Source organism: Caballeronia novacaledonica (assembly GCF_900258035.1).
GTDB lineage: Bacteria > Pseudomonadota > Gammaproteobacteria > Burkholderiales > Burkholderiaceae > Caballeronia > Caballeronia novacaledonica.
This window is the reverse complement of the sequence record NZ_OGTP01000016.1, coordinates 57672-115342: the sequence shown is the minus strand read 5'-3', so window position 1 is coordinate 115342 and position 57671 is coordinate 57672. Positions and strand designations below refer to the sequence as shown.

Genomic DNA, 57671 nt, shown 5'->3' with positions numbered 1-57671 from the left:
TCAATCGCAAGATCAATCAGGTGCTGTCGTTCCACGGCCTCGAGCGCGTGCAGGTCGAGGAAGCGCAGGCGGGCGACATCGTGCTGATCAACGGCATCGAGGAAATCGGCATCGGCGTGACGATCTGCTCGCCGGACAATCCCGAAGCGCTGCCGATGATCACCGTCGACGAACCGACGCTCACGATGAACTTCCTCGTGAACTCGTCGCCGCTCGCGGGCAAGGAAGGCAAGTTCGTGACGAGCCGCCAGATTCGCGACCGTCTCACGAAGGAACTGAACCACAACGTCGCGCTGCGCGTGAAGGACACCGGCGACGAAACCACGTTCGAAGTGTCGGGCCGTGGCGAGCTGCATCTGACGATTCTCGTCGAGAACATGCGTCGTGAAGGCTATGAGCTCGCGGTGTCGCGTCCGCGCGTGGTGCTGCAGGAAATCGACGGCGTGAAGTGCGAGCCGTATGAAAACCTGACGGTCGATATCGAAGACCAGCATCAGGGCGGCGTGATGGAAGAACTCGGCCGCCGCAAGGGCGAAATGCTCGACATGACGTCCGACGGCCGCGGCCGCACGCGTCTCGAGTACAAGATTTCGGCGCGCGGTCTGATCGGTTTCCAGAGCGAGTTCCTGACGCTCACGCGCGGCACGGGTCTGATGAGCCACACGTTCGATTCGTACGCGCCGGTGAAGGAAGGCTCGGTCGGCGAGCGTCGCAACGGCGTGCTGATCTCGCAAGACGACGGCGCCGCCGTCGCATATGCGCTGTGGAAGCTGCAGGATCGCGGCCGCATGTTCGTGTCGCCGGGCGATGCGCTTTATGAAGGCATGATCATCGGCATTCACAGCCGCGACAACGACCTCGTCGTGAACCCGATCAAGGGCAAGCAGTTGACCAACGTGCGCGCGTCGGGCACCGACGAAGCCGTGCGTCTCGTGCCGCCGGTCCAGCTTTCGCTGGAATACGCGGTCGAGTTCATCGACGACGACGAGCTCGTCGAAGTCACGCCGCAATCGATCCGCCTGCGCAAGCGTCATCTGAAGGAACACGAGCGTCGCCGCGCAAGCCGCGAAGCGAACGCCGAATAAGTTTCAGGTATCGGTTCGCATCCGCAAAACAAAAGCCGCCTTCGGGCGGCTTTTGCTTTTTTCGACGTCGTGCAAGGGAGTCTTGTTTATCTCATAAAAGTCCGCACATGCTTGTTGCATCAAGGCTGAGAAGGAGAGCGCATGCGGCGATCGGTCATATGACGATTGGTTCTGTGCTATGCTTCTTCGATTAGCTGTCGCTTTTTAGGTCCTTCCAAGCAGACTTGATTCGCGCAATCCGCTAAACGGTCAGGCCGTGGCGCGGAAGGTTTCTTAACCCGCACTTCCTCGAGAAACTCGAAGAAAGGTGAGCGTAAAATGATGAAGCAATTCCAGTCGAACTCTTATCTGTTCGGCGGTAATGCTCCGTACGTCGAAGAGTTGTACGAGCAATATCTCGATAATCCCGCGTCAGTGCCCGAGACCTGGCGAGCCTATTTCGACGCGTTGCAGAACGTGCCCGCTTCCGACGGCACGGCTCACAACGACGTGGCCCACGGCCCCATCGTCGAGTCTTTCGCACAGCGCGCGAAGGCCAACGCCTTCATCCCGCGCGAAAGCACCGGTGACCTCACCACCGCGCGCAAGCAGGTCTACGTCCAATCCCTCATCGGCGCGTATCGCTTCCTCGGCACGCAATGGGCGAATCTCGACCCGTTGAAGCGTCGCGAGCGTCCCGCCATCCCCGAGCTCGAACCCGGTTTCTACGACTTCACCGAAGCCGACATGGACCAGGTGTTCAACTCGACCAACCTGTACTTCGGCTTCGAGCAGGCGTCGCTGCGCGATATCGTCAAGGCTCTGCGCGACACCTACTGCGGCACGATCGGCGCCGAATTCATGTACATCAGCGATCCCGAGCAGAAGCGCTGGTGGCAGGAGAAGCTCGAGTCGATCCGCTCGACGCCGACCTTCTCGAACGACAAGAAAAAGCACATCCTGAAGCGCCTGACGGCCTCCGAAGGCCTCGAGCGTTTCTTGCACACCAAGTATGTCGGCCAGAAGCGCTTCTCGCTGGAAGGCGGCGAGAGCTTCATCGCGTCGATGGACGAAGTCGTGCGTCACGCGGGCAAGAACGGCGTGCAGGAAATCGTCATCGGCATGGCGCACCGTGGCCGTCTGAACGTGCTGGTGAACACGCTCGGCAAGATGCCGGCGGACCTTTTCGCCGAATTCGAAGGCAAGCACGTCGATGACCTGCCGGCCGGCGACGTGAAGTACCACAAGGGCTTCTCGTCGGACGTGTCGACCGAAGGCGGCCCGGTTCACCTGTCGCTCGCGTTCAACCCGTCGCACCTGGAAATCGTGAATCCGGTGGTCGAAGGCTCGGCCAAGGCGCGTATGGATCGCCGCGGCGACGAAGACGGTCTGCAAGTGCTGCCGGTGCAAGTGCACGGCGACGCGGCCTTCGCGGGCCAGGGCGTCGTGATGGAAACGCTGAACCTCGCGCAGACGCGCGGCTACGGCACGCACGGCACGCTGCACATCGTCATCAACAACCAGATCGGCTTCACCACGTCGGACCCGCGCGATGCGCGCTCGACGCTGTACTGCTCGGACGTCGTCAAGATGATCGAGGCGCCGGTGCTGCACGTGAACGGCGACGATCCCGAAGCCGTCGTGCTCGCCACGCAGCTCGCGATCGACTTCCGCATGAAGTTCCACAAGGACGTGGTCGTCGACATCATCTGCTTCCGCAAGCTCGGCCACAACGAGCAGGACACGCCGGCGGTCACGCAGCCGCTGATGTACAAGACCATCGCTAAGCATCCGGGCACGCGCGCCGTCTACGCGGAAAAGCTCGTGCAGCAAGGCGTGATCACGGCCGAAGACGCGGACACGTACGTCAAGGAATATCGTCAGGCGATGGACGAAGGCCATCACACGATCGATCCGGTGCTCTCGAACTACAAGAGCAAGTACGCGGTCGACTGGGTGCCGTTCCTGAACCGCAAGTGGACCGACGCGGCCGACACCGCCGTGCCGCTCGCCGAACTGAAGCGTCTCGCCGAGCGCATCACGACGATTCCCGAGAACTTCAAGGTTCACCCGCTCGTCGAGCGCGTCATCAACGACCGCCGCGCGATGGGTCTCGGCGAAGCCAAGCTCGACTGGGGCATGGGCGAGCATCTCGCGTTCGCGTCGCTGGTGGCATCGGGCTACGCCGTGCGTCTGACGGGCCAGGACTCGGGCCGCGGCACGTTCACGCACCGTCACGCAGTGCTGCACGATCAAAACCGCGAACGCTGGAACGACGGCACCTACATTCCGCTGCAGAACATCGCGGAAGGCCAGGCCAAGTTCACGGTGATCGACTCGGTGCTGTCCGAAGAAGCGGTGCTCGGCTTCGAGTACGGCTATTCGACGGCCGAACCGAACACGTTCGTCGCGTGGGAAGCGCAGTTCGGCGACTTCGTGAACGGCGCGCAGGTCGTGATCGACCAGTTCATCTCGTCGGGCGAAGTGAAGTGGGGCCGCGTCTCCGGTCTCACGATGATGCTGCCGCACGGCTACGAAGGTCAGGGTCCGGAGCACTCGTCGGCGCGCATCGAGCGCTTCCTGCAACTGTGCGCGGATCACAACATGCAAGTGGTCCAGCCGACGACGCCGGCGCAGGTCTTCCACCTGCTGCGCCGTCAGATGATCCGCCTGTTCCGCAAGCCGCTCATCATCTTCACGCCGAAGTCGCTGCTGCGTCACAAGGAAGCCGTGTCGGATCTGACGGAACTGTCGAAGGGCTCGTTCCAGCCGGTCATCGGCGAAGTCGAGGAAGGCATCGAGGCGAAGAAGGTCAAGCGTGTGATCGTGTGCTCGGGCCGCGTGTATTACGACCTCGTCGCGCATCGCCGTGAAGCGAAGAGCAACGATGTCGCGATCGTGCGTATCGAGCAGCTGTATCCGTTCGCGCACAAGCAGTTCGACGCGGAACTCAAGAAGTACGAGAACGCGACCGAAGTGGTGTGGGTGCAGGACGAGCCGCAGAATCAGGGCGCCTGGTTCTACGTCGAGCACCATCTGCGCGAAGGCATGCGCGAAGGCATGAAGCTGGCCTACAGCGGCCGTCCGGCTTCGGCGTCGCCGGCGGTCGGCTACTACGCGAAACACTACGAGCAGCAGAAGGCGCTCGTGGAAGGCGCGTTCGGCCGCCTGAAGGGCGCTCAGACCGTCGCGAAGTAATCCCTGCCTGAAGGAGCCGGCGGGCACGATGTCCGCCGGTTTCACGCTCGAACACAGACACGCATTAGGACAATACAGAAATGGCTATCGTAGAAGTCAAGGTTCCGCAGCTTTCCGAGTCGGTCTCGGAAGCGACCATGCTGCAATGGAAGAAGAAGCCGGGTGAGGCTGTCGCCCAGGATGAAATCCTCATCGAAATCGAGACCGACAAGGTCGTGCTGGAAGTGCCCGCGCCGTCCGCCGGCGTCCTGGCGCAAGTGATCAAGCACGACGGCGATATCGTCACCGCCGACGAACTCATCGCGAAGATCGACACCGAAGCGAAGGCCGGCGAAGCACCCGCCGCCGCCGCCGCGGGCGACGCCGAAGTGAAGCCGGCGCCGCAAGCCGAGCCGGTTGCCGCTGCTCCGGCCGCCGCGCAGGCGAGCGCAACGGGCGGCGCCGCATCGCCGGCCGCGACGAAGATTCTGGCCGAGAAGGGCGTTTCGGTGGATCAGGTGTCCGGTTCGGGCCGCGACGGCCGCATCACGAAGGGCGACGCGCTTGCCGCGTCCGCATCGGCTCCCGCACCTGCCAAAGCTGCCGCACCGGCTCCGGCCGCCGCGCCCGCACGCGCCGCCAAGCCTTCGCTGCCGCAAGTTTCGGCGCCGGCATCGGCCGATCAGTGGCTCCGCGACCGTCCGGAACAGCGCGTGCCGATGTCGCGTCTGCGCGCGCGTATCGCCGAGCGTCTGCTCGAATCGCAGCAAACCAACGCCATCCTGACGACGTTCAACGAAGTCAACATGGCGCCGGTCATGGACCTGCGCAACAAGTACAAGGACCGCTTCGAGAAGGAACACGGCGTGAAGCTCGGCTTCATGTCGTTCTTCGTGAAGGCCGCCGTGCACGCGCTGAAGAAGTTCCCGCTCGTGAACGCGTCGATCGACGGTAACGACATCGTCTATCACGGCTACTTCGACATCGGTATCGCGGTCGGTTCGCCGCGCGGCCTGGTGGTGCCGATCCTGCGCAACGCGGATCAGATGAGCCTCGCCGACATCGAGAAGAAGATCGCCGAATTCGGCCAGAAGGCCAAGGACGGCAAGCTGTCGATCGAAGAAATGACCGGCGGCACGTTCTCCATCTCGAACGGCGGCGTATTCGGCTCCATGCTCTCGACGCCGATCATCAACCCGCCGCAGTCCGCGATTCTCGGCGTGCACGCGACGAAGGAACGCGCCGTGGTCGAAAACGGCCAGATCGTGATCCGCCCGATGAACTACCTCGCGCTGTCGTACGACCACCGCATCATCGACGGCCGCGAAGCCGTGCTGTCGCTGGTCGCGATGAAGGACGCGCTGGAAGATCCGGCCCGTCTGCTGCTGGACCTGTAAGAACAAGTGCCTTCGGTGCGCGCGATAGGCTCGCGCGCACCGCCTGAAGGCGTCTCCGCAAGAGCGGAGTCAGACTAAAGGAAAGTCATGTCCAAGGAATTTGATGTCGTCGTGATCGGCGCTGGCCCTGGCGGCTATATCGCGGCGATTCGCGCAGCGCAACTCGGCAAGACGGTTGCGTGTATCGAGAAGTGGAAGAACCCGGCGGGCGCAATGAAGCTCGGCGGCACGTGCCTGAACGTAGGCTGCATTCCGTCGAAGGCGCTGCTGGCGTCGTCGGAAGAATTCGAGAACGCGTCGAAGCATCTGGCCGATCACGGCATCAGCGTGTCGGACGTGAAGCTCGATGTGTCGAAGATGCTGGCCCGTAAAGACGGCATCGTCGAAAAAATGACGAAGGGCATCGAGTTCCTGTTCCGCAAGAACAAGATCACGTGGCTCAAGGGTCATGGCAAGTTCACCGGCAAGAATGACGCCGGCGTGCAGATCGAAGTGTCGGGCGAAGGCGAGACGGAAACCGTCACGGCGAAGAACGTGATCATCGCGACGGGTTCGAAGGCGCGTCATCTGCCGAACATTCCGGTCGACAACACGCTGATCGCCGACAACGAAGGCGCGCTGTCGTTCGAGTCCGTGCCGAAGAAGCTCGCCGTGATCGGCGCGGGCGTGATCGGTCTGGAACTCGGCTCGGTGTGGCGGCGTCTGGGCGCCGACGTGACCGTGCTCGAAGCGCTGCCGCAATTCCTCGGCGCGGCGGACGAATCGCTCGCGAAGGAAGCCGCGAAGCAGTTCAAGAAGCAAGGTCTGGACATTCACCTCGGCGTGAAGATCGGCGAAGTGAAGACGTCGGATAAGGGCGTTTCCATCGCTTACACGGACGACGCGGGCAACGCGCAGACGCTGGAAGCGGATCGTCTGATCGTGTCGATCGGCCGCGTGCCGAACACCGATAACCTCGGTCTGGAAGCCATCGGCCTGAAGGCGAACGAACGCGGTTTCATCGACGTCGACGACCATTGCGCGACGAGCGTGCCGAACGTGTACGCCATCGGCGACGTCGTGCGCGGCCCGATGCTCGCGCACAAGGCGGAAGACGAAGGCGTGGCGGTGGCGGAAATCATCGACGGTCAGAAGCCGCACATCGACTACAACTGCGTGCCGTGGGTCATCTACACGGAACCGGAAATCGCGTGGGTCGGCAAGACGGAACAGCAGCTCAAGGCCGAAGGCCGCGAGATCAAGACCGGCCAGTTCCCGATGATGGCCAACGGCCGCGCATTGGGCATCGGCAAGGCGGAAGGCTTCGTCAAGATGATCGCGGACGCGAAGACCGACGAAATCCTCGGCGTGCACGTGATCGCCGCGGACGCTTCGGATCTGATCGCGGAAGCCGTTGTCGCGATGGAGTTCAAGGCCGCGTCCGAAGATATCGGCCGGATTTGCCATCCGCATCCGTCGCTGTCGGAAGTGATGCGTGAAGCGGCGCTGGCCGTCGACAAGCGCGCGTTGAATATGTAAGCAAGCTCGGCTTCGGGCATTGAGCATCGCAAAAACGAAGGCGAGCGGATCAAACCGCTCGCCTTCGTCACATCGAACGGCAGAAGATGAACGTCACCGAATACTACGAAAACGAACTGCGCACGCGGGGTTATCAATCGGACGAGGCGCAACTCGCGGCGGTCGCGCGCCTGCAGCGCTGCTACGAAGAATGGGTCGCGTACAAGGCCCGCCGCTCCAACGCGCTCAAGAAGTTTCTCGTGCATCCGGACCTGCCGCGCGGTGTCTACATGTGGGGCGGCGTCGGGCGCGGCAAGAGCTTTCTGATGGACAGCTTCTACGCAATCGTGCCGGTGCAGCGCAAGACGCGTCTGCATTTTCATGAGTTCATGCGCGAAGTGCATCGCGAGCTGGAAGAACTGAAAGGACAGGCCGATCCGCTCGACGAACTCGCGAAACGCATCGCCAAACGTTATAGGCTGATCTGCTTCGACGAATTTCACGTCTCGGATATCGCCGACGCGATGATTCTCTATCGCCTGCTCGATCGCCTCTTCAAGAACGGCGTGCAGTTCGTGATGACGTCCAATTACCAGCCGGACACGCTGTATCCGGAAGGGCTGCATCGCGATCGTCTGCTGCCTGCGATCGAACTCATCAAGCAGCATCTCGACGTGCTCAACGTCGATGCCGGCACCGACTACCGCAAGCGCACGCTGTCGCAGGTGAAGGCGTATCACACGCCGCTCGGCGCGGCGGCGAGCGAAGCGCTGCGCGCGGATTACGCGAAGCTCGCGGCCGTGCCCGACGAAAGCCCGATCCTGCATATCGAAAAACGCGAGATCAAGGCGCTGCGCAAGGCGGACGGCGTCGTGTGGTTCGACTTCGCCACGCTCTGCGGCGGCCCGCGCTCGCAGAACGATTATCTGGAACTGGCGAACCGTTTTCACGCGGTCATTCTCTCCGACGTGCCGCAGATGACGCCTCGCATGGCGTCCGAAGCCCGCCGCTTCACGTGGCTCATCGACGTGTTCTACGACCACAAGGTGAAACTGCTGATGTCGGCGGCGGTGCCCGCGGAGGAGCTGTACGTGGAAGGACCGATGGCCAACGAGTTCGCGCGCACGGTGTCGCGCATCGTCGAGATGCAGTCGAAGGAGTATCTGGAAGCGCCACGCCGCGTCACCGATATTTCGCTGACCTAATACGAGTATCAAAATTCTGCGGTAGGCCAATCGGCATAAGGCTTTGCCGACTATTTCAAGATTAGGATCACTCCGATTTGCCGTTTTCCGGGTACTCGGTATCGTCGATGCCGGTTACCCGTCAGCAAATTGGAGAATTTATCGTGAAGCCCTACCGCGACATGTCCGACGAAGAATGGCAGATGGTCGCACCGCTGCTTCCCGAACTGCGCCCTCGTCTCGAGCTGCGCGGCCGGCCGCTCGCCAACACGCGCGCCGTGCTCAACGGTGTGCTCTGGGTCATGTACAGCGGAGCGTCGTGGTCCACGCTGCCGCGCAAATATCCGTCGTATCAGACGTGCCATCGGCGTTTCAAGACGTGGCACGAGTCGGGCGTCCTGCTGCGCGTCATGACGCAGTTGTTCGGGCCGGCGGGCGAATCGCTGTATGCGTTGATGACATCGCGCATGCGCGTGCCGCCGGAGTTCAAACTCGAGGGCGCCGGCCAGGCGTCGAGCGCGCAAGCGGACGAAGCGCGTCAGCGTCACGCCGCATGATTTCATCGGGCGCACGCGCGCGATGAGCAAAGCCGGTCGAAGACACGCATCTTCGACCGGCTTTTTCTTTTTCGATCTCTACTGCTGGCGCAGCCACGTCTGCGAACGCCCCAGCAACGACACGCCGATAAACCCGCGCACGACGAGCTTCTGCCCGCCGTCCTCCATCTTCATCTTGCACTTGTAGAGCTTGCCGCTCTCGGGGTCGAGAATCTGGCCGCCGCCCCATGCATCGCCGTCCTGCCGCATGCCGGTGATAATCGTCATTCCCTTGACCAGTTGATCCTTGCGCTCGTCGGTGCAGGCCGTGCAGCGCCGCTCGGGATGATCGAACTCGCCGATGCCGCGCACGACTTTGCCGGACAACTGGCCGTTGCCGTCGTCGACGATCTGAATGATCGCTTTCGGCTTGCCGCTTTGATCGTCGATGGTTTGCCAGGTGCCGACGGGCGTCGCCGTCTGTGCGAATACGCTCGCGGCGAAGATGGCGCAAAGCGCGCCGAGCATCGCGCGCGCGCCGCGCGAGCCGATGGAACGGGTCATGTCGTCTCCTTGTTGTGATCGCCCGAGCATACGAGAAAGCGGCCGTTCCCGTCTGCGAGGAAACGTTCTAGCGGCGCGCGTCCGACACTCAGACGCCGCGCTTCAGACCCGCTTCGAGCGTGGCGAACGTGCGCTCGTCGGTGCGATCGAAATGCAGCGGCGTGACCGAGACGCGGCCGGACGCGACCACCGTCGTTTCGCTATCGGGCGAATTCGGGCGCGGGCCGCGCTGAAAGCGCAGCCAGTGATAGTCGATGCCGCGCGGATCGACGAGCGGCAGCACATCGATGCCTTCCACGAGCCCGACGCCTTGCCGCGTCACGGTGAGCGGACCGGCGGCGGACGCGTCGCAATCGGGGAAATTGACGTTCAGACAGGTGGGCGTGTCGTGGGAGATCGCGAGCAGTTGACGGATCACGCCCGGCGCCAGCGCGCGCGCCGTATCCCAGCGCACGTTTTCGCGATCGGTGAAGGTCTGGCTGAGTGCGATCGACGGCAAACCGAGCAGCAGGCCCGTCATCGCGGCGCCGACGGTGCCGGAGAACATCGTCTCGACGCCCAAGTTCGCGCCGCGGTTGATGCCGGAAAGCACGAGCGTGGGCGGCGCGTCCTTCATGATATGGCGCGCGCCCATCACGACGCAGTCGCCGGGCGTGCCCTGCACGCCGTAGCGCCGCTCGCCCTGGCGTGACACGCGCAGCGGCGAATGCAGGCTGATGGAGTGCGACGTGCCGCTTTGATCGTGTTCGGGCGCGATGACCCAGACTTCGTGCGCGAGTTCGGCGGCGACGGCTTCGAGCACGGCTAAGCCGGGCGCGTCGATGCCGTCGTCGTTGGTGATGAGCACACGCTGCACGATGGGTGAGAGGGCGGACATCGCGAATCACTCCTTGGTCGATGATGAAAAGTATCAACCGATTATTACAGAGTTCGCGTGTTCCGACGCTTTACCTGACGCCGAGGCCGCGCAGCAATGCGTTGCCGTCTTCGGTCAGGCGCACTTTCGGCGCGCCCGCGTCCGGCGACACGATCTCGACATAGCCATATTCCTGCAACGAGGCGACATCGGGCGTGGCGGCCATCACGTCGATGGGCGCGTGCAGCAGCAACAGCAATGTCGCGATTTCGTGATGGCTCAAAAGCCTTTTTATGGCTCGCACGGGTGCGGAAGCCGGACGGCGGAGGTTCATGAACGATGTCCTCGATTTACATGACGATATGCGGCGGCGCGGGCGTCGTGCCCTTTGCGCGGACCTTGATGTCGATGGAGTGCGGGCAGGTTATCGGCCGACTCTTAGGCGAAACTTAAAACGCGCGGCGCACGCCGCGGTGGGTTGTTACACCGGATGTCACGTCAAAACCGATAGTCAGGATTTTTCGGGTCGAACGTCAGATCGTCGAAGGGTTTGATCTCGATGCGCTCGAACACCACGCTTTCGAAGATATTCCCGTCGTTGTCATACGACTCCAAAGTGCGGAACAGCGGCCGCTCGAGGTCGAGCCCGAGCACTTCCTTTTTCGCGTAGAACTCGGGCTGTCCTTCGGGCGTTTCGTACGTGAACGCGACGACGCGCAGTCCGTCGACGATTTTCACCTCGATATTCGACGGCTTCGTGACGCCCGCTTCGGCGAATTTGTGTCCCTCGTCGATGAAGCGCCGCGTGATCGCGTCGATGCCGAGTTCGCGGATCGAATGATTCGATTGCGAGCGGGCGAGGGCGCCATTCACCGACGTCCACATCGGCACGACGCCCAGAAAACCGCCGAGATGACCGTAGAGTTCATTGGGGCGCTTGGAATCGTCGTAGATGATTTCCTGGCCCGCATGGGCGCCATCGGGCAGCCATTTCGCGTAGATGCGCAACGGCTCGCGCGTGACGCGCACGAGCATGTGGTCCGCGCGCTTCGGCCACTTGCCCCGGATGCGCTCGCGCCGGCGCATCGTGAACTCGCAGGACTGGAAATCGCGCAGGCCGTCCTGCAGGTAGCGCGGCAACGTGCGCGCATCGAGCGCGCTGAAGAGTGCGACGAGTTGCGCGTCGTCGAGCTTCGCGAGCGCGCCGCTTTCGGCCGACTGCGCCAGCCATTGCACTTGCTGCTCGACACCGAGACTGCCGATGCGCGCGGCGTCCTCGGGCGCATCGGCGCGCGCGCCCAAAGACGCGAATGCGAACACGAGATACAGGAACCAGCGGCATCGCGCTCGCAGCATGAGCATCTCCAGGAGTTATTCCGATGGTTTCGATCCGGCGTCGCGCAATTCGCGCCTGAGCACCTTGCCGATCGTCGTGAGCGGTAACGCGTCGCGAAACTCGACATACGAAGGCACCTTGTAACCGGTCAGGTGTAAACGGGCGAACTTCAACAGTTCTTCCACCGTGAGCGTGTCGTCGCGACGCACGACGAACGCCTTCACGCGCTCGCCCGTCACCGGATCGGGCACGCCGACGGCCGCCACCGCGCGCACTTTCGGATGCGCGGCGAGCACTTCCTCGATCTCGTTCGGATACACGTTGAAACCCGACACGATCATCATGTCCTTCTTGCGGTCGATGAGCCGGATGATGCCGCGCGCGTCCATCACGCCGATGTCGCCGGTGGCGAGCCAGCCGTTGGCGTCGATGGCTTTCGCCGTGTCCTCGGGACGGTTCCAGTAGCCTTTCATCACTTGCGGGCCTTGCACGCAGAGTTCGCCCGGCTCGTCGACGTTCGCCCACGCGCCGTCCTCGCGGCGCATGCGCACGAGTGTCGACGGCACCGGCACGCCGATGGTGCCGTCGAACGCGCTCGCATCGCGGGCATCGAGCGGTGTCGCGGCGACGAGCGGCGAGCATTCGGTGAGGCCGTAGCCTTCGACGAGCGTGTTGCCGGTCATCGCCCGGAAGCGCTCGGCGATCACGCGCTGCGTCGCCATGCCGCCCGCCATCGCGAGCTTGAGCGCGGAGAAGTCGCGCCGGCGAAAGGCGTCGTTGTCGAGGAGCGCGCTGTAGAGCGTGTTGAGCGCGGTGATCGCGGTGAAGTTCTCGTGACGCAGTGCGCGCATGAGCGCACGAATGTCGCGCGGATTGACGATCAGCACGTTGCGCGCGCCGATCGCGAGAAACGCGAGCGCGTTCACGGTCAGCGAATAGATGTGATAGAGCGGCAACGGCGTGACGATGATCTCCTCGCCGTCGACGAGTTGCCCGCCCGCCCACGCGAGCGCCTGCAGCAGATTGGCGATGACATTGCGATGCGTGAGCATCGCGCCCTTCGCGACGCCCGTCGTGCCGCCGGTGTATTGAATGAACGCGATGTCGCCATGACCGACTCTGACCGGTTCGCACTTCTGCCGCGCGCCGCGCGCGAGCGCTTGCGGCAGACGAATGGCATCGGGCAGCGAGTAGGCGGGCACCTGCTTCTTCACGTGACGCATCAGCACATCGATCGCGCGGCCTTTCACGTTGAGTCCGTGGCCGAGCAGATCGCCGAGCCCGGTCACGACGACATGCCTCACGCGCGAGCCCGGCTGCGCGTCCTGCACGGTCTTCGCGAAGTTCTCGAACACGACGATCGTCTGCGCGCCGCTGTCCTTGAGCTGATGGCTCAACTCGCGCACCGTATAGAGCGGATTCACGTTGACGACGATCGCGCCCGCGATCAGCGTGCCGAACAGCGCGACGGGATAGACGAGCGTGTTGGGCATCATCAGCGCGACGCGATCGCCGGGTTTCACGCCGATCGTCTGCAGATACGACGCGAACGCATGCGCCTTCTCGCCGAGCGCGGCGAACGTCAGCTCGGAGCCGAGACTCACGAACGCGACGCGATTCTGAAACCGGCCGACGCATTCGTCGAAGAAATGCGCAAGCGAGCGATAACGCGAAGCATCGATCTCGCGCGCGACATGCGGAGGATACGACGCGTACCAGATGCCGTCCGTCGCGTGCGGCGTCGAAGCCTCGCGCGGCGCTGTCTGTCCCGGGCTCATGTGGTGTCTCCGTTGGCGCGCTTCGTTTTCGTCGACGGGCGCGCCTTATTTTTTGCTTCTGCCGCTTACCGCTCCAGTATCGCGACGACGCCCTGGCCGCCCGCCGCGCAGATCGAGATCAGTCCGCGCAACGGCTTGCCGTCGCTGCGTTCGGGCGCTTTCGCGAGCATCTTCGCCAGCGTGCCGACGATGCGCCCGCCCGTCGCCGCGAATGGATGTCCGGTCGCGAGCGAGCCGCCGTTCACGTTCAGGCGCGCGCGGTCGATCGAGCCGAACGCGCCGTTCAGGCCGAGCGCGGTGCGGCAATATTCATCGTCTTCCCACGCGGCGAGCGTGCACAGCACCTGCGCGGCGAACGCCTCGTGGATTTCGTAGAAATCGAAGTCCTGCAACGCGAGCCCGGCGCGCGCGAGCATCGACGGCACCGCGTAGGCGGGCGCCATCAGAAGGCCTTCGCGCTTGTCGAAGAAGTCGACGGCCGCACTCGCGGAGAACGTGAGGAACGCCTGCACCGGCAGTCCGCGCTCGGCGGCCCATTGCTCGGACGCGAGCAGCACGGCCGATGCGCCGTCGGTGAGCGGCGTCGAGTTGCCCGCCGTGAGCGTGCCTGCGTCGCGATCGAAGACGGGTTTGAGCTGCGATAGCTGATCGAGCGTGACGTCGGCGCGCAGATTGTTGTCGCGCGCGAGCCCTTTGTACGGCGTCATCAGATCGTTGAAGAAGCCGCGCCCATACGCCGCCGCGAGCTTGCGATGACTTTCCTGCGCGAGCGCGTCCTGCGACTCGCGCGCGATTTTCCAGCGCTTGGCCATCAGTTCGCAGTGCTCGCCCATCGAAAGGCCCGTGCGCGGCTCCGCGTTGCGCGGCAACAGCGGCCGGAAGAACATGCCGGGCCGCAGTTTCGCGAGCGCGCCGACACGTTGCCCCGCCGAGCGTCCGCGATTCGCTTCGAGCAGGATCTTGCGCATGCGCTCGTTCACGGCGATGGGCGCATCCGACGCCGTATCGACGCCGCCCGCGATGCCCGCGTCGATCTGCCCGAGCGCGATCTTGTTCGCGACCAGAATCGCCGTTTCGAGGCCGGTGCCGCAAGCTTGCTGCACGTCGTAGGCGGGCGTTTCCTTCGCGAGCGTGGTCGAGAGCGCCGCTTCGCGCGTCAGGTTGAAGTCGCGCGAATGCTTGACGACCGCGCCCGCCGCCACTTCGCCGAGACGCATGCCATGCAGGTCGAAGCGATCGACGAGCCCTTGCAGCGTGAAGCTCAGCATGTCCTGATTCGACGCGCTCGCGTACGCCGTGTTCGAGCGCGCGAACGGAATCCGGTTGCTGCCGATGATCGCGACGCGGCGAATTTCGCTCATGGCAGCTCCCATTCGAAATGGCCGCGCAGATGCGGCCGGTCGCCGGCGAGGTCGCGCACTTCGAAATCGCGCGCGGCAGGCGAGGGCGCGGCGGTCCAGAGCGTGGCGTCGCCGGGCAGATAGAGCGGCGATTTGAAGTCGCCGTGCGCGTGTCCGGATGCGAGCGGCTTGACCGGATGCAATGCCGCGAGCGTGCGCGCGAGCGTCCACATGCCATGCGCGATCGCGCGCGGAAAGCCGAACGCTTTCGCGCTCAGCATGTGCAGATGGATCGGATTGAAGTCGCCCGATGCCTTCGCGTAATCGCGTCCGAGTTGCGGCGGAAGCTGCCAGCGCGCTTCGCGTGCGAGGAGCGGCACGCGCGCATCGGAAGCGTCGGCGATTTCTATCGACGGCGCGGCGCTTTCGCTGCGCACGCCGCGTTTCAGATAGACGCTGTCGCCGTCCCACACGGCCTCGCCGCGCCGGAAGATGCGCGTATGCAGCGTGAACGCCTGACCTTTTTGATGCGGCATGAGCGGCCCGCATTCCACTTCGATGCGCAAGCTCTGGCCCGCCGCGAGCGGACGTCGCAAACGCACGCTATTGGACAGATGCACGACGCCGAGCGCGGACCACGGAAACGACGGATCGGTGAGCATCATCAGATGCAGGGGAAACGCGAGCACGTGCGGGAACGTGAGCGGCACGCCATGCTCGGGGATGAACCCGCACACGCGCGCATAGCGGCCGACCTGCTCCGCGTCGAGCCTGACGTCGGGACGCACGAGCCTCAACGCGGGCAGTTCCGGCGAGCGCGCGCGCCTGAAGAGCGCGGGCAGCGCGCGCCCGTAGAGCTTCGCGGGCGGCGGCAAGGTATCGACGACGACGGTGCGGGCGCGCGGCAGGGTCGGTGCGTGCATGCGTCCGTTCCTCACGCGCCGATCAGGCTCTGGCCGCACACGCGCACGACATTGCCCGTGATGCCCGCGCTGCCCGGACTCGCGAGCCACGCGACGGTCTCGGCGACATCGACGGGCAAGCCGCCTTGTCCCATCGAATTGAGCCGCCGGCCGGCCTCGCGCACGCCAAAAGGCATGCGCCCGGTCATGTGCGTTTCGATGAAGCCCGGCGCGACCGCGTTGATCGTGATGCCGCGCGCGCGCAGCAACGGCGCCATCGCATGCACGCGGCCGATCACGCCGGCCTTCGAGGTCGCGTAATTGGTCTGCCCGCGATTGCCCGCGATGCCGCTGATCGACGACACCGCGACGATCCGTCCGGGTTCGCGCAGCACGTTGCGCGCGAGCAGGGCGTCGTCGATGCGCGCCTGCGCGAGCAGATTGATGTCGATCACGCTGTCCCACATCTCCGGGCTCATGCGCGCGATGGTCTTGTCGCGCGTGATGCCCGCGTTATGCACGACGATATCGACGCCGCCCGATGCGGCGAGCGCCGCGGCGATGTCGGCGGGCGCTTCGGGCGCGGCGATGTCCGCGAAGAGCGCCGCATGCGCGCCGCCCGAGGGCGATGCATCTTCGATCGACAGCATGGTCTGATCGAGCGCGTCGCGGGCGGCGGCGACATCGAGCCCGGTGACGATCGCGCCGCGTTCCGCCAACACGGCCGCGATCGACGCGCCGATGCCGCGCGCCGCGCCCGTCACGAGCGCGCGCTTGCCCGCGAGCGGCTTCGACCAGCTTTCGGGGGCGGCGGCGGGCGTCTCGATGGTCACGACCTGGCCCGAGACATAAGCCGAGCGGGGCGACAGGAAGAAGCGCAGCGCGGACTCGATGTCCGCGCCATCGGCCACGCGCAGCAGATTCGACGTGATGCGGTTGCGCGCTTCCTTGCCGAGCGAGCGCGTCATGCCTTCGAGCGCATGCTGGGCGGTCGCAGCCGGCACGCTCGCGCGCGTGGCGGGCGGACGGCCGATGACGACGATGCGTCCGTTCTTCGCGAGCGAGCGCAGCGCGTCGTGGAAGAACGCGTAGAGCGAATGCAACTGGGCGCTTTCGTCGACGCCGGTTGCATCGAAAATCAGCGCTTCGACGCGATCGCTCGCGGATGCGTCGCGGGCGCGCGGCTCGAAGCGGCCGCTCATCGCGCCGTGGCGCGCGGCGACCGGCAGCCAGCCCGACGCGCTTTCATGCGCGATGCTCGTCATGCCGATGGACGAGAGCGCGCCCATGAGGTCATCGAAGAGCGCGGGCGACGGCCCCGCGCCGATCGCGGCCATGCCGCCGAATTCGGCGCGATCCGCGCGATGGCGGCGCAGCACTTCGGGACGCGGCAGGCCGAGCGAGCGCGCGATGCTCGTGCCGAAGGGCGAATTGACGAAGTCGAGATAGCGGTCTTTCATCGATTGGCGGTCGCTCGTCGGGGCGCGCGGCCAAGCTTCAGGTGACCGTTTCGGGCCATTGCCGCTCGAGTGCCGCGCTGCGCTTTTGCAATGCTTCGAGGATACCGAAGTCTGCGGAAAAATCATCGACTTTCACCGCTTCGCGCGCATGCGTCGCCCATTCGGTGAGCAGCGCGCGCTCGCTTTCGTCGATGAAGCCGCGCGATAAAGCCGTTTGCGCCCAGGCGTCGACCTCTTGCGGGCTTTGCGGCAGCGGCTCGCTCCGACCCGCTTTGACGGCATCGCGCAGACGCGCTTCCAGCGCCGCGACGGCGGGCGTGAGCGCGAGCAGTTTCTCGCACCGGGCGACCGGATCGGTTTCGATCGCCGAAACGTGCGAGCCCGTGACGAGGCGTTCGCGCGCTTCGCCGGGCGTTTGCATCAGCATCGCGACTTCGTTGCCGAGGGCGTCGGTGATCGGCGCGTGCGGCAGGCCGAAGGGGAACGCGAGCGCACGCAAAAGCGCGGCGGCGGCGCGGTTCGGATAGTTCGCGAGCAGGCCTTCGAACGCGGCGCTCGCCTGATGCAGCGCGTCTTCGGCGCCCCAGCGCACGAGCGGCAAATCGGTCTCGGGACGGCCGTCGTCCTCGAAGCGCTTGAGCGTGGCCGACAGCAAATACAGTTGCGAAAGGATGTCGCCGAGCCGCGCCGACAGGCGCTCGCGACGTTTGAGCTCGCCGCCGAGCGTGAGCATCGACACGTCGGCGAACAGTGCGAACGCGCTCGACACGCGTGTGGCGGCGCGGTAGTAGGGCAGCAGGCGCGCGTCGGCGCGTGCGGGCTTGCGAACGAGCGCGGCCCCGCCGAATGCGTACACGAGGCTGCGCATCGCGTTGGATGCGAGGAAGCCCGCGTGGCCGAAGAAGGCGTCGTCGAACGCGCGCAGATCGTTTTCGCGCGTCGCGGTCATTTCCTTGAGCACATACGGATGACAGCGGATCGCGCCCTGTCCGAAGATGATGAGACAACGCGTCAGGATGTTCGCGCCTTCGACGGTGATCGAGATCGGCATCTGCTGATACGCGCGCGCCAGAAAATTCGACGGCCCCATGCAGATGCCCTTGCCCGCGACGACGTCCATGCCGTCGTTGATCACCTTGCGCGCGCGTTCGGTGATGTGATACTTCGCGATCGCCGAAATGACCGAGGGCTTTTCGCCGAGATCGACGGCCTGCGCGGACAGCCGGCGCGCCGCGTCCATCACGTACAGGTTGCCGCCCATCCGTCCGAGCGCTTCCTGAATGCCTTCGAAGCGGCCGATCGACGTGCGGAACTGGCGGCGCGCGGCGGCATAGGCGCCCGTGCCGCGCACGGCGAGTTTCGCCATGCCCACGTTCGATGACGGCAGCGAGATCGCGCGTCCGGCGGCGAGGCATTCCATCAGCATGCGCCAGCCGTTGCCCACTTGCGCGCGTCCGCCGATCACCCAGTCCATCGGGATGAATACATCCTTGCCCCAGTTCGGGCCGTTCTGGAACACGGCGTTGAGCGGCCAGTGCCGCCGTCCGATGTTGACGCCGGAATGGTTCGTCGGAATGAGCGCGCAGGTGATGCCGGGCGTGTCGTCGTCGCCGATCAGGTGGTCGGGATCGAGCGCGCGGAACGCGAGGCCGAGCACGGTCGCGATCGGCCCGAGCGTGATGTAGCGCTTCTCCCACGTGACGCGAAAGCCGAGCGTCTCGCGGCCCTCGTGCATGCCGCGGCACACGACGCCGACATCGGGAATCGCGGCGGCGTCGGATCCGGCGTACGGGCTGGTGAGCGCGAAGCACGGAATCTCGTCGCCGCGCGCGAGACGCGGCAGATAGTGGTCTTTCTGTTCCTCGGTGCCGTAGTGCAGCAGCAGTTCGGCGGGTCCGAGCGAATTGGGCACCATCACCGATACGGCCGCCGCCGACGAATGCGTCGCGAGCTTCATGATGACCTGCGAGTGCGCATACGCGGAGAACGCTTTCCCGCCGTATCGCTTCGGGATAATCATGCCAAGAAAGCCCTGTTCCTTGATGTAGGCCCATGCCTGCGGCGACAGGTCCTGCCAGATCGCGGTGGTGTCCCAGTCGTTCGACAGATCGCACAGGCGCGCGCATTCGTTGTCGATGAAGCTTTGTTCTTCCTGTGTCAGCTTCGGCGCGCCGTGTTCGAGCAGGGCGTCCCAGCGCGGGCGTCCGGAGAAGAGTTCGGCGTCCCACCAGACAGTGCCGGCTTCGATTGCGTCCCGTTCCGTCGATGACATTGCCGGCAGGATTTTGCGGAACATGGCGAACACGCGGCGGCTGAAAGTCGCACGGCGCAGCGGCTTGATGGCAAGCATGAGTGCCGGAAGCACGAAAATGATCGCAAGCAGCGTGACGCCGACCGTGCCCGTCACGCCGATGAGCGGCCCGACGGCCACCCAGATCGCCAGGCCGGCGAACCAGGCGAGCGCCGGCGCCTGCAGGAAGGTGAGCGTGCCGGCAAGGAGAAGGAAGGCGAAGACGTAGAGAGCGGGCATCACGGGTCTCCGAGGTTTTCCGTTGTCAAGCACACTCCATGCCACGGCTTCTCGTGTGCCGTCTTTAGGACGTATCTACTTCAACACCGCAATATCCGGGAGTTATCTTTTGCTCATGTCAGGGCTGCGACACGGAATGCTTCATTAGATTTGCTGAACGAATCAGAAAGATGATTCTTGACTCCCGCCGAGGCGGGGCGTCAAAGGGCGCTGTGGATGAACCTTCGCGGGATGCGCCACAGCGAGTCACAACGGAGGGCTCATGTTGTGACCACCTGCCACGCGCGTGGTGGCCATGGGAGCATATTTGGAAATGGAGAAGACGGATCAATTAGTTAGGCTAAACATTGGCGCGGTGCCCGATGAACTCGATATTACGGATTGGGTTCTGATGGTGGGTGACCTGCTTTACATGCTGATCCGTTCTAACGGGGAGGTGAGCTACGTGTATGTTCCGCTGGATTTCCATTTGCTCCGGAGCGTCCAGGACTCGGGCACGCGTGAGGAAGATGGCCTGTACCGGGATATCAGAGGCGAACCGACACCATTGGCGACCTATCTGGTGCTGGTTTTTCTGGACCGCAAGGTGCCCGTTTCGGCGATCAGGCGCGAGCTCGGAATCGACGAAGTCACGATGAAGCGGTTGCTTGAAGTCTGGAAAGGTGTCGACGGAGGCATCGATCGGAAGCACATGTTGCGACTGCTTCGTCTGTTGGCGTTTGATGGATATCGATAAAGCAGCTTGCTGGTTATTACCTGATTGGTTTAATTCGGAACCTTCTGGTTGAAATTAAACGAGAGACGCTGGAAATTAGCGAAGGCTCGCGCGACGATCTTGGCGGTCGGTGCGCGCGAGTGGTATCGATCCCGGATCCGCTTGCGCGGAACCGGGACCAGTAGGAGAAGTCATGAGCGAGTCAGTCCACTCGCTCATGACGATCGCAACGCTACAGAAGTGCTCCTGTAGGCAGCAATCACCTGCCGTGAAAAAGCGGCAGCAGGAGAATAAGTGTTCCTGACAAAATGTGTTTACCCAGTGGAGCTAAAATTAAACTCCTTATTCAGAGAGGTCGCCGCGATCGATCAGAGTTTTATCTACGATAACAGGCTTTATGTGTTCAGTAACGACGACGGTGGCTATGCATACCGATCTACGTCGCTTGACGGTGCGGCGGTCGACAAGTTGCACAGGGACATCCGCGTCGTCGAGGTTGCGCGAAGCGGCAGGGCGGGCCGAAAGATCGATCCCAAACGGAAATTCCAGGCGTTGGCGCTGCTGCAGATTGGCGCATCGGTGGCAGCGGTCTCGCGCGGCGTGAACTTGTCGGAGGCTACGGCGTACCGATATCGCAAGGAACTGCAAGGCGTCGTTGTGTGGCCTCCGCGGAAGACGAATGCACTGCTGCGCATGCTTGCCTTTCCGGCCTCGCGGGGCCGAGGGACGTAGCGCCGCCGGATCGGCATTCTGAGTCACGGGTTTGAACGCGGCTACCCCGCCGCGCCCGCTTCCTGCGCCGAACGCGTCATGTCGATGCCTCGGCGCTCGTGGCTGAAGAAAATCAGCGCCGCGATCACCACCGCGACGACGCCCGCGACGATCGCCATCGCCATGCCGTAGTCATTGCCGTGCGATGCCGCGAGCGACGCCTGCATCGTCGCGTTCACGGCCGCAAGCAAGTTGCCGAGCTGATACACGAGCCCAGGAAAGGTCGCGCGAATCTCGTCGGGCGAGATTTCGTTCAAGTGGACCGGAATCACGCCCCACGCGCCTTGCACGGAAATCTGCATGAGGAACGCGCCGATCGCGAGCATGACGGGCGTAGTCGAGAACGCCCACAGATATAGCACCGGCAACGCGATCAATGCGGCGATGAAAATCGTCACCCGCCGGCCGATCTTCTCCGACAGCGCCCCGAAAAACAGCCCGCCGACGATCGCGCCGATATTCAGCGTGATCGTGATGAGCGAGACAGTATGCGGATCGAAGTGATGCTGCTCGCGCAGGAAGGTCGGATAGAGATCCTGCGTGCCGTGCGAGAAGAAGTTGAATGCGGTCATCAGCACGATGGCATAGATCGAGAGCGTCCAGTTCCGCTTGAGCGTGGCGATCAGGCTGGGACGCGGGCGCTTTTCCATCGCGCGCCACGCCGGCGATTCCGGCACGTGCGCGCGCACGTACATGACGAGCAGCGCGGGCGCGACGCCGATGAAAAACATCCCGCGCCAGCCGACGAACGGATACACCACGCCAAAAGCGATCGACGCCAGCAGATAGCCGCTCGGATAACCCGCCTGCAAAAGTCCCGAAACGATGCCGCGCGCCGAGGGCGGCACGGTTTCCATCGTCAGTGCGGAGCCGACGCCCCATTCGCCGCCCATCGCGATACCGAAAAGCGCGCGCAGGATGAGCAGCGTCATGAGATTCGGGGAAAGGCCGGAAAGCAGTTCGAGCAGCGAATAGCACGCAATGTTGATCATCAGCGTGGGACGGCGGCCGAACTTGTCCGCGAGCCGGCCGAAAATGAGCGCGCCCAATGGGCGCATCGCCAGCGTGAGCGTGATCGCGAATGCGACGTCCGGGATTTTCGTGTTGAATTCAGCGGCGATGTCCTTCAATACGAAGACCATCAGAAAGAAATCGAATGCGTCGAGGGTCCAGCCTAAATAGGCGGCAACGGTGACGTTTCTCTGTTCGCGCGTCCAACTCATGGCCAGATGCTCCGGTTCGAATAATCGATTGGCGTGTGCTGCAAGGCGACTCAGCAATTAACGAACCGGTTGCGGGTTCGCAGTTCGACACGGAATCAGTCGAACTGCAAACGAAAGAAAATCGAATCGGAAATGAAGGCGAAAAACAAAAAACCCCACGACGATGCGTGGGGTTTTTGCGTGCGACGCGCTCGAATGAGCGTCTCGCGAAAGAGGGACCTTGGTGCCCAGGAGAGGACTCGAACCTCCACGGTGTTGCCACCGCTAGGACCTGAACCTAGTGCGTCTACCAATTCCGCCACCTGGGCCAAGGGGTACAGCGAGCCCGCTATTTTAGCGGGAACGGGCACCGTGTCAACCGAAAAGTCATACGACTCGTCCAATCAAAAACACGGTCTCCGCACAAAAAGAAAAAGCCACCCGAAGGTGGCTTTTTCAAACATCTGGTGCCCAAGAGAGGACTCGAACCTCCACGGTGTTGCCACCGCTAGGACCTGAACCTAGTGCGTCTACCAATTCCGCCACCTGGGCAAGGGTGCGTGTTACTGCAATTCTGCTGCGATTCGTTTTGCGTCAGCAGCAAAGATCGCCATTATAGCGGGCCCATCGTGGCTGTCAAGCATTTCGGTGCGATGCGCGTAACGGCACGCCAGAAGGCGCGCCGGCCGCGCCGGATCGGCTCGACAGCCCGGTGAGGCTTAAAAGACGGGTGTTAGAATGGCCCGCAACGATGACCGCGTTATTGGTTGCAAAGCACCGCAAAAGTCCCATCCAACGAGAAAAAACACGACTACGCCCTTGAGCAAATATCCGTATCCGATTCCGAGCCGTGAAGAAATTCTCGGCGTGCTGCGCACGAGCGAGACACCGCATGCCGCGAACGACATTGCCGAGGCGCTGTCGATCAAGCGCCAGGAGCGCGAAGGATTTTTCAAGCGACTGGCGGCCATGGAACGCGACGGGCAAATCCGCCTCGACAAGCGCGGCCACTATCAACTGACGCATCCGTCGAATTTCGTGGCGGGCCGGGTGCAGGGACATCGCGACGGCTTCGGCTTCCTGATCCGCGACGACGGCCAGGACGATCTCTTTCTGCCCAACGGCGAAATGCAGAAGGTCATGCACAACGACCGCGTGCTGGCGCGCATCGTCGGTTATGACCGGCGCGGGCGGCCGGAAGGGCATATCGTCGAAGTGACGGATCGCGCGAACAAGCGCATCATCGGCCGCCTCATCAACGAGAACGGCGCGCTCATTCTCGTGCCGGAAGACAAGCGCATCGGCCACGACATCCTCATCACGCAAAATCCGAAGAAGGCGAAGGTCGGGCAAGTGGTGTCCGTCGATCTGACGGATTTCCCGAGCCGTCACTCGCAGCCGCTCGGGCGCGTGGCCGAAGTGATCGGCGATATCGACGATCCCGGCATGGAGATCGAGATCGCGGTGCGCAAGTATGGCGTGCCGCACGAGTTCAGCGACGCCGCGCTGAGTTCCGCCGCCAAGCTGCCCGACGAAGTGCGCCCGGTGGATATCCGGCATCGCGTCGATCTCCGCGACGTGCCGCTCGTCACCATCGATGGAGAAGACGCGCGCGACTTCGACGACGCCGTCTATTGCGAGCCGGTCTCGGTCGGGCGCGGTCAAGGCTTTCGCCTGCTGGTCGCGATCGCGGACGTGTCGCACTATGTGCGGCCGGGCGAGGCGCTCGACGTCGATGCGCTCGACCGCAGCACGTCGGTGTATTTCCCGCGCCGCGTGATTCCGATGCTGCCGGAGAAGCTCTCGAACGGTCTCTGTTCGCTGAATCCGCATGTCGACCGCTGCGTGCTCGTGTGCGACATGGTCATCACGGCGCGCGGGGAAATCAAGGCGTATCAGTTCTATCCGGGCGTGATGCATTCGGCGGCGCGTCTCACGTACACCGAAGTCGCGGCCGTGCTCACCAACACGAAGGGCCCGGAAGCGGCGAAGCGCGCCGATATCCTGCCGCAGTTGCAGGATCTCTATGGCGTCTACAAGTCGCTGCATGCCGCGCGCCAGAAACGCGGCGCGATCGATTTCGACACGACCGAGACGTACATCGTCGTGAATTCGCAGGGCAAGATCGAGCAGATCGTGCCGCGTCATCGCAACGACGCGCATCGGCTGATCGAGGAATGCATGCTGGCCGCGAACGTCTGCGCGGCGGACTTCCTGAAGCGCAACAAGCATCCGGGTTTGTATCGCGTGCATGCGGGGCCGACGGAAGAGAAGCTCGAGAATCTGCGCACGTTCCTGCGCGGCGTCGGCCTGACGCTGACCGGCGGCGCGAAGCCGCACGCGAGCGATTACGCCGCGCTGATCGCGCAGATCCGCGACCGGCCCGACGCGCAGATGCTGCAGTCGATGGTGCTGCGCTCGATGCAGCAAGCCGTGTACAGCCCGGACAACATCGGCCATTTCGGTCTCGCGTATGAGGCGTACGCGCACTTCACGAGCCCGATCCGGCGTTATCCCGACTTGCTCACGCACCGCGCGATCTACGCGATCCTGCAGGGCAAGAAGTATCTGCCGGATATCGGGCACGATGTGTCGCTGAGCACCGGCCTCACGAAAGCCGCACGCGAGATGCAAAAGGCGGACGACACCGCGCGAGGCCGCGCGCGCAACAGCGTCGCGATCTGGGAAGAGCTCGGCCTGCATTGCTCGTCGAACGAACGCCGCGCCGACGAAGCCTCGCGCGACGTCGAGGCGTGGCTCAAGTGCTACTTCATGCGCGACAAGCTCGGCGAGGAATACGGCGGCATGGTGAACGGCGTGACGTCGTTCGGCATCTTCGTGCAACTGGATTCGCTGTTCATCGAAGGTCTCGTGCATGTGACCGAACTCGGCTCTGATTATTTCCAGTACGACGAGATCAAGAACGAACTGCGCGGCGAGCGTACGGGCATCCGCTACCGGATGTCGGATCGCGTGCGCGTGCAGGTGAGCCGCGTCGATCTCGATGCGCGCAAGATCGATTTCCGGCTCGTCCGCGATACGCCGGTGAAGCCGCCGTCGCCGCGTCCGCCGGCGGGTGCGGGCGACGTCGCGAGCGTCGGCAATGGCGCGGCGGGACCGCGCATCCGTGCATTCAGCGACGACGACGTGCCGAGCACGCGCGCCCGCGGCGGCACGAAGAAGGGCGCGCCGCTGTCGGCGAACCCGCGCGGCGGTGCGGCGAAGAAGCGGGGCGCGGCGTCGAAGTCGGCGCCGCAGGGGCGGCCGGCGCGCAAGAAGCGTTAGGGCGGCGCGCAACACGGCCGCCATCGAATACGCGCGGTCCGATGCCTCGTGCATCGGACCGCGTCGTGCTTTTCAAGTTTTCAGCGAAGGTTCGAATCAGTCATGTCACGTCTCAAGGTTCTATACGGATTTCACGCAGTGACCGCACGTTTGCGCGCGGATGCATCCTCGATCGAGGAGGTGCTGTACGACCCCACACGCAAGGATCGACGGATGCAGGACTTTCTGCGGACCGCGAAGGAAGCGGGCGTGCGGCTGATCGCGGCGGACGAATCGCGTCTGTGGGGGCTCGCGGGCAACATTCAGCATCAGGGGATCGTCGCGCGCGCGAACGATCTGCCGCTCGCGCAGAATCTCGCCGAACTGCTCGACGGCATCTCGGGCACGCCGTTGCTGCTGGTGCTCGATGGCGTCACCGATCCGCATAACCTCGGCGCGTGCCTGCGCGTCGCGGATGCGGCCGGCGCGCATGCGGTGATCGCGCCGCGCGATCGCTCCGCCGGCTTGAACGCGACGGCGGCGAAGGTGGCGAGCGGGGCGGCGGACAGCGTGCCGTATATCACCGTGACGAATCTGGCGCGCGCGCTGCGTGAGCTCAAGGATGCGGGCGTGTGGGTGATCGGAACGGCGGGTGAGGCGACGGCTTCGCTCTACGAGACGAAGCTGGACGGTCCGGTGGCGATCGTCGTCGGCGCGGAAGGCGAGGGTATGCGTCGCCTTACGCGCGAGACCTGCGACGAGATCATGAATATCCCGATGGCCGGGGCGGTCGAGAGTTTGAATGTGTCGGTGGCAAGTGGGGTTTGTTTGTTTGAGGCGGTGAGGCAGAGAGGGGTGAAGAAGTAAGGGCAACTTCGTTACCATGCAGGTTCTCGAAGCCGCCCACATCTGCGGCTACATGGGCCCGCAAACCAACGACATCCAAAACGGCCTCCTGCTGCGCGCCGACTTGCACACGCTCTACGACCGCGCGCTGATCGCGATCGATCCTGCGACTCACGCAGTATCGATCGCTCCGGAACTGCGTGAAAGCGAATACGCCTCGCTCGAAGGGCATTTGCTTCGGATACCGAAAAATCCACAACACCGACCGAGCCGCGAAGCGCTGCAGATTCACTGGATGCACGTGCGTCGGCTGCGGGACATGCAATCGTGATCGATATAAACAAAGCGCTAGTCGTGCCGATCCTGGCTTGCCTCCTCACCGCCTGCACCACAACCCAAATCGATCGCGGCACCTACATCGCCGACACGCGACACCACGCCAGGAACGCCGACTCGCGCATCCGCTTCCTCGTGATGCACTACACCGAGATCGACGAGAAACAGTCGCTCGCGGTGCTCACCGGCGATGAAGTCAGCGTGCACTACGTCGTCCCCGACGCGCCGCGCGTCGAGCGAGGCGAGCCGGTCGTCTTTCAGCTCGTGCCCGAAGACAAGCGCGCCTGGCACGCCGGCCAGAGCTACTGGCAAGGCGCGACGGAGCTGAACGCGTCCTCGATCGGCATCGAGAACGTGAACCTCGGCCCGCTCGGCTCCTTGAGCGACGGAAAGTGGCAGCCGTATCCGCCCGCCCAAACCGACGCGCTCGTCAAACTCTCGCGCGATATCGTCACGCGCTACAACATTCCGCCGACGCGCGTCGTCGGCCACAGCGACATCGCGCCGCAACGCAAGATCGATCCGGGCCCGCTTTTTCCGTGGCACGCGCTGTACGATGCCGGCGTGGGCGCATGGCCCGACGACGCGACCGTCGCGGCGCATCTCGCCGGACGCGATCCCAAAGCCCCGGCCGACGTGCGCGCGCTGCAGGAAAAGCTGAAGCGCTACGGTTACGACATCGCGACCGACGGCATCCTGGACGACAAGACGCGCCGCGTCTTCAGCGCCTTCCAGATGCACTTCCGCCCGTCGGACTACGCGGGCAACGCGGACGCGGAAAGCGACGCCATCGCCCAGGCCTTGCTCGACAAATATTTCGCCAACTAACAGGGAGCCCACGATGGGCGACTACTTTCTGCCGCTGCGCGCGTTCCACATGATTTGCGCGGGACTTTCCATCGCCGGTTTCGTGCTGCGCTGGATCTGGATGCTGACGAATTCGCGGCTTCTCTCGGCGCGTGCGACGAAAATCCTGCCGCATATCGTCGATACGCTGTTGCTCGCGAGCGCCATCGCACTGGTCGCGATCGTCGGCTTCTCGGCGAACGCCGCGTGGCTCGGCGCGAAAATCGCGGGCCTCGTCGTCTATATCGTGCTCGGCACGTTCGCGCTGAAGCGAGGCCGCACGAAAGGCGCGCGCGCCGTTTATGGCGTCCTCGCGATCGTCGTGTTCGCGTTCATCGCGTCGGTCGCGCGCACGCACGATCCGCTGGGCTTCTTTCACGCGATTGCGTGATCGGCGGATGCGCCGCGCGCGCTCCGATAAAATCCCAGTTTTACCCAACAAGTAGCACCGCTCCCATGACTCAAGACGAACTCAAGCAACTCGTCGGCCAAGCCGCCGCCGACTACGTGAACGCGAACGTGCCCGAAGGCGCGATCATCGGTGTCGGCACCGGATCGACGGCCAATTGTTTCATCGACGCCATCGCGAAGTCGAAGGCGCGCTATCGCGGCGCGGTGTCGAGCTCGCTCGCGACCACCGCGCGGCTCGAATCGCACGGCTTCGAGGTGTTCGATCTGAACGACATCGAAACGCTTTCGATCTACGTCGACGGCGCCGATGAAATCGATGCGAGCGGCGCCATGATCAAGGGCGGCGGCGGCGCGCTCACGCGCGAGAAAATCGTCGCGTCGGTGGCGGACGTGTTCGTGTGCATCGCCGACGCGAGCAAGCGTGTGCCGGTGATGGGCGCGTTCCCGCTGCCCGTCGAAGTCGTGCCGATGGCGCGCACGGCGATCGGCCGCAAGCTCGCGGCGCTCGGCGGCGTGCCGGTCGTGCGTGTGACGAAGGACGGCTCGCCTTTCATCACCGACAACGGCAACGAGATCATCGACGTGAAAGGGCTTTCGATCACCGAACCGCGCGCGCTCGAAGCGCAGATCAACGCGTGGCCGGGCGTCGTGACGGTCGGGCTGTTCGCCGCGCGCGGCGCGAACATCTGTCTGCTCGGCACGGAAACGGGCGTCGAGCTGATCGACTACAAGTAAGCGCGGCGCGGACGCCGCGCGTTGCCTCAAAACGCGTTGCGTCCGATGAATCCCTTGAACATCGTCATCGCGACGATCTTGATGTCGAACCAGAACGACCAGTTGTGGATGTAGAACAGGTCGAACTTCACGCGGCTTTGCATCTTCTCCACTTTTTCGGTCGCGCCGCGATAGCCGTTCACCTGCGCCCAGCCCGTGATGCCAGGCTTGATGCGATAACGAAACATGTAGCCGTAGACGAGATCCTTGTAGAGATCGTCGTGCTCCAGCGCATGGGGGCGCGGCCCCACGACCGACATATGCCCGAACAGCACGTTCAGGAACTGCGGCAACTCGTCGAGGCTCGTGCGCCGCAGAAACGCGCCGATCTTCGTCACGCGCGGATCGTTGCGCGTCGCTTGCGTCACGTGCCCGGTGTTCTCGCGATGCACGCCCATCGAGCGGAATTTGTAGATGCGGAATGGCCGGCCGTCCGCGCCCTTGCGCTGCTGCGTGAAGAACACCGGGCCCTTCGATGTCGCCTTCACGGCGATCGCGATCGCGATCAGCAGCGGTGACAGCGCAAGCAGCGCGGCCGCCGCGAAGAGGCGATCGAAGACCAGCTTCGGCCACATCTGCAAGGTGCCGAGCGGGGAAGTCGTCAGGTCGATGGTCGCAAGGCCGGCGACATCGGTCATCGAATGATTGAAGAGCGAGATGCTGCGCGTGTCCGGAATCAGCCGCAGATTCACGAAGTCATGCCGCAGCGCGTGCACGAACCGGTAGATCGTGTGTTCCTGCGACAGCGGCAGCGCGAGCCACACTTCATCGATTTCCTCGGCGCGCACTTTCTCCACGAGCTCGTCGAAGTCGTTCAGCACGGGCAAACGATTGCCTCCGGTGCCGATGGCCGTCGTCGGGGCGTTCATGCCGTGCGCGCCGGTTGCCCGAAGCTCCGTTTCGCCGGTCGTGTCGAGCACGCACACGGGCGTGAAGCCTTGCTCGGGCGTGCTGCTCAGATGCGCAAGCAAGGTCCGCGAAAAACCCTGCGCGCCGACGATCGCCACGGTGCGCTGGTTCAGGCCGCGTCCGCGCATCAAACGCAAGCCCAGGCACGCGATCAGTTTCGCCGCGATGATGAGCGCGCCGGAGATGAGGGTGGAATATCCGAACCACAGCCGCGACACGGCATCCATGCGATGCAGCGAAAACGCGAGCAAAAGGCCTGCCGCGACCACCGCCATCCACGCCAGCGTGACGCGCGCCAGCATCATGGCGAACGGCTTGCCACGCCAGGTTTCGTACACGCCGAACGCAGGGAAGAGCAAAAGGGCGAGTGCGGAGTTGAACGCGATCAGAAGCCTTTCGATATCGCTCACATCGAGCGAGGAAAAGCGTACTTCATGCGCGATCAATCCGCCCGCGATGATGAGACAGACATCCAGAAAACGTGCCAGCCATGAGAACAAGTCGTGGTTTTTTTCTTGCATTAATCCAAGCCGTTAAACACTGGAGGCCGATACCGCCTCGGTTGCACGAAGACGCGGCAGCAGACGGTCGAACTCGCGCTTGACGAGCCCGTAGCACTCGCAGGCGCGGGCTTCGAGGCCCTCGCGATCCACGACCTTGATGCAGCCGCGGCTGTGATGGATGAGACCCGCGTCGTGAAGCTTGCCCGCCGCTTCCGTCACGCCTTCGCGGCGCACGCCGAGCATGTCGGCGATCAGTTGCTGCGTGACTTGCAGCTCGTTCGATGCGGTACGATCGATTTCGATCAGCAGCCAGCGGCAAAGTTGCTTGTTCAGCGAGTGATGCCGATTGCACGCGGCCGTCTGCGCGACCTGCGTGAGCAGCGCCTGCATATAGAGCAGCATCAGGCGGCGCAGGAAGTCCGAGCGGCCGAACTGCTCGCGCAGGGCCTGCGCGCTCATGCGATACGCGAAGCCCGGGCACTGAACCTGCACGCGCGTCGGCATCGTTTCGCCGCCGGTCAGCACGGGCACGCCCGTCATGCCTTCACGGCCCACGGCCGCGATTTCGACCGAGCCGCCGTCTTCCATCGTGTGCAGCAGCGAGATGATCGCCGTCGTCGGGAAATAGACGTGGTGAATCCGTTGGCCCGAATCGCACAGCAATTGTTCGGTGCGCAGTTGTACGAGTTCGAGATGCGGTGTGAGCGCCTGCCATTCGTGCGCCGGAAGTGCGCCAAGCAGATGATTGCCGTGCAGGTCGGACTGGAGGGTCAGCATGATTTGTTCTCTCTCGTAACTTGCGCGTTGCGCTTCAATTTTTATTTACTGGTGTGACCGTTTTCGAATGACGTCGCTTGCGACTCATACCGATGAAGCATCACTCCCAGCCCCGTAGCTGCCCGATCACGCGTGAATTGATTTTTTTCTTCGCGTTATTTCGGGTGGCGCATCTCTGTTAGCGAGGACTGTGCCAATGCGGGCAATCGCAATGCTGGCGGGGCCTCATAACCGATACGGTTTTCGTGATGCAGCGCAGCGCAGCGTTTTTGTTTCAGTATTGAACATGGGTGGTCTTAGGAATGCGTGCAAGCACCGAAGAGTTTCATCAGTGCAATCTCCGCAAATGACGGCTCATTCCCTACCAATCACCGTACGACAAGCCTCACGGGTCGACATCCCTTCGACGGAACGCCTTCTTTCGTAGGGACAATGAAAAATGATTCATCCGTGTTCCATCGCGTTCGTGAGGTATCGAACGCGGGTTATTTTCATTGGCTCTTGATTCCCGGCGAAGCCTTGCCGGACATGGCTTCGCGGGGAAGCGAAAAAGTCGGCCGATGAACGTTGCCCGAGCGGAAACGTTGCTTTCATTGCACGAAGTGAAAAGTCCGCGTGCGATGCCTCACGCATTCACCTGCGGGAAGCGCGCTTGCAAGCGTGGACTAGCGCACATGGGGCATGCGCAAGCCCGTTTCGCGCGACGCGGAGCAGCATTTCGCCCTCAAACGTTTGCGCGCATATTGTCGGATTCATTGTCTTGGAAACATCAGTCTGGTTCGAAGCGAGGTGCCCCGAAATGTTTCATCGGGGACAATTTCATGCGGAACCGATTTACGCGCGCGAAATCCCGATCGCCGGAATTGCAGCGAAGACATGACGAGGTCATGAAGCGGATATACGACTCGGAAGTAAGCGAATGAAAAAACCGTTGAAACAAGGCCGCAAGTATGTTTTTCCGGAACGCGTTTTCTTATACGAATCGACGGGAAATTCCGGCGCGTGCGCGGCCGCTCAACACACGATATTCGCAAGCGGCGGAATAACGCGTTCATACGCGTCTTCGATGGCGTCGAACGATGCTTCGCAAAGGTCGTGACGTCCGCGCGAAAGCGCACGCGCGAGCCGGCACTGCATGACCATCGTTTCGCTTGCGATCTTGCGCGCGCCCGCATGCGTCTGCACGGGAATATCGAAGCCTTGCTCGCGCATCCATTGCAGGTAGTGCGCGAGCAGCTCGAAGTTCGCGCCGAGCTGCCTCATCACGTTGAACGCATAAAGACGCGTATACGATTCGCCGCGCGCGATCATCGTATCGACGTGCTCGGGAAACGCCGCGCGCCAGCGAGCGATGGGGTTATGCATCGGACGCCGCAGCAAATGCACGCACAGCGCATCCGCCGACTCCTCGGCGAGCGGCGTGCCCGAAACCGGCTCGCGCACGCGCTTGACGAATTCGACGTGCGGAAAGAGCGCCGGCTGCAACGCATGCGGACGCAACACGCCGTCGTAATCGTCGCCGTCGAGAAGGTGATAACCCGTGTGATGAAAGTAGCCGAGACGCCGCGCATCGGGATCGATCACATCGATGCCGATGGTCGTCTTCGCATGCTCGCGGTGATACGAAGCCGTGCGCATGTCGGGCAGAAAGAACGCATCCACTTCGACGAGCACGATGTTCGAACGGCGCGTCTGCACGAGCGCGCGCTCTTCGAGCGAATCGAACACGGAAAGCTCCTGCACTTGCAGGCCGTACAGCTTTTCGATGTCGTCCAGCGGCAGCTTGCCGAGCGTGAACTGATCGGCTTCGAAGTCCTGAGCGACGGTGAACGCCAGCGCGGCGCGCGGTTCGAGGCCATTGCCGTGCAGAATTTCGATCCAGAGATCGACGGGCGCGACAGCTTCGCGCCAGATGCGCTCGCCGCGATGCAGCGCATGCGCATGATGGCGCCGCGCACGCATGCGCAAAGGATCGAGCGACACGACGCGGGAACGGCTCGCGCCTGAATTCGTCACACCGCTCGTATGGAACGCGCTCATGCCGTGACCTCGGGCCGGCGAGGCCGGCGTTCGATACCGCAGATACCGCATGCGCGTGCGAGCGAGTGTCCTTTTCGTTGTGCTTCTCTGTCGCGTTCGATGGCGGTATGCATTCTGATTTTCCCATGAAGGTGCCGTATTACGCGAGTGCTATCGACGCGTGCAAGCGCTCGCGACGGCCCGCTCGAAGGGCTGTTGCGTGGTCGCGTTTAACGTCGGGCAGGCGTCTTTTTCCCCGGGACGCCTTTTTGCGTGTGGTCGGGCTTATTTGAAAGGCGCGCGCGGCCTGGGTCGGTGCGATGGCGCACTGAATCCGGGCGGGCCGGCACGTAACGTCTAATCATCGCAACGCCGGTAATTACCGGTAAAGCATGGAGATAATCGATGAACTGGAAAACGCTGGATTTCGAACAACTCACTGCGCGTGAGCTTTATTTGATTTTGCGCGCGCGCAGTGCGGTGTTCGTCGTCGAACAGTCGCATGTCCATCTCGATCCGGATGGCCGCGATGAAACCGGCATGCACGTCTTCGCCGCCGAAGACATGAGCCGTTCGATGCCCGTGCTCGCCTATGCGCGTATTCACGAAGGCGACGCGGAAGATCCGGAAGTCGTGGTGGACAAGATCTTGACGAGCCCGCTGCGTCGCGGCGACGGCACCGCGCACGCGCTGATCGAGCGCGTGCTCGCGGTGACCGCAGAGCGCTGGCCCGGCCGCGGCGTGCGCCTGACCGCGCCGGTGAGCCTGCGCGGCTTCTACGAAACGTTCGGCTTTCGCAAGACCGAAGGTCCGTTTCTCGAGCACGGCATGCCGTACATCGGTCTGACGAGAAAGAGCCGGCAGCCGCGCGAAACGTCCGGCACGCGCAAGACGCAGTCTGTATCGAGCGAGCAGGCCACGACGTACGAGTTGCTATAAGCGCCACCAGAGACGCGCTGCGTGCGCCGCAACCCGCGCGCGCAGCGACAGAAGCCAACGCATCAGTCATCACAGGCGTGGACCGTCCGGGCATCGAGGAAAGAACACCGCAACAACAACGAAGCACGTCCTCGAAACAATAAGATCGACGCCGCCGACAAGCGCCAAAAGCGCCGGCGAGCGCACAAAACAGCCTATCTCATGCGAATAGTCCACCTCGCCAACCACGCGCAGACGATCGGCAACGGCACCGTCAACATGATGGTCGATCTCGCCTGCATGCAGGCCGGCATGGGTCAGGATGTCGTGGTCGCGTCGTCGGGCGGCGGGTTCGAATCGCTCCTGCGCCGTCACGGCATCACGCATATTCCGCTGCAGCAATCGCGGCAGCCGTGGCGCGTGCCGTCGATGATCGCGGGCTTCAATCGTCTCATCGATCGTTTCGATCCCGACATCGTGCACGCGCACATGATGACCGGCGCGCTCATTTCGCGTTTCGGCAGCATGCGGCGCCGCTTCGCGCTCGTGACGACGGTGCATCACGAATTGCAGAAAAGCGCATCGCTCGTGCGCGCGGGCGATCGCATGGTGGCCGTGAGCCGGGCAATCGCGACGGATCTGGAGGCGCGCGGCATCGATCCCGCGCGCATGTCGGTGGTGCTCAACGGCGCTGTCGCCGCGCCGCGGCTCGTCTGCCGGCCCGCCGCGAAGCCGGTGCGCCTGAGGCATCCGAACATCGTCTGCGTGGCGGGGCTGTATCGCAGGAAAGGCATCGCGGATCTGTTGCAGGCGTTCGCGCGCGTGCGCGAACAGTCCGCGAGCGAGCGCGAGTTCATGTCGGAGCCGCATCTGTATCTCGTCGGCGATGGCCCCGATCGCGCGTCGCTCGAAGCGCTCGCGCAAGAGCTCGGCGTCGCGGACGCCGCTCACTTCACCGGCTTCGTCGCCGATGCGCGGCCCTATTTCGCGAGCGCGGATGTCTTCGCGCTCTTATCGCACCAGGACCCGGCGCCGCTCGTGATCGCCGAGGCGCGCGAAGCGGGCTGCGCGATCGTCGCGACGCGCGTCGGCGGCATTCCCGAAATGCTCGACGACGGCGCAGCGGGCGTGCTCGTGCCAGCGGGAGATATCGAACAGGCCGCGGCGAAGCTGCGCTGGCTGCTGATCGACCGGCAGGCGCGCGGCCAGCTCGCGGCGCGCGCGCAACAAAATCTGCAGCAACTGGCGGTCGAAAGAGTATGCAGCGATTACATGGCGGTCTATCAGCAGACGCTCGCGGAGCGTGAATCGATGAAGCGCCGGCAGGTCGCGATCGATGCGCAAAGCCCCCGGGCGACAGATGGCGCGATTTAAGCATACGGCTGACAAATCCCCGCGCTTGCGCCGCGCCACGGCGCTTTCGCCCAAACCCTCCGATCATACAAAAGCCCCATGCCAGCGGCCTTCCGTTCGCGTTCGCACAGAACGCCTACGAGATGCTTGCTCAAATGAGTGCATGATCGGTCCGAGGACACGAAGGGCCGAAAAAATAGCACTCGCCGCGCTGCGACGCCGCCATTCTTCAGTTTCCCTGATGAATGCCTGCGCGCGCGCGGCGCGAGCGCAGCGGATGCACCCGAAGCGGCAATAAAGCAAAACGAAATATCGATATAGAGGTCAGAGGGATTACCCTGTCAGGAGTTTCCCAACTGGCAATCGACGCAACGAAGACGCAACGTATCTAGCACGACGAATGGACCTGTCGGGAACCCGTCGTGCCTTTCGCAGCCTGGAGAAAGCGAAAGCGATGCGCTCATACATACGGCTACGGAACAGGCGAGAAGGGGAGAAGCGAGATGGATGACAACAAAGAGCGATCGCTGGTGGCGAAAGTCATGGACGGACTGGTCTCCGGCATCGTCGAGCAAAAATATGGCGCGATACTGCCACCGCAGGACATCCTCTCGAAGGAGTTCGACGTGAGCCGCACCGTCATGCGCGAGGCGCTCTCGATGCTGCTCGCGCGGCACATGCTGGACGTGCGGCCGAAAACCGGCACGCGTATTCGTCCGATGAGCGACTGGCGTCTCATCGACGAAGACGTGGTGAGCTGGCGTTTTCGCGCCAAGCCGGATCAGACATTTTTGCGCGATGTAATCGAATTCCGCATGCTCATCGAGCCGCGCGCGGCAGCGCTTGCCGCCGCGCGGGCGACGCCGGACGAAATCGCCGGAATCCGCGACGCGTTCGATACGCTCTCGCGTTTGCAGGTCGGCGAGCCGGAATATCAGGCGGCCGACGAAGTGCTGCACACGCGTATCGTGGCGGCGAGCGGCAACCAGTTCTTTCGTCAGATGACGGCGATCGTGCGCGGCGCGCTGGTGACGGTCAATCCGATCGTCGACGGCATCGAATCCGTGCGCGAGGCGACGCTCGCGGCGCAGAAGAGCGTCGTCGAGGCGATCGAGGCGAAAGATCCCGCCGCCGCCGAATCCGCGACGCGCGCGCTCGTCGATCTGGCCGCGGAAGAAGTGGGCCGCGCGTTCTCGCTGGAGCGCGTGAACAGCCAGCCGGCCGCGCCGAACGTGAACGCGTCCGCGGGGGTGTGACGCCTTCTGTCACGCGTTAGTCGATGCTCGGGAAGCTCAAGCAAATACGGAGCCGGGACAAGTCCCGGCTTTTTGCCGTCTGCGCGTGCCGTGCGAAGTCGTCATGCGATGCAATCAGGCACAATGCATCGCACCACGAACATTGCGCATGGAGGCAGGATTGACCGATACGAACATCGACACAGCAACGATACGCTGGGGCATCGTCGGCGCGGGACGCATCGCGCGGCGGTTCGCCGATAGTCTCACGCATGTCGAAGGCGCGCGGCTCGCGGCCGTCTGGTCGCGTCGCGCGGAACCGGCGCGCGCACTCGCCGAGACCTTCGGCGCGCGCGCATTCGACGATTTCGACGCGATGCTCGAACACGTCGACGCGCTTTACATCGCAACCTTGCAGGACAGTCATCCGGAGTACGCGCTGCGCGCTTTCGCGGCGGGCAAACCCGTGCTGTGCGAAAAGCCCGCCGCCGTGAACGCGCGCGCGTTGCAGCGCATGATCGACGCGGCGCGCGCGGCGAAGCTGCTCTTCATGGAAGCGATGAAGCCGCCGTTTTATCCGTTGTATCGCCGTCTGCGCGAGCATCTGGAGCGCGATCCCATCGGCGAGATCGGGCTCGTGCGCGCAGGCTGCTCGATGGCGAACGTGCCGCTCGATCATCCGTCGTTCTCGCTCGAAGCGGGCGGCGGCGCGCTGCTCGACATCGGCATCTACGAGGCGTTTCTCGCGGTCGACTGGCTCGGCGAAGCGCTCGACGTGCAGACCATCGGCCGCCTTGGCGCGACCGGCGTCGACGTGTTCGCGAGCCTGAACGTGCGCCATGAACGCGGCATCGCGCAATTGTTCTGCGGACTCGATCTGCAAGGACGTGGCGATGCGCTCATCGGCGGCACGCTCGGCACGGTGACGATCCACGAGAACTGGTGGAATCCGGCACGCGCGACGATCGCCTACACGGACGGACGCAAGGTCGAACTCGACGAGCCTTTCACGGGCGGCGGCCTCAACTACGAAACCGCGCATTTTTGCGAGCTGCTGCGCGCGGGCAAGACGGAAAGCCCGCTGATGCCGCACGCGATGTCGATGCGCATGATCGCGATCATCGACGCCGCGCGGCGCGATCTGAAGCTGCGCTTTCCGTTCGAAACGGATTGACGCTCAGTGGCGTCCCGGCAGCGCGAGACGCCGCTCGAAAATCCGCTGCACGAATTCGAGCACGCTGCACAGAATCCAGTAGACGAACGCCGCCGCGAGATAGAGCGGCAACGGCTGATACGTTGCCGCGATCACTTCCTGCGCGCTTCGCAGCAGTTCCGTCACGGTGATGACCGACACGAGCGACGTGTCCTTGATGAGGCTGATGAGACTGTTCGACAAGCTCGGCACCGCGATGCGCAGCGCCTGCGGCCCGATCACATAGCGCAGCGTCTGCGTGCGCGACAGCCCGAGGCTGTAGGCCGCGAGCCACTGTCCGGCGTGAATGCCGAGAATCGCGCCGCGCATGCTTTCCGAAAGATACGCCGCCACGTTCGCCGACAGCGCGATCACGCCCGCGGGCGTCGGTTCGAGCGAGATGCCGAGGCTCGGCAGGCCGTAGTAGATAACGAAAATCTGCACGAGCAGCGGCGTGCCGCGCATCACGCTCACGTAGAAGCGCCCGATCGCGACGAGCGCGCGGCTCTGGCTGATGCCCATCAACGCGAGCACGACGGCCGCGATGAGGCCGAAGAACATCGAGTAGAGCGCGAACTTGATCGTCAGCAGCGCGCCTTGCGCCAGCACGGGCGCCGATTGAACGAGCAGGGATGTCGTGGACATGTGTGAGACGCGTTGACCGAAACGGTGCCGAAACGAATCGGCACATATTAAACCGGTGACAAAAAAGAGAAGGGCGGCACCGTGACGATGCCGCCCTCGCGACGCCGGAACCCGCGGCTTACTTCGCGGGCTTCGTCACGTCGATGCCGAACCACTTGTCCGAAATCTTCGTGAACGTGCCGTCCGCTTCGAGCTGGGTCATCGCGTCGCCGATTGCCTTCGCGAACTTCGGATTGCCCTTCTTGAACGGAATGCCCGACGGATTGCCCGGTCCGACGTTCGAGCCCGGACGCAGCGGCAGATTCGAGTTCTTCGTCAGATAGGCGAGCATCAGACGGTCGTTGAGCGCGGCGTCGAGACGGCCCGCCGCGAGATCGCGCAGATATTCCGGCGCGCCCGGATACGTCTTCACGTCGATACCCGGCACGGCCTTCGCCATGTCCATATAGTTCGTGCCGAGCGCGACGCCGAGCTTCTTGCCTTTCAGTTCGTCGAGCGACTTGAATTCGCGCGTGTCGTCCTTGCGCTGGATCAGTTGCGCGTTCGAGTACGTGTATGCGGGCGAAAAGTCGAGCGTTTGCTTGCGCGCGTCGGTGATGCCGACCTGGTTCACGATCACGTCGAACTTGCCTGCCTGCAAGCCCGCGATGATGCCGCTCCATTCGGTCGTGACGAACTCGGGCTTCACGCCGAGCTTCGCGGCGACGGCCTTGGCGATATCGACGTCGAAGCCGACCAGTTCGCCGTTCGGCGTCTTCGAGTTGAACGGCGGGAAGGTGCCTTCCAGGCCGACGCGCAGCGTGCCGCGCTGCTTGACCTGATCGAGCAGGTCTTCGGCGTGCGCGGCGGTGGTGACGGCGGTGAATGCCGCGCCGATCAGGCTGGCGGCGACGAGCTTCTTGAGCGTGGACAGTTTCATCGTGTGTTTTTCCTCTTGATGGGCACAGCGTCTTTCTGAAGTGCGGCGATCATAGTGAAATTGCAATCGCCGCGTAAGATCGTTTGCTCATGTCTATATGCAGAATCGCCGATGTCACGCGAGCGCTTCGACACATTCCCTGACGAGCCCCGGCCCGCGATAAATCAGCCCCGTATAGAGCTGCACGAGCGATGCGCCCGCCGCGAGCTTCGCGCGCGCGTCGTCGCCCGAGAAGATCCCGCCCACGCCGATGATCGGCACGTCGGTCCCGACTTCCGCGCGCAGCTTGCGGATCACCTCGTTCGATGCGTCGAACACCGGATGTCCCGACAGGCCGCCGGCTTCGTCGCCGTGCTTCATGCCGGCGACGGCGGTGCGCGAGAGCGTCGTGTTCGTGGCGATCACGCCGTCGATCTTGTGAGCGAGCAGCGTACCCGCGATCGCCTTGATCTGCTCGTCGTCGAGATCGGGCGCGATCTTGAGCGCGAGCGGCACGAGCTTGCCGTGCAGGTCCGAAAGACGCGCCTGCTTTTCCTTCAGCGCGCCCAGCAGCGAATCGAGCTCGCCCGCGCCCTGCAATTGCCGCAGATTCTTCGTGTTCGGCGACGAAATGTTGATCGTCACGTAGCTCGCGAACGGATAGACGCGCTCGAGGCAGTAGAGATAGTCGTCGGCGGCGCGTTCGATCGGCGTATCGGCGTTCTTGCCGATGTTCAGGCCCAGCACGCCGCGATAGCGCGCCGCCTTCACGTTGGCGACGAACTGATCGACGCCGCCGTTGTTGAAGCCCATCCGGTTGATGAGCGCGTTCGCGTCGGGCAGCCGGAAGATGCGCGGACGCGGATTGCCCGGCTGCGCGCGTGGCGTCACGGTGCCCACTTCGATGAAGCCGAAGCCGAGCGCGGCGAGCCCGTCGATGCACGCGCCGTCCTTGTCGAGGCCCGCCGCGAGGCCGACCGGATTGCGGAACGTGATGCCCATGACGGTGCGGGGCGAATCCGGGCCGTGTTTGGCGAGCATGCCCGCGAGTCCGGTGCGGCCGGCGGCGCCCAGCATGCGCAGCGTCAGGTGATGAGCGTCTTCCGCGTCCATCTTGAAAAGATGCGAACGCGCGATCGGATAGAGGGAACTGAACACGAAATGAAAGCCGGCGACGGCGGATTTTTTTAAGACCGCTATTTTAGCGGCTTTGGACGGCGGGCCGGTCGGGCTGCTTCGGCGATTACTTGGGCTGAGCCGGTCCCTGGATGCGCCCCGGCATCGGCAGCGTGCCGGCGGACTGCGTGTTCGCGGGATCGAGCAACGTCCAGTGCCCGTCGATCAGGCCTTCCAGCGGCCGGAAATTCGCCTTGTACGCCATTTTTTCGCTTTCGCGAATCCAGTAGCCGAGGTAGACGTGCGGCAGGTCGAGGCTCTTCGCCTGCTCGATCTGCCAGAGGATGTTGAAGGTGCCGTAGCTCGTCTTCGGCATGTCCGGCTCGAAGAACGTGTAGACCGACGACAACCCGTCGCCGAGGATGTCGATCATGCTGATCATGCGCAGCTCGCCGGGCTCGTCCGGATGTCCCGGATGCGCGGGCTCGCGGAACTCGACGAGACGCGAATTGATCCGGCTCTGCAGCAGGAACTGCTCGTACTGGTCGCGGCTGTCGCGGTCCATGCCGCCGCCCGCATGCCGCGCCGACTGATAACGCATGTAGAGCGCGTAATGTTCTTCGTCGTAATGCAGCGGCGCGACGCTCGCCACCAGATTGCCGTGCTGCTTCCACACGCGCCGCTGCGCCCGGTTCGGCACGAAACGCGCGACCGGCACGCGCACCGGCACGCACGCGCGGCAGCCGTCGCAATACGGACGATAGGTGAACACGCCCGAACGCCGGAAACCGGCCTTGACGAGTTCGGTGTAGACGTCGGAGTTGATCAGATGGCTCGGCGTGGCGACCTGCGAGCGCGCGACGCGCCCTTCCAGATAACTGCAAGGGTAGGGCGCTGTTGCATAGAATTGCAGCGCGGAAAGCGGTGACAGCGGCAGCTCGTTCGGATGTGTCACGTTGGCGGCTCTCGCAGACGTCGTCTCGTCGTTGCCGACCGGCGCGCGAAACCTCTTCCGGGCGCGCGCACGGCGGCTGCATTACGTTTGTCGCTCGGGGCGCGCACGCGAGGCGTTCAGCGTGCCAGCACGTCGAGCAGGACGGATTTGTCGAAGCGCCAGCCGATCGCCGGTTCCGCCGTGGCGCGCCGCAGATGCGCGACGAACGCGCGGCGCGCGATCTCGCGACCGCCCAGCGACGCCAGATGCGACGTGTTCTGCTGGCAGTCTATCATCTCAATTTGATTGCGGCGCAAGTGTCCGACGAGTGCCGCAAGCGCGATTTTCGACGCATCGGTCTTGTGCGCGAACATCGATTCGCCGAAGAACATGCGCCCGAACGACACGCCATACAGCCCGCCCACGCGCACGCCGTCGTGCCACGTTTCGACGCTGTGCGCGCTGCCCGCGCGATGCAGCGTGGTGTACGCATCCACGATGTCCGAGGTGATCCAGGTGCCGCGCTGGCCGTCGCGGGGCGTCTCGGCGCAGGCGCGCATCACGGCGGAAAAATCGTCGTCGACGCGAACTTCCCAGACCGGATCGCGCACGACGCGCTTCAACGTCTTGCGCAGCGAATCCGACACCTTGAACTCGGCGGGAAAAAGCACCATGCGCGGATCGGGACTCCACCACAGCACGGGCTGGCCGTCCGAGTACCACGGGAAAATGCCGCGCCCGTAAGCGTCGATGAGCCGTGACGGCAAAAGATCCGCGCTCGCGGCGAGCAGGCCCGGCGCGCCGCTCGCCGCGCCGAGCGCGCGCTCGACGGGCGGGAAAGGATCGTCGTCGGCGAGCCAGGGAACCATGTTCTCGGGTGGGCGGCGTTCGGTGGTGTGAGGCAGCGATGCGATCAGCCGTCGCGCAGCGTGCGGAAAATGTCGCCCGTGTGCAGCGTGAAATTGCCGGCGGCGCGATCGGCGAAGAAAAAGCGCAGCGTCTGGCCGACGGTCGGGAACGCGATCTCGTCCCACGGAATCTCGCTTTCCTCGAAGAGCTTCACTTCCAGGCTTTCCTCGCCGGGATCGACTTCGATATCGAGGAGCCGCGCGAGATAGAAGAGATGCACCTGATGCACGTGCGGCACGTTGAGCAGCGTGAAGAGGCTCTGAATTTCGACACGCGCGCCCGCTTCCTCGAGCGTCTCGCGTGCGGCGCCTTCGCTCGTCGTCTCCTGCATTTCCATGAAGCCGGCGGGCAGCGTCCAGTAGCCGTAGCGGGGCTCGATCGCGCGGCGGCACAGCAGCACCTTGTCGTCCCACACCGGCACGGTGCCCACGACGTTGCGCGGATTTTGATAGTGAACCGTGCCGCAATTGTTGCAGACAAAGCGCTCGCGGTTGTCGCCGGGCGGAATGGCGAGACCGACCTCGTGGCCGCAGACGGAGCAGAATTTCATGGAAATGGACGTGGGAAGTGTGCCTGCGAGTGTATCACCGCGCCGCTGCGGCTTTGAGGCACGCAAAAGGTTTGCGGCATCGGCCGCGCCGCATGACGGGCTTGCCCCGGATCGAACGTGCGACGCCTGCCTTCTCGCTACAATAGTTGACCGGTATTGCAGTGTCCTTTTCACGATCGAGGCGCCGCGCGCGCCCCAAACGAACTCCATGTCAACCACGCCAGCCGCTTCCAGCCGTCCTCCGATGCTCGCCACCGCCGACGCGCTCGCTCGTCTCCTCGACGCCGCGCGTCAGGTGGAGGGGCGCGAGCGCGTCGGCACGCTCGACGCGCTGAACCGCGTGCTCGCCGCCGACGTGACCTCGCCGCTCGACGTCCCGCCGATGCACACCAGTTCCATGGACGGCTACGCGGTCCGCGCCGCCGATCTCGCCGGCGCGAGCGAAGGCGCGCCTGTCGCGTTGAGCGTCTCGCAGCGCATTCCGGCGGGCCACGCGGCCGCGCCGCTCGCGGCGGGCACGGCCGCGCGCATCTTCACCGGCGCGACGGTGCCGGCGGGCGCGGATACCGTCGTCATGCAGGAAATGGCGCAAGTGTTGGACGATGGCCGCGTCGCGTTCGCGCAGACGCCAGCCGAGGGCGAGTGGATCACGCGGCAAGGCGCGGACATTGAGCGCGATTCGGTGATCCTGCCCGCGGGCACGCGCTTGACACCGCAGGCGCTCGGGCTGGCGGCGTCGGTGGGTTGCGCGCAGCTCGATGTCGTGCGCCAGGTGCGCGTCGCGATTTTCTTCACCGGCGACGAATTGCGCATGCCCGGCGAGCCGCTCGAACCCGGCGCGATCTACAACTCGAACCGCTTCACGTTGCGTGCGCTGCTCGCGAAGCTCGGCTGCGCGGTGACGGATCTCGGCATCGTGCCGGACCGGCTGGACGCGACGCGCGAAACGCTCCGGCGCGCGGCCATCGACCACGATCTCATCCTGACGTGCGGCGGCGTATCGGTCGGCGAGGAAGATCACGTGAAGCCCGCGGTCGAGGCAGAAGGGCGCATCTCGATGTGGCAGATCGCAATGAAGCCGGGCAAGCCGCTCGCTTTCGGCGCGGTGCGGCGCGGCGACGAAGGCAGCGAGGCGTTTTTCATTGGCTTGCCCGGCAATCCGGTGTCGAGTTTCTGCACGTTCCTGCTGTTCGTCCGGCCGTTCCTGCTGCGTCTCGCGGGCGTGACGAACGTCACGCCGCGCGTCTATCCGATGCGCGCCGACTTCAGCCAGAAAAAAGGCGACCGCCGCAACGAATTCCTGCGCGCGCGCTTGAACGAGTCGGGCGGGCTCGATCTCTTCGCGAACCAGAGCTCGGCCGTGCTGACATCGACCGTCTGGGGCGACGGCCTCATCGACAATCCGCCGAATCATGCGATCAGCGCCGGCGAGATCGTGCGCTTCATCCCGTTTTCAGAACTGATATGAAACTCGAACTGAGGTTTTTTGCGAGCGTCCGTGAAGCGCTGGGCGTGGCGAACGAAACGGTCAGCGTGCCGGACACGGTGGTCAATGTCGGCGACGTGCGCGCGTGGCTGCGCATGCGCGGCGGCGTGTGGGAAGAGGCGCTCGCCGAAGGCCGCGCGTTGCGCATGGCGTGCAACCACGTGATGACCCATCCGGGCCAGCGCATCACCGAGGGCTGCGAAGTCGCGTTCTTCCCGCCGGTCACGGGTGGCTGACATGTCGACGCTTTCCAAAGTCCGCGTGCAGGAAGCCGATTTCGATATCGGCGCGGAAGTGGCCGCGTTGCGCGCCGACAATCCGAAGGTCGGCGCGGTGGCGTGCTTCGTCGGCACGGTGCGCGATCTGAACGAAGGCAGCGCCGTCGAAACCATGGAGCTGGAGCATTACCCCGGCATGACGGAGAAATCGCTCGAAGCGATCGCCGATCAGGCGCGGGAGCGCTGGCGCGGCTCGGACGTGCTGATCGTGCATCGCGTGGGCAAGCTCAGGCCGCTCGATCAGATCGTCCTCGTCGCGACGACCGCGATGCATCGCGCCGAGGCGTTCGAATCGTGCGCTTTCGTGATGGACTATCTCAAGACGCAGGCGCCGTTCTGGAAGAAGGAAAAGACCGCGGCGGGCGAGCGCTGGGTCGATGCGCGCGAATCCGACGACGCGGCGCTCGCGCGCTGGCAGCGCGATTAGCGTGACTTTTCGTCGGCGGATGTGCCGATGAACTTCGCCGGAAACGGCTCCGCGTCCGGACGCTCGGGAAAGCGCGGCTCGGGCGCGCCGCCCGTGCGCTGGCGCTTCAGCGCCGCGAGCAGTTCCTGCTGCTCGACGGGAATCTGATACTCCCAGCCGAACTTGCTGAGTTGCAGGCTGTGCGCGATGCGCAGCGCCGGTTCCATGAACTGCACGGCGGCGGCCGGTTCGTAGCGCGCCTCGACGGTGTTCAGAAACAGCGACAGCCAGCGCGCGAAGTGGCGCGGCTCGATATCGTCGATCGGACGATGCGCTTCCTGCACATTCCCCCGATATTGCTTCGACCCGAGAACGAGACTCGACCAGAACGTCGTCATCTTGGCGAGATGCTCGTCCCAGCGCCCGGTGAGCGCGCGCGAGAAGATCGGTCCGAGCAGCGGATCGTCGTCGACGCGCCGATAAAAGGCTTCGACCAGCGCGCGGACGTTGGCTTCGTTGGGTTCGCGCTCGCGCGGCGCGTCGGTGGCGGGGCGTTCGGTGTTCATCGTCGATCTGCGAAACAAAGGGAGAGACAGTGAGATATTTTGCTGACGAAGAATATCAAGATGACGCAAAATGGTGCTTTCGTGCTCAGGCGCCACTGAGTTTTCCGAAACGCATGGGCGTTCATTTACGCGTCGTGCGCTCAGTGAGTGCGTCGATTCTGGATATCGCTCCGTGATTTTGCGCGGATTTTTTGACGGCACGCGCGGTCCGTCAAATAACCGATGCGGCCCTGCATCCAACCCTGTTCGCGCGAAGCCATGCGACTCACCGATTACACCGATTATTCGCTGCGGGTCCTGCTTTATCTCTCCGTCCGACCGTCGGGCCTTTCGACGATTCAGGAAATCTCGGATGCATACGGCATCTCGAAGAATCACTTGATGAAGATCGTTCAGCAGCTCGGCGAACTCGGCTGGGTCGAGACGGTGCGCGGACGAAACGGCGGCCTGCGGATCGCCTCGCGTTCGCGCGACCTCACGATCGGCGACGTCGTGCGCAAGACCGAGAATGATTTCGCGGTCGTCGGCTGCTTCGCCGAGCCGGACGATACGGCGCGTCAACGCTGCGTGATCCAGCCGGCCTGCCGCCTGCGCGGCGTGTTCGCGGCGGCGCGCGATGCGTTTCTCGCCGAACTCGACAAACATACGGTCGGCGAACTCACGCACCCGGCGAACGAGCTCGCGCGGCTGCTCGGCATCGTCAGCGTTCCGGCGGGCGCGTTCGTGCCGGTGCGGGCGTCGTCTTGACGCGTCACACACTGAACAAATCCCAAACGCCGCAGTCAATCCTGAGCCTGAAGACGGTTGAGGCCGTCATTGTCGAAGAGCAAAAAAATGCACATTTCGAGCCAAAGCGTGCTTGAAAGTGACAAAAAGCGCCTCATTTTGGTCGTATTCAGAATTGGAGCTTTCAAAAAATGAGAATCGACAAACTCACCACCAAATTCCAGGAAGCGCTCTCCGACGCGCAAAGCCTGGCGGTCGGACGTGACAACCAGTACATCGAGCCGGTGCATCTGCTTGCGGCGCTCATCGCGCAGCAAGATGGTTCCGCGCGCTCGTTGCTGTCGCATGCGGGCGTGCAGGTCCAGGCGTTGCAGACATCGCTGAACGAAGCGATCAACCGCTTGCCGCAAGTGCAGGGCACGGACGGCAACGTTCAGGTGAGCCGCGAACTCGCGGGCCTGCTCAATGCCGCCGACAAGGAAGCGCAGAAGCTCAACGACACTTACATCGCGAGCGAGATGTTCCTGATCGCCGTCGCGGATGATCGCGGCGAAGCGGGCCGTCTCGCGAAGCAGCACGGCTTGTCGAGGAAAGCGCTCGAAGCGGCGATCAACGCCGTGCGCGGCGGCGCGCAGGTCAATAGCCAGGACGCGGAAAGTCAGCGCGAGGCGCTCAAGAAATACACCGTCGATCTGACCGAGCGCGCTCGCGCAGGCAAGCTCGATCCGGTGATCGGCCGCGACGACGAAATTCGCCGCTCGATCCAGATTCTTCAGCGCCGCACGAAGAACAACCCGGTGCTGATCGGCGAGCCGGGCGTCGGCAAGACGGCGATCGTCGAGGGCCTCGCGCAGCGTATCGTCAACGGCGAAGTGCCGGAAACGCTCAAGGGCAAGCGCGTGCTGTCGCTCGACATGGCGGCGCTGCTCGCGGGCGCGAAGTATCGCGGCGAGTTCGAGGAACGCCTGAAGTCGGTGCTGCACGACATCGCGAAGGACGAAGGCCAGACGATCGTCTTCATCGACGAAATTCACACGATGGTCGGCGCGGGCAAGGCCGAAGGCGCGATGGACGCGGGCAACATGCTCAAGCCTGCGCTCTCGCGCGGCGAGCTGCACTGCATCGGCGCGACCACGCTCGACGAATATCGCAAGTACATCGAGAAGGATGCGGCGCTGGAGCGGCGTTTCCAGAAAGTGCTCGTCGATGAACCCTCGGTGGAAGCGACCATCGCGATCCTGCGCGGCTTGCAGGAAAAGTACGAGCTTCACCACGGCGTCGAGATCACCGATCCGGCGATCGTCGCGGCGGCGGAGCTGTCGCATCGCTACATCACGGACCGCTTCTTGCCGGACAAGGCCATCGATCTGATCGATGAAGCGGCGTCGCGCATCAAGATGGAAATCGATTCGAAGCCCGAAGAGATGGACAAGCTGGACCGCCGTCTCATCCAGTTGAAGATCGAGCGCGAAGCGGTCAAGAAGGAGAAGGACGAGGCGTCGCAGAAGCGTCTGCAACTCATCGAAGAAGAAATCGACCGGTTGAACCGCGAGTATTCCGATCTCGAAGAAATCTGGACTGCCGAGAAAGCGGCCGTGCAGGGCAGCGCGCAACTGAAGGAAGAAATCGAGAAGGTGCGGGCGGACATCACGCGTCTGCAGCGCGAAGGCAAGCTCGAAAAAGTCGCCGAGTTGCAGTACGGCAAGCTGCCCGAGCTGGAAGCGCGTCTGAAGCAGGTGACGCAGGCGGAATCGCAGGAACAGAACAATCCGACGCGCCCGCGCCTTCTGCGCACGCAGGTCGGCGCCGAGGAAATCGCGGAAGTGGTGTCGCGTTCGACGGGTATTCCCGTGTCGCGGATGATGCAAGGCGAGCGCGAGAAGCTGCTGCAGATCGAAAGCAAGCTGCATGAGCGCGTGATCGGCCAGGACGAGGCGATCGGCGCGGTGGCGGACGCGATTCGCCGTTCACGCGCGGGTCTGTCCGATCCGAACCGTCCGTATGGCTCGTTCCTGTTCCTCGGGCCGACGGGCGTCGGCAAGACGGAACTGTGCAAGGCGCTCGCGGCGTTCCTGTTCGATTCGGAGGATCATCTCATCCGCATCGACATGAGCGAGTTCATGGAGAAGCACAGCGTCGCGCGCCTGATTGGCGCGCCGCCGGGATATGTCGGTTACGAGGAAGGCGGTTATCTGACCGAAGCCGTGCGTCGCAAGCCGTACAGCGTGATTCTGCTCGACGAAATCGAGAAGGCGCATCCGGACGTGTTCAACGTGCTGCTGCAAGTGCTCGACGACGGCCGCATGACCGATGGCCAGGGCCGCACCGTCGACTTCAAGAACACGGTGATCGTGATGACCTCGAACCTCGGTTCGCAAGTCATTCAGGGCATGGTCGGCGAGCCGCAGGAAAGGGTGAAGGATGCCGTCTGGGAGGAAGTGAAGCTGCACTTCCGGCCGGAGTTCCTGAACCGTATCGACGATGTCGTCGTGTTTCATGCGCTCGATCGCACGAACATCGAGTCGATCGCGAAGATTCAGTTGCAGCGTCTGCATGAGCGTCTCGCAAAGCTCGACATGCAACTCGACGTGTCGGAGACGGCGCTGGAGCAGATCGGCAAGGTCGGCTACGACCCGCTGTTCGGCGCGCGGCCGTTGAAGCGCGCGATTCAGCAGGAGATCGAAAATCCGGTCGCCAAGCTGATTCTCGCCGGGCGTTTCGGGCCGAAGGACGTCATTCCGGTTGACGTGCGGGAAGGGAAGTTCGTGTTCGATCGCGTCGTGCACTGAGACGCGGCCGGGACGGCGGTTGATGCGAAAGGGCAACGAAGCGATTCGTTGCCCTTTTTTTCGTCGCCGGAAACGCCTGCCGAAAAAACAAAAGCCCCGCGCGGCGCAATGCCTGCGGGGCTTTCGATGCGGTATGCAGAACCGCGCTTAGCCCTGCTTCGGCTCTTCGCTCTTGCCGAAGAGACCTCCGAGGCCGCCGAGCGAGCCGAGCACGCCGGTCAGATCGAGCTGGCCTTCGGCCGGCACTTCGCCATTGGGCGTCGCGCGATCGACGATATGCGGCAGCACCGCGGCCAGCATGCCCGAAAGCTGGTCGCCTGAGACGCCGGTCTTCTGCGCGAGCGCGCCGACGTTGTCCTGACCGAGCACGTTCGTCAGCGTGTCGGGGCTGATGGGCTTGTTTTCGCCGGTGCCGATCCACGACTGGACGACATCGCCCGCGCCGTGCTGCTGGAAGCGCTGGATCAGGCCCATGAGGCCGCCCGGCTGGCTGTTGACGAACGCGAGCGCCGCCGAGATCAGCGCGGCCTGGCCGGACTGGCCCTGCTGGCCGCCGGGTTGTTGCGACGAATTGCCGAGGGAGGAAGCGAGGATATCGAGTAGGCTCATGGCAGTCTCACTACGAAAGGTTGCGGGGTGGGTTCGCCCGTACCGCAGCGTTCCGCCTTGAAGCGGGCGCGGCGGCGCCGGCATCGGCCGCAAGCGGCCGTTCAACGATGGTCATACGAAGGCAATGCTCCTTCGACAAGGTTCCCCGAAGAATCACTGACTGGCAGCCGCGGCGCTGGCGGCCTTATCTTTCTTGCTGCGCTTCGACTTGGCGGGCTTCGCGTCGCTCGCGGCGGCGGTGCCCGATGCGCTCGCCGTCGCTGCTGCGCTTTCTTTCTTCGATTTCTTCGACGCCTTCGTGCCCGACGCGGACGCCGCGGGCGCCGTGGCCGGCGTCTGCGCCGTGGTGGCCGCCGGCGACGTCGCGGCCGTGGCCGCCGTCGATGACTTCACCGTCGAGTTCGGCGCTGCGCCGCCGCCTTGCGTCGACGGGGTTGCGGGCTTCGACGTCTTGCCCGTCGGCGGCAGCGACGAGCCGCCGATGGTGAGACCGTTCTGCTCGAGCGCCGCCACCGACTTCGTGCCGAGACCCTTGACGCGGTTCGCGAGATCGTCGGCGTCCTTGAACGGGCCGTTCTTCGTGCGTTCGTCGACGATCGCCTTCGACTTCACCGGCCCCAGACCCTTCACCGTATCCAGCGCGGCCTGATCGGCGGTGTTGACATCGACCGCGGCGAAGGCCGCACCCATCGACAGCATGAACCCTATGCACAACATGAGCAGCTTTTTCAGCATGACGGCACTCCAGGCTTGAGAGAAAGGAAGGACGAATCGATAAGTTCGGGCCGATCGGGACGATGCCGTTAAGGATAGGGCAAAAACCCGGTCCGAACGATAACGGCTCGCATTGTGCACGACCCCGCCGCGCGCACCGCGCTTCCGCACAATCTTTAACGTTGCGAAACGCCGGATGGATGACGTGCCGTTTCCGTCTTCGCAAACGCGCCGCGCACCTCGAAACCGACCGTGTCGACGACCGCGCCCTTTGCATCGACCAGTTCGAGCACGTGACGGCCCGGCCACGGCAGCCACGCCGCGCGGGCGTCGTGGCCGAAGGGCTTGCCGTCGAGCCGCCACGCGAGGCGCGCGCCGCTGTCCGCGCGCTCGAACCACACGCGTTGCCGCGCGGGCGGAATGTCCGGATCGAGCGCGAAGATCGTGCCGTCCGTGGGCGCGCCGATGCGTGCGGCCCGTGCATCGGCGTTTGCGCCGCGCGCGGTCTGCGACGCGTTCGCCGTGAGCCCGATCGCGCTCATCTGCGTGCCGCGCACGAACCATTCGTCGCGCGCGGGTTCGATATCGCTCTGATAAGCGACGCGCGTCGTCACGACGCCCGGCGGCGCTTGCGGCGGACGGCTATCCGAGCGCCGGTTCAGATAGTTGACGATAGCGTTCCACGCCGGCGCGGCGCCCGTCACGCCCGACACGTCCCACATCGGTGCGCCGTCCGCATTGCCGACCCACACGCCCACGGTGTATCGCGAAGTGAAACCGACCGCCCAGTTGTCGCGCATGTCCTTGCTGGTGCCGGTCTTGACCGCGCTGAAGGTGCGCGTGGCGAGCACGCTGTCGAAGCCGAAGGTGCGCGTGCGCGCGTTGTTGTCGGCGAGGATGTCGGTGACGATGAAGCTCGCTTCCGGGCTGAAGACGCGCGTCGCGGCGGACGTTGGCCGATGATCGGCGAGATCGGAGAAAGGCCGCGCGATCCCGCCGTTCGCGAGCGCGCGATAGGCATTGGCGAGCGTCGCCAATGTGACGTCGGCGCTGCCGAGCGCGAGGCTGAAACCGTAATAATCGCCCGCCTGCGACAACGGCATGCCGAGCGCGACCAGCGTTTTCGCGAAACGATGCGGCGTGACCATGACGAGCGTGCGCACCGCCGGCACGTTCAGCGACGAGCCGAGCGCGGTGCGCACGCTCACCCAGCCTTTGAAGTCGTGATCGTAGTTTTGCGGGATGTAAAGGCCGCCACCGGTCGCGAGATCGAGCGGCGCGTCGTCGAGCAGCGTGGCGGCGGTGACGCGCTTCTCGTCGAGCGCCTGCGCGTAGAGGAAGGGCTTGAGCGTCGAGCCGGCCTGACGCGGGGCGAGCACGGCATCGACTTCCGGCGCGTTCGACAAACCGCCCGCCGATCCGACCCACGCGAGCACGTCGCCCGAACGGTTGTCGATCACGATGGCCGCCGCGTCGTGCACATTGCGCGGATGCGCGCGCGCGTTCAGTTCGGCGAGCGTGCGCGCGAGCGTGTCGCGGGCGAAGCGTTGCAGACGTGCGTCGAGCGTGGAACGCACGCGCGCGCCGGCCGCCGGATGCACTTCGCCCGCGACGCGCCGCGCGAGATGCGGCGCGAGGGCGTCGTCGCCGTATGCGTAGGCGGGCGCGGCGGCCGTGCGCGTGAGCGCGAGCTGCACGTAGCTGTCGAGATTGACGCAAGGATCGACGCTTCGGGCGACGCCGTGCAGCGCCTGCATGTCGCGCAGGATCACGCAACTGCGCGCGGCGACTTTCGCGTACGGCGCGTTCGGCGCGCGCACCAGCGCGGCGGCGAGCGCGGCCTCGCGTTCATCGAGCCCGGACGGCGCCTTGCCGAACAGCGTCTGCGACAACGCCGACAACCCGACGATTTCGCCGCGAAACGGCACGAGATTCAGATACGCCTCGAGAATCTGATCCTTGCGCCAGGTTCGTTCGAGCCACAGCGCGCCGATCGTCTGCCCGGCCTTTTCGCCGATAGAGCGCCGGCCGGCCGATTTGTCGGCGTCGATGAGGCCGGTGAGCTGCATCGTCACCGTCGATGCGCCGCGCGTGCGCGTGTTCCACAGATTGCCCCACGCGGCCGCCGCCGCGCCGCGCCAGTCGACGCCCGCATGCTCGTAGAAGCGCTTGTCTTCCGATACGACGATGGCTTCGCGCAACGCCGGCGATACGTCCGCGAGCGCGACCCAGTCGCCGCGCCGCGCGTGCTTGTCGATGCGCGTGCGGGCGAGCGGCTCGCCTTCGCGGGAGAGCAGCACCCAGTCGGAGCTGCGCCAGGCCGCGCGCACGTCGTCGAAGCTCGGCGACGCGTGCGCCGCCGCCGGGAGAACGCACGCGATGACGAATGCGGCGGCGCGTTTCATGACATCACTTCGCGGCAAGCGGCTTCACGACGACCGGCGCATTCGGCAACGCGCCGAACGACGACGGCGCGTAAAGCGCCTCGACGCGTGTGGGCGGCAAACCGAACGTGCCGGGATTGTTCAGCCGCATCGTGTATTCGACCGTCAGCTTGCCCTTCGGCAGATAGTCGTAGTACGCGCGATAGCCGTCGAAGCCACGTTCGACGAACGCCGGCCACGCGCCGCGATCCCGTTTCTCGCCCTCGGCCGCCGCTTCGGAATCGCGCCCGAGGCCCGAGCCGAGGATCGTCGCGCCCGCGGGAATCGGATCGTTGACGACGACCCAGGTCATGTCGCTTTGCGCGTCGATGTCGAGATGCACGCGCACGATATCGCCGCGCGAGAGCACGCCTTTCACGGCCGGATCGACCGGCGTGACCGTCTTCGCGATGCGATAGCCCGCCGCGAACGGCGCCTTCAGCGCGACGGCCGCGAGACTTTCGACCGTCGCCCACGGCTTGCCGGCGCCGTCCTGCGTCAGCGTGAGCGAAGCACTGCTCCACGGCAGCATGACGCTGCGCACGCTCTTCGTGGCGGACGTCGCCGACGCCGGCGCGCTCCAGTCCACGCTTTGCGTCGAGGCGCCCAGTTGAATCGACGTATGACCCGCCACCGGCGTGCTTTCGAAGAGCCGCGAGAATCGGCCGACCGCGAGCGCGCCCCACAGATTCGCGGTCGTGGTCTGCCACGCGCCGTTCTTCTGCAACGCGAGCAGGCCCGCGACGACGCGCGGCATTTCGTCTTTCCAGCCGGGCGCGTCCGCGAACATGAGCGCCATGCGCGCGGCGTTGGTTTCGGTGCCGGTCATGAGCCACCAGAGATCGTCTTCGTGCTCGGTCGAGAAGGTGACGCGCGTGCCCTGATACGTCAGGCGCGCGCGGATGATCTGCTCGACTTGCGCGCGCTTTTCGTCGCGATTCGGAATGCCGTCGACGCGCGACAGGATCGCGTAGTAATCGAGCACCGCCGATGTCGCCCATTGATCCGGCGCGACGGTGATCGAGCCGAGCATGCGCGGCTGCGCGAGGCCGTAGCGCGACAAGGCTTCGATCGCCGCGAGCTTCTCGAAGTCGAGATCGTCGCGCGGCGCCCAGAACTTGCGCTCGATCTTGCCGTCGACGAAATTCGCGAGGCCCGCCGCCATCTGATTGCGCAGATCGGCGGGCAGGGCGAAGCGGCTATCCAGCTTCGCGGCTTCGTCGGTGACGGCGAGCAGATACGCGGTGAGGGCGGGGCTGCCGGTCGGGCGCGCGTCGTCGGCGGGCGGGAAGTAGTTCGCGAGGCCGTCGCGGTCGAGATACGACGGCATTTTCGCGAGCACGGCCTGCCATTGCGCGGCGTCCATCAGGCCGAGCGCGCGCGAGGTCTGCTGCTCGAGGCAGTTGTACGGATAGCGCTCGAACCAGCGGCGCACGCCGGGCAGGCCATCCGCGAGCTTCGGCTGCAAGGACACCGCGATACCGCCGCGCACGGCGCCATCGCCCGATTCGCTCGCGTCGGCGGGCGGCGCGACGGGCAAGGTGAACGTGCCTTCGACTTGCGCGATGGTCGCCTGCTGCACGGTGACGGGAATCGCCGCGACGACCTTTTGAGTCAGTTTCACGGCGTCGCTCGCCTTCGGCCCGGCTTGTTCCGACGCGCTCACGTTCCAGTCGAGACTCGCGGACGAACTCGTGCCGAGCACATCGGGCGTCGTCACGTCCCAGGCCACTTCCTGCGACGATTCCGGCGCGAGTTCCACCGTGCGCGCGTCGAGCGCGAGCGTGCCGGCGCGCGGCGTGACTATGACGCGCATCGTGCGCGCCGTCGTGTTGCGCAGCGTGAACTGCGCGCGGAACGCATCGCCGACGCGCACGAGCGGCGGCAATCCCGAGATCAGTTGCAGGTCCTGCGTGCTCTGAATCGATGCGCTGCCGGTGCCGAACTGCCCCGCGCCGACCGTCGCGACCGCGACGATTCGAAAGCGCGTGAGCGCGTCGTTCAGCGGGACATCGACGGTGGCTTCGCCGTTCGCGTCGAGCGTGACGCGCGGATTCCACAGCAGGAGCGTGTCGAACAGTTCGCGCGTGGCGCTGTGTCCGCCTCCGCCGCCCGCGGGCACCGCCTTGCGCCCGAAGTGACGCCTTCCGATGATCTCCATCTGCGCGGTCGCCGTCTCGACGCCGTACGCGCGCTGTTGCAGCATCGCGTCGAGCACGTCCCAGCTTGGGTTCGGCATCAGTTCGAGCAAGGCTTCATCGACGGCCGCAACGGCGATCTGCGTGCCGGCGGGCGCGGGCTTGCCATCGGGCAGCGCGACTTTCACCTTCACGTGCGCCTTGCTTCGTACCGCGTACGACTTCGCATCCGGATTCACGCTCACCGCGAGCCGGTGCGACGCCGTGCCGACTTTGATCGACGCAAGCCCGTAACGGAACGCGGGCTTGCTCAGATCGACGAGCGGCGTCGGCGCCTGATATTGCCGGCCTTCGTACCAGAAGGCGCGCGCCCATTCGACGGGCGCCTTCCATCCCCAGGTGAAGAACGAATACCACGGCACCTCGCGGATGCGCCCGCGCAGCGCGAGCACTGATACGTAGACGTTCGGCCCCCACGCGCTCTCGACCTTGAGTTCGACGGTCGGATCCTTGCCGTTCAGCTCGACGACGCGTGTTTCGACGATGCCTTCACGCTCGACCGCGACGAGCGCCGTCGCCGAACGGAAGGGCATGCGCACCTGAAAGCGCGCGGTCTCGCCGGGTTCGTAGCTGGTTTTCTCGGGCAACACGTCGATGCGATCGGTGTTTTCGCCGCCGAACCACAACTCGTCCTCGCGCGTGACCCATACCGATGTGCTCGCGTTGGCCGCGCGGCCGTCGCCATCTTTCGCGACCGCGATCAGATCGACGTTGCCCGCTTCCTTGATCTTCGCGTCGCACGACACGATGCCGTGGTCGTCGCTCTTGCCGCTGCAGAGCGTGCCGAGATCCTTGATTTCGGTGTGGTTGTCGTACGCGTAGAAGCCGCCCACCATGCGCTTGCGCGAGCTCGACATCACGCGCGCGACGGCCTTGATATCGACCGATACGCCCGCGCGCGGCTTGCCCTGCAAATCGAGCGCGAGCGCCTGCACCGGCAGCGCGCCGCCGACCGACACCCAATGTCCCGCCTTCACGCCGACGGCCACTGCTGCGGGCCAGAGCGTCGTGGCGCCGCTGATCGTCTGAATCTCGCCGTTCGGATCGGCGAAGCTCGCTTCGAGCGCGAGACGCTTCGGCGATTCGACGGCCGGCAGCGGCTTCACCGTGACCTTGCCGGCGCCGTCGCGATCGAGCGTCACGCGCAGCTTGTCCGCGATGAGCTTGGTCGTCGCCTGGTCCTGCTGCTCGCTGTCTTCGTCCTCGGCGGGCGCGCTGGCGCCGTCGTTCGCCGGCTTCCGATACGGCGCGAAGCTGAACGCCTCGTATTGCGAAGCGAAGGGCGGCGATGCGTCGCGCACAAGCGCGGACACCTGCACCGGCAGATTCGACGCCGGTCCGCCCTGCACGTATTCGAGCCGCACTGCGACCGGCGCTTCCTCGGCGGCGACGAGCCCCGGCGATTTCGCGTCGCCCGCGGTGATCGAGCCTTTGAACACCGGCAGGCGGAATTCCTCGACGCGGAAGCTGCCCGATTCGTACGACTGAGTGACGGTGTTGTCGTCGTCTTGGTCGTCGCTGGAAGAGGACGCGCCGTTGTCGAGCGTCACGCTGTATTCGCCGAGCTTCGCCGCGACGGGCACCGTGAAGGTCGAGTCGGCGCTATGGTCGGCCGCCCAGTTGAGCGGCAGATGCCAGGTCTGTCCGCTGCCGACGTGCCGGATCGTCACGCGGCCCGGATAGCTCGGCGCAAACGCGAAGCCGCGCAGCGTCTCGACGCGCAGCAGATGCTTCATCGACACGGTTTCGCCCGCGCGCAGAAGCGTCCGGTCGAACACGGTGTGCGCGCGGGTCGTGCGGGCCGCGCTCATGTCGGTCGGCACGTTGAAGCGCCACGATTCGATGCCGCGATTCCAGTCCGACGTCACGAAGGCCATGTCCGGGCCGGTGACGGGATCGTTCACGCGCGCCGACACGAAGAAGCCGCCCCACGCGAGGCTCTTGTCGTTGCATTGGCGTGTGGCCGCGAGCGGCTTGCCGATCTTCGCGAGCCCCTGCGCATCGGTCCTGGCGGTGGCGATTTCGTCGCCGTTGCAGTCGGTCACGCGAACGTCGGCGTTGGCGACAGGCTTGCCCTTGTCGAGCGTCGTGACCCACACGAGGCTGTTCTCGCGGCCCTGCTTGAAATGCACGCCGAGATTGGTGACGAGCACCGACGTGCGCACGTACATCGCCTGATTCTTGCCGATGAGCGACGCGCCGAGCGCGGGCGAACTCAACTCGACGACATAGAAACCGGGCTTCGTGAGCGGAATGCCGACGACTTCGAACGGCCGCAGCGCTTTCGGATCGGCGGCGGGCAGCGTGAGGGTTTCGACGCCGCGCTGTTTCGCCAGCATCGACAGCGAACGGATGTCGATTTGCGGATCTTTCGACACCGAGCCGTCGCTGTCCGGGATGACGACCGGCTGAATGCCGTTGTTCAGCATCTGCGGCATGCGCTCTTCGATCGACGAGCGCGACATCGAAATGCCGTCGAACTGGTCGACGGCGCGCATCCACTGGCGGATGTCGGTGTCGGCGTCGAGCTTGAGCTTCGTGATGCGCGACGTGCCCGAATCGAGTCCTTGCACGTGCAAGTCCGCTTCGACGTGACGCAGCGTGACGGGCAGCATCGCGGGCATGCCCGGCTCCGCGAATCGCTCGACGATGCCGAACGTGCCCGACGAAAATTTCGCGAGCGGCGGCATTGCGGCGGTCGCGGTCTTGAGCGGGAAGAGATCGGCGTTGGC

The 57671-nt window shown here is 64.4% G+C and carries 47 protein-coding genes and 2 tRNA genes (2 of these 49 cut by a window edge); 23 read left to right on the top strand and 26 right to left on the bottom strand.

Annotated features, from left to right (window positions below; genetic code table 11):
• The 6 genes from typA to NOV72_RS21415 form a co-directional block, all read left to right on the top strand.
• Nucleotides 1-1085: the 3' portion of a translational GTPase TypA gene (typA, locus tag NOV72_RS21440; protein ID WP_106856581.1), read on the top strand. It extends 742 nt beyond the left edge of the window; the window shows 1085 of its 1827 coding nt (coding positions 743-1827); the start codon falls outside the window, past its left edge; its stop codon occupies nucleotides 1083-1085.
• 318 nt (nucleotides 1086-1403) lie between these two features.
• Nucleotides 1404-4262 carry a 2-oxoglutarate dehydrogenase E1 component gene (locus NOV72_RS21435; protein WP_106856580.1) on the top strand — a complete coding sequence of 953 codons (2859 nt, stop codon included), beginning with the start codon at nucleotides 1404-1406 and terminating at the stop codon, nucleotides 4260-4262.
• Between the two features lie 80 nt (nucleotides 4263-4342).
• The gene (gene odhB / locus NOV72_RS21430) at nucleotides 4343-5638 is read left to right on the top strand and encodes a 2-oxoglutarate dehydrogenase complex dihydrolipoyllysine-residue succinyltransferase (protein WP_106856579.1); all 1296 of its coding nucleotides are present in this window, start codon (nucleotides 4343-4345) and stop codon (nucleotides 5636-5638) included.
• 87 nt (nucleotides 5639-5725) lie between these two features.
• A complete protein-coding gene (gene lpdA / locus NOV72_RS21425) occupies nucleotides 5726-7156 on the top strand; it encodes a dihydrolipoyl dehydrogenase (protein WP_106856578.1) in 1431 nt (476 codons plus the stop codon).
• Between the two features lie 86 nt (nucleotides 7157-7242).
• The gene (zapE, locus tag NOV72_RS21420) at nucleotides 7243-8340 is read left to right on the top strand and encodes a cell division protein ZapE (RefSeq protein WP_106856577.1); all 1098 of its coding nucleotides are present in this window, start codon (nucleotides 7243-7245) and stop codon (nucleotides 8338-8340) included.
• 143 nt (nucleotides 8341-8483) lie between these two features.
• A complete protein-coding gene (locus tag NOV72_RS21415) occupies nucleotides 8484-8876 on the top strand; it encodes a transposase (protein WP_181291133.1) in 393 nt (130 codons plus the stop codon).
• Nucleotides 8877-8954: 78 nt separating this feature from the next.
• Here the strand turns inward: NOV72_RS21415 and NOV72_RS21410 are convergent, their stop codons facing one another.
• The 9 genes from NOV72_RS21410 to NOV72_RS21370 form a co-directional block, all read right to left on the bottom strand.
• Entirely contained in the window at nucleotides 8955-9419 is a 465-nt protein-coding gene (locus tag NOV72_RS21410) for a DUF2147 domain-containing protein (protein WP_106856575.1), read from the bottom strand.
• 88 nt (nucleotides 9420-9507) lie between these two features.
• A complete protein-coding gene (gene surE, locus NOV72_RS21405; RefSeq protein ID WP_106856574.1) occupies nucleotides 9508-10296 on the bottom strand; it encodes a 5'/3'-nucleotidase SurE in 789 nt (262 codons plus the stop codon).
• A gap of 70 nt (nucleotides 10297-10366) precedes the next feature.
• Complete coding sequence (locus NOV72_RS21400; RefSeq protein WP_106856573.1) at nucleotides 10367-10609, bottom strand: hypothetical protein; 243 nt, start codon at nucleotides 10607-10609, stop codon at nucleotides 10367-10369.
• Nucleotides 10610-10773: 164 nt separating this feature from the next.
• The gene (locus tag NOV72_RS21395; protein WP_106856624.1) at nucleotides 10774-11631 is read right to left on the bottom strand and encodes a DUF1571 domain-containing protein; all 858 of its coding nucleotides are present in this window, start codon (nucleotides 11629-11631) and stop codon (nucleotides 10774-10776) included.
• 15 nt (nucleotides 11632-11646) lie between these two features.
• Nucleotides 11647-13389: an AMP-binding protein gene (locus NOV72_RS21390; protein WP_106856572.1), complete on the bottom strand. Its 1743-nt coding sequence runs from the start codon at nucleotides 13387-13389 to the stop codon at nucleotides 11647-11649.
• A gap of 65 nt (nucleotides 13390-13454) precedes the next feature.
• On the bottom strand, nucleotides 13455-14750 hold the full coding sequence (locus tag NOV72_RS21385; RefSeq protein WP_245933115.1) for an acetyl-CoA C-acetyltransferase: 1296 nt from the start codon (nucleotides 14748-14750) through the stop codon (nucleotides 13455-13457).
• The gene (locus NOV72_RS21380) at nucleotides 14747-15652 is read right to left on the bottom strand and encodes a MaoC/PaaZ C-terminal domain-containing protein (protein ID WP_106856570.1); all 906 of its coding nucleotides are present in this window, start codon (nucleotides 15650-15652) and stop codon (nucleotides 14747-14749) included. Before NOV72_RS21380 ends, NOV72_RS21385 begins: the two co-directional genes overlap by 4 nt.
• 11 nt (nucleotides 15653-15663) lie before the next feature.
• Entirely contained in the window at nucleotides 15664-17091 is a 1428-nt protein-coding gene (locus NOV72_RS21375; protein ID WP_106856569.1) for a 3-oxoacyl-ACP reductase, read from the bottom strand.
• 37 nt (nucleotides 17092-17128) lie between these two features.
• Nucleotides 17129-19621 (bottom strand): acyl-CoA dehydrogenase, encoded by a 2493-nt coding sequence (locus tag NOV72_RS21370; RefSeq protein WP_106856568.1) that lies wholly within the window; start codon nucleotides 19619-19621, stop codon nucleotides 17129-17131.
• Nucleotides 19622-19934: 313 nt separating this feature from the next.
• On the opposite strand from NOV72_RS21370, the gene NOV72_RS21365 reads away from it, so the two are divergent.
• Both NOV72_RS21365 and NOV72_RS21360 read left to right on the top strand, forming a co-directional pair.
• Entirely contained in the window at nucleotides 19935-20357 is a 423-nt protein-coding gene (locus NOV72_RS21365) for a hypothetical protein (RefSeq protein WP_245933114.1), read from the top strand.
• Nucleotides 20358-20630: 273 nt separating this feature from the next.
• Entirely contained in the window at nucleotides 20631-21068 is a 438-nt protein-coding gene (locus NOV72_RS21360) for a hypothetical protein (RefSeq protein WP_106856567.1), read from the top strand.
• Nucleotides 21069-21109: 41 nt separating this feature from the next.
• Here NOV72_RS21360 and NOV72_RS21355 read toward each other — a convergent pair whose 3' ends face one another.
• The 3 genes from NOV72_RS21355 to NOV72_RS21345 all read right to left on the bottom strand — a co-directional run bounded on the left by NOV72_RS21355 (nucleotide 21110) and on the right by NOV72_RS21345 (nucleotide 22861).
• Entirely contained in the window at nucleotides 21110-22330 is a 1221-nt protein-coding gene (locus tag NOV72_RS21355) for an MFS transporter (RefSeq protein WP_106856566.1), read from the bottom strand.
• A 221-nt stretch (nucleotides 22331-22551) separates the two neighbouring features.
• A tRNA-Leu gene (locus NOV72_RS21350) sits at nucleotides 22552-22638 on the bottom strand.
• Nucleotides 22639-22774: 136 nt separating this feature from the next.
• Nucleotides 22775-22861 (bottom strand) — tRNA-Leu (locus tag NOV72_RS21345).
• A gap of 267 nt (nucleotides 22862-23128) precedes the next feature.
• Here NOV72_RS21345 and rnr point away from each other — a divergent pair.
• From rnr to rpiA, 6 genes are all read left to right on the top strand, one after another.
• A complete protein-coding gene (gene rnr / locus NOV72_RS21340) occupies nucleotides 23129-25594 on the top strand; it encodes a ribonuclease R (RefSeq protein ID WP_106856565.1) in 2466 nt (821 codons plus the stop codon).
• Nucleotides 25595-25696: 102 nt separating this feature from the next.
• Nucleotides 25697-26440 carry a 23S rRNA (guanosine(2251)-2'-O)-methyltransferase RlmB gene (gene rlmB / locus NOV72_RS21335; protein WP_106856564.1) on the top strand — a complete coding sequence of 248 codons (744 nt, stop codon included), beginning with the start codon at nucleotides 25697-25699 and terminating at the stop codon, nucleotides 26438-26440.
• 16 nt (nucleotides 26441-26456) lie between these two features.
• Nucleotides 26457-26750, top strand: coding sequence for an HNH endonuclease signature motif containing protein (locus NOV72_RS21330; protein ID WP_106856563.1), 294 nt, complete (start codon nucleotides 26457-26459; stop codon nucleotides 26748-26750).
• A 23-nt stretch (nucleotides 26751-26773) separates the two neighbouring features.
• Nucleotides 26774-27583, top strand: coding sequence for an N-acetylmuramoyl-L-alanine amidase (locus tag NOV72_RS21325; protein ID WP_245933113.1), 810 nt, complete (start codon nucleotides 26774-26776; stop codon nucleotides 27581-27583).
• A 13-nt stretch (nucleotides 27584-27596) separates the two neighbouring features.
• On the top strand, nucleotides 27597-27992 hold the full coding sequence (locus NOV72_RS21320; protein ID WP_106856562.1) for a SirB2 family protein: 396 nt from the start codon (nucleotides 27597-27599) through the stop codon (nucleotides 27990-27992).
• 65 nt (nucleotides 27993-28057) lie between these two features.
• A complete protein-coding gene (gene rpiA / locus NOV72_RS21315) occupies nucleotides 28058-28747 on the top strand; it encodes a ribose-5-phosphate isomerase RpiA (RefSeq protein ID WP_106856561.1) in 690 nt (229 codons plus the stop codon).
• A 26-nt stretch (nucleotides 28748-28773) separates the two neighbouring features.
• On the opposite strand, the gene NOV72_RS21310 is transcribed toward rpiA, so the two are convergent.
• The 3 genes from NOV72_RS21310 to NOV72_RS21300 all read right to left on the bottom strand — a co-directional run bounded on the left by NOV72_RS21310 (nucleotide 28774) and on the right by NOV72_RS21300 (nucleotide 33015).
• On the bottom strand, nucleotides 28774-30195 hold the full coding sequence (locus NOV72_RS21310) for an undecaprenyl-phosphate glucose phosphotransferase (RefSeq protein WP_106856621.1): 1422 nt from the start codon (nucleotides 30193-30195) through the stop codon (nucleotides 28774-28776).
• A 33-nt stretch (nucleotides 30196-30228) separates the two neighbouring features.
• Entirely contained in the window at nucleotides 30229-30975 is a 747-nt protein-coding gene (locus tag NOV72_RS21305) for a Crp/Fnr family transcriptional regulator (RefSeq protein WP_016345545.1), read from the bottom strand.
• A 1014-nt stretch (nucleotides 30976-31989) separates the two neighbouring features.
• Nucleotides 31990-33015: a DUF1839 family protein gene (locus tag NOV72_RS21300; RefSeq protein WP_106856560.1), complete on the bottom strand. Its 1026-nt coding sequence runs from the start codon at nucleotides 33013-33015 to the stop codon at nucleotides 31990-31992.
• 384 nt (nucleotides 33016-33399) lie between these two features.
• Between NOV72_RS21300 and NOV72_RS21295 the strand changes: the two genes are divergently transcribed.
• The 4 genes from NOV72_RS21295 to NOV72_RS21280 all read left to right on the top strand — a co-directional run bounded on the left by NOV72_RS21295 (nucleotide 33400) and on the right by NOV72_RS21280 (nucleotide 37674).
• Complete coding sequence (locus NOV72_RS21295) at nucleotides 33400-33933, top strand: GNAT family N-acetyltransferase (RefSeq protein ID WP_106856559.1); 534 nt, start codon at nucleotides 33400-33402, stop codon at nucleotides 33931-33933.
• Between the two features lie 201 nt (nucleotides 33934-34134).
• On the top strand, nucleotides 34135-35286 hold the full coding sequence (locus NOV72_RS21290) for a glycosyltransferase family 4 protein (protein ID WP_106856558.1): 1152 nt from the start codon (nucleotides 34135-34137) through the stop codon (nucleotides 35284-35286).
• Between the two features lie 482 nt (nucleotides 35287-35768).
• Nucleotides 35769-36521: a FadR/GntR family transcriptional regulator gene (locus NOV72_RS21285; RefSeq protein WP_106856557.1), complete on the top strand. Its 753-nt coding sequence runs from the start codon at nucleotides 35769-35771 to the stop codon at nucleotides 36519-36521.
• A gap of 148 nt (nucleotides 36522-36669) precedes the next feature.
• Entirely contained in the window at nucleotides 36670-37674 is a 1005-nt protein-coding gene (locus tag NOV72_RS21280; protein ID WP_106856556.1) for a Gfo/Idh/MocA family protein, read from the top strand.
• Between the two features lie 3 nt (nucleotides 37675-37677).
• On the opposite strand, the gene NOV72_RS21275 is transcribed toward NOV72_RS21280, so the two are convergent.
• The 6 genes from NOV72_RS21275 to NOV72_RS21250 all read right to left on the bottom strand — a co-directional run bounded on the left by NOV72_RS21275 (nucleotide 37678) and on the right by NOV72_RS21250 (nucleotide 42744).
• Entirely contained in the window at nucleotides 37678-38337 is a 660-nt protein-coding gene (locus NOV72_RS21275; protein ID WP_106856555.1) for an amino acid ABC transporter permease, read from the bottom strand.
• Nucleotides 38338-38455: 118 nt separating this feature from the next.
• Nucleotides 38456-39256 carry a cystine ABC transporter substrate-binding protein gene (locus NOV72_RS21270; protein WP_106856554.1) on the bottom strand — a complete coding sequence of 267 codons (801 nt, stop codon included), beginning with the start codon at nucleotides 39254-39256 and terminating at the stop codon, nucleotides 38456-38458.
• A 114-nt stretch (nucleotides 39257-39370) separates the two neighbouring features.
• A complete protein-coding gene (locus tag NOV72_RS21265; RefSeq protein ID WP_106856553.1) occupies nucleotides 39371-40393 on the bottom strand; it encodes a quinone-dependent dihydroorotate dehydrogenase in 1023 nt (340 codons plus the stop codon).
• A gap of 85 nt (nucleotides 40394-40478) precedes the next feature.
• On the bottom strand, nucleotides 40479-41306 hold the full coding sequence (locus NOV72_RS21260) for an arginyltransferase (RefSeq protein WP_106856552.1): 828 nt from the start codon (nucleotides 41304-41306) through the stop codon (nucleotides 40479-40481).
• A gap of 116 nt (nucleotides 41307-41422) precedes the next feature.
• Nucleotides 41423-42154, bottom strand: a complete 732-nt coding sequence (aat, locus tag NOV72_RS21255) for a leucyl/phenylalanyl-tRNA--protein transferase (RefSeq protein WP_106856551.1) — start codon at nucleotides 42152-42154, stop codon at nucleotides 41423-41425.
• 44 nt (nucleotides 42155-42198) lie between these two features.
• Entirely contained in the window at nucleotides 42199-42744 is a 546-nt protein-coding gene (locus NOV72_RS21250; RefSeq protein ID WP_035501055.1) for an NUDIX hydrolase, read from the bottom strand.
• Between the two features lie 244 nt (nucleotides 42745-42988).
• On the opposite strand from NOV72_RS21250, the gene NOV72_RS21245 reads away from it, so the two are divergent.
• From NOV72_RS21245 to moaE, 3 genes are read left to right on the top strand one after another with little or no spacing between them, the layout of a single operon-like run.
• Complete coding sequence (locus tag NOV72_RS21245; protein WP_342753422.1) at nucleotides 42989-44212, top strand: molybdopterin molybdotransferase MoeA; 1224 nt, start codon at nucleotides 42989-42991, stop codon at nucleotides 44210-44212.
• Nucleotides 44209-44466 (top strand): molybdopterin converting factor subunit 1, encoded by a 258-nt coding sequence (moaD, locus tag NOV72_RS21240; RefSeq protein ID WP_106856549.1) that lies wholly within the window; start codon nucleotides 44209-44211, stop codon nucleotides 44464-44466. Before NOV72_RS21245 ends, moaD begins: the two co-directional genes overlap by 4 nt.
• Nucleotide 44467: 1 nt before the next feature.
• Nucleotides 44468-44935 (top strand): molybdopterin synthase catalytic subunit MoaE, encoded by a 468-nt coding sequence (gene moaE, locus NOV72_RS21235; RefSeq protein WP_106856548.1) that lies wholly within the window; start codon nucleotides 44468-44470, stop codon nucleotides 44933-44935.
• Here the strand turns inward: moaE and NOV72_RS21230 are convergent.
• A complete protein-coding gene (locus tag NOV72_RS21230) occupies nucleotides 44932-45480 on the bottom strand; it encodes a group III truncated hemoglobin (protein ID WP_106856547.1) in 549 nt (182 codons plus the stop codon). The two genes, moaE and NOV72_RS21230, sit on opposite strands and share 4 nt — an antisense overlap.
• Before the next feature lie 258 nt (nucleotides 45481-45738).
• Here NOV72_RS21230 and NOV72_RS21225 point away from each other — a divergent pair, with 258 nt between their 5' ends.
• Both NOV72_RS21225 and clpB read left to right on the top strand, forming a co-directional pair.
• Nucleotides 45739-46227 (top strand): Rrf2 family transcriptional regulator, encoded by a 489-nt coding sequence (locus NOV72_RS21225; RefSeq protein WP_106856546.1) that lies wholly within the window; start codon nucleotides 45739-45741, stop codon nucleotides 46225-46227.
• A gap of 170 nt (nucleotides 46228-46397) precedes the next feature.
• Nucleotides 46398-48995, top strand: coding sequence for an ATP-dependent chaperone ClpB (gene clpB, locus NOV72_RS21220; protein ID WP_106856545.1), 2598 nt, complete (start codon nucleotides 46398-46400; stop codon nucleotides 48993-48995).
• 147 nt (nucleotides 48996-49142) lie between these two features.
• Here clpB and NOV72_RS21215 read toward each other — a convergent pair whose 3' ends face one another.
• From NOV72_RS21215 to NOV72_RS21200, 4 genes are all read right to left on the bottom strand, one after another.
• Nucleotides 49143-49604, bottom strand: a complete 462-nt coding sequence (locus NOV72_RS21215) for a YidB family protein (protein ID WP_106856544.1) — start codon at nucleotides 49602-49604, stop codon at nucleotides 49143-49145.
• Nucleotides 49605-49757: 153 nt separating this feature from the next.
• Nucleotides 49758-50339, bottom strand: coding sequence for a ComEA family DNA-binding protein (locus NOV72_RS21210; protein WP_106856543.1), 582 nt, complete (start codon nucleotides 50337-50339; stop codon nucleotides 49758-49760).
• Nucleotides 50340-50494: 155 nt separating this feature from the next.
• Nucleotides 50495-52723, bottom strand: coding sequence for a penicillin-binding protein 1C (gene pbpC / locus NOV72_RS21205; RefSeq protein WP_106856542.1), 2229 nt, complete (start codon nucleotides 52721-52723; stop codon nucleotides 50495-50497).
• 4 nt (nucleotides 52724-52727) lie between these two features.
• Nucleotides 52728-57671, bottom strand: partial view of an alpha-2-macroglobulin family protein gene (locus NOV72_RS21200; protein WP_106856541.1) — the 3' portion only. Its footprint extends 1035 nt past the window's final position; only the last 4944 of its 5979 coding nucleotides appear in the window; its start codon lies off the right edge, out of view — the gene reads right to left on this strand; its stop codon occupies nucleotides 52728-52730.

Coding starts and splice junctions, on each gene's coding strand:
- NOV72_RS21435 (WP_106856580.1), top strand. CDS start 1,404: ATGATGAAGCAATTCCAGTCGAACTCTTATCTGTTCGGCGGTAATGCT.
- odhB (WP_106856579.1), top strand. CDS start 4,343: ATGGCTATCGTAGAAGTCAAGGTTCCGCAGCTTTCCGAGTCGGTCTCG.
- lpdA (WP_106856578.1), top strand. CDS start 5,726: ATGTCCAAGGAATTTGATGTCGTCGTGATCGGCGCTGGCCCTGGCGGC.
- zapE (WP_106856577.1), top strand. CDS start 7,243: ATGAACGTCACCGAATACTACGAAAACGAACTGCGCACGCGGGGTTAT.
- NOV72_RS21410 (WP_106856575.1), bottom strand. CDS start 9,419: ATGACCCGTTCCATCGGCTCGCGCGGCGCGCGCGCGATGCTCGGCGCG.
- surE (WP_106856574.1), bottom strand. CDS start 10,296: ATGTCCGCCCTCTCACCCATCGTGCAGCGTGTGCTCATCACCAACGAC.
- NOV72_RS21400 (WP_106856573.1), bottom strand. CDS start 10,609: ATGAACCTCCGCCGTCCGGCTTCCGCACCCGTGCGAGCCATAAAAAGG.
- NOV72_RS21395 (WP_106856624.1), bottom strand. CDS start 11,631: ATGCTGCGAGCGCGATGCCGCTGGTTCCTGTATCTCGTGTTCGCATTC.
- NOV72_RS21390 (WP_106856572.1), bottom strand. CDS start 13,389: ATGAGCCCGGGACAGACAGCGCCGCGCGAGGCTTCGACGCCGCACGCG.
- NOV72_RS21385 (WP_245933115.1), bottom strand. CDS start 14,750: ATGAGCGAAATTCGCCGCGTCGCGATCATCGGCAGCAACCGGATTCCG.
- NOV72_RS21380 (WP_106856570.1), bottom strand. CDS start 15,652: ATGCACGCACCGACCCTGCCGCGCGCCCGCACCGTCGTCGTCGATACC.
- NOV72_RS21375 (WP_106856569.1), bottom strand. CDS start 17,091: ATGAAAGACCGCTATCTCGACTTCGTCAATTCGCCCTTCGGCACGAGC.
- NOV72_RS21370 (WP_106856568.1), bottom strand. CDS start 19,621: ATGCCCGCTCTCTACGTCTTCGCCTTCCTTCTCCTTGCCGGCACGCTC.
- NOV72_RS21365 (WP_245933114.1), top strand. CDS start 19,935: ATGGAGAAGACGGATCAATTAGTTAGGCTAAACATTGGCGCGGTGCCC.
- NOV72_RS21355 (WP_106856566.1), bottom strand. CDS start 22,330: ATGAGTTGGACGCGCGAACAGAGAAACGTCACCGTTGCCGCCTATTTA.
- rlmB (WP_106856564.1), top strand. CDS start 25,697: ATGTCACGTCTCAAGGTTCTATACGGATTTCACGCAGTGACCGCACGT.
- NOV72_RS21330 (WP_106856563.1), top strand. CDS start 26,457: ATGCAGGTTCTCGAAGCCGCCCACATCTGCGGCTACATGGGCCCGCAA.
- NOV72_RS21320 (WP_106856562.1), top strand. CDS start 27,597: ATGGGCGACTACTTTCTGCCGCTGCGCGCGTTCCACATGATTTGCGCG.
- rpiA (WP_106856561.1), top strand. CDS start 28,058: ATGACTCAAGACGAACTCAAGCAACTCGTCGGCCAAGCCGCCGCCGAC.
- NOV72_RS21305 (WP_016345545.1), bottom strand. CDS start 30,975: ATGCTGACCCTCCAGTCCGACCTGCACGGCAATCATCTGCTTGGCGCA.
- NOV72_RS21300 (WP_106856560.1), bottom strand. CDS start 33,015: ATGAGCGCGTTCCATACGAGCGGTGTGACGAATTCAGGCGCGAGCCGT.
- NOV72_RS21295 (WP_106856559.1), top strand. CDS start 33,400: ATGAACTGGAAAACGCTGGATTTCGAACAACTCACTGCGCGTGAGCTT.
- NOV72_RS21290 (WP_106856558.1), top strand. CDS start 34,135: ATGCGAATAGTCCACCTCGCCAACCACGCGCAGACGATCGGCAACGGC.
- NOV72_RS21285 (WP_106856557.1), top strand. CDS start 35,769: ATGGATGACAACAAAGAGCGATCGCTGGTGGCGAAAGTCATGGACGGA.
- NOV72_RS21280 (WP_106856556.1), top strand. CDS start 36,670: ATGGAGGCAGGATTGACCGATACGAACATCGACACAGCAACGATACGC.
- NOV72_RS21275 (WP_106856555.1), bottom strand. CDS start 38,337: ATGTCCACGACATCCCTGCTCGTTCAATCGGCGCCCGTGCTGGCGCAA.
- NOV72_RS21270 (WP_106856554.1), bottom strand. CDS start 39,256: ATGAAACTGTCCACGCTCAAGAAGCTCGTCGCCGCCAGCCTGATCGGC.
- aat (WP_106856551.1), bottom strand. CDS start 42,154: ATGGTTCCCTGGCTCGCCGACGACGATCCTTTCCCGCCCGTCGAGCGC.
- NOV72_RS21250 (WP_035501055.1), bottom strand. CDS start 42,744: ATGAAATTCTGCTCCGTCTGCGGCCACGAGGTCGGTCTCGCCATTCCG.
- NOV72_RS21245 (WP_342753422.1), top strand. CDS start 42,989: ATGCTCGCCACCGCCGACGCGCTCGCTCGTCTCCTCGACGCCGCGCGT.
- moaD (WP_106856549.1), top strand. CDS start 44,209: ATGAAACTCGAACTGAGGTTTTTTGCGAGCGTCCGTGAAGCGCTGGGC.
- moaE (WP_106856548.1), top strand. CDS start 44,468: ATGTCGACGCTTTCCAAAGTCCGCGTGCAGGAAGCCGATTTCGATATC.
- NOV72_RS21230 (WP_106856547.1), bottom strand. CDS start 45,480: ATGAACACCGAACGCCCCGCCACCGACGCGCCGCGCGAGCGCGAACCC.
- NOV72_RS21225 (WP_106856546.1), top strand. CDS start 45,739: ATGCGACTCACCGATTACACCGATTATTCGCTGCGGGTCCTGCTTTAT.
- clpB (WP_106856545.1), top strand. CDS start 46,398: ATGAGAATCGACAAACTCACCACCAAATTCCAGGAAGCGCTCTCCGAC.
- NOV72_RS21215 (WP_106856544.1), bottom strand. CDS start 49,604: ATGAGCCTACTCGATATCCTCGCTTCCTCCCTCGGCAATTCGTCGCAA.
- NOV72_RS21210 (WP_106856543.1), bottom strand. CDS start 50,339: ATGCTGAAAAAGCTGCTCATGTTGTGCATAGGGTTCATGCTGTCGATG.
- pbpC (WP_106856542.1), bottom strand. CDS start 52,723: ATGAAACGCGCCGCCGCATTCGTCATCGCGTGCGTTCTCCCGGCGGCG.